General features: G+C 38.0%; 57 protein-coding genes and 1 riboswitch (1 of these 58 running past the window's edge). Of the genes, 20 read left to right on the forward strand and 37 right to left on the reverse strand.

Annotated elements, in window-relative coordinates; genetic code table 11:
* The coding region (locus NYQ66_RS18480; protein WP_259871632.1) for a transposase at positions 1-182 on the reverse strand (182 nt) is incomplete at its 3' end.
* 351 nt (positions 183-533) lie between these two features.
* Here NYQ66_RS18480 and NYQ66_RS18485 point away from each other — a divergent pair.
* A complete protein-coding gene (locus tag NYQ66_RS18485; protein WP_259871635.1) occupies positions 534-1,568 on the forward strand; it encodes a helix-turn-helix domain-containing protein in 1,035 nt (344 codons plus the stop codon).
* A gap of 52 nt (positions 1,569-1,620) precedes the next feature.
* On the opposite strand, the gene NYQ66_RS18490 is transcribed toward NYQ66_RS18485, so the two are convergent.
* The 18 genes from NYQ66_RS18490 to NYQ66_RS18575 all read right to left on the reverse strand — a co-directional run bounded on the left by NYQ66_RS18490 (position 1,621) and on the right by NYQ66_RS18575 (position 16,166).
* Positions 1,621-1,980 (reverse strand): DUF4870 domain-containing protein, encoded by a 360-nt coding sequence (locus NYQ66_RS18490; protein ID WP_259871637.1) that lies wholly within the window; start codon positions 1,978-1,980, stop codon positions 1,621-1,623.
* Positions 1,981-2,542: 562 nt separating this feature from the next.
* Positions 2,543-2,929 carry an OsmC family protein gene (locus NYQ66_RS18495; protein WP_259871639.1) on the reverse strand — a complete coding sequence of 129 codons (387 nt, stop codon included), beginning with the start codon at positions 2,927-2,929 and terminating at the stop codon, positions 2,543-2,545.
* A 36-nt stretch (positions 2,930-2,965) separates the two neighbouring features.
* Positions 2,966-4,093: a glycerate kinase gene (locus NYQ66_RS18500; RefSeq protein WP_259871640.1), complete on the reverse strand. Its 1,128-nt coding sequence runs from the start codon at positions 4,091-4,093 to the stop codon at positions 2,966-2,968.
* Positions 4,094-4,480: 387 nt separating this feature from the next.
* A complete protein-coding gene (locus NYQ66_RS18505) occupies positions 4,481-5,203 on the reverse strand; it encodes an amino acid ABC transporter ATP-binding protein (protein WP_259871641.1) in 723 nt (240 codons plus the stop codon).
* Positions 5,200-5,862, reverse strand: coding sequence for an amino acid ABC transporter permease (locus NYQ66_RS18510; RefSeq protein ID WP_259871642.1), 663 nt, complete (start codon positions 5,860-5,862; stop codon positions 5,200-5,202). Before NYQ66_RS18510 ends, NYQ66_RS18505 begins: the two co-directional genes overlap by 4 nt.
* 74 nt (positions 5,863-5,936) lie before the next feature.
* Positions 5,937-6,779, reverse strand: coding sequence for a basic amino acid ABC transporter substrate-binding protein (locus NYQ66_RS18515; RefSeq protein WP_407652123.1), 843 nt, complete (start codon positions 6,777-6,779; stop codon positions 5,937-5,939).
* A 162-nt stretch (positions 6,780-6,941) separates the two neighbouring features.
* On the reverse strand, positions 6,942-7,847 hold the full coding sequence (locus tag NYQ66_RS18520) for an NAD(P)/FAD-dependent oxidoreductase (RefSeq protein WP_259871762.1): 906 nt from the start codon (positions 7,845-7,847) through the stop codon (positions 6,942-6,944).
* A gap of 313 nt (positions 7,848-8,160) precedes the next feature.
* Entirely contained in the window at positions 8,161-9,066 is a 906-nt protein-coding gene (locus NYQ66_RS18525; RefSeq protein WP_259871646.1) for an AEC family transporter, read from the reverse strand.
* Between the two features lie 62 nt (positions 9,067-9,128).
* Positions 9,129-9,575 (reverse strand): threonine/serine exporter family protein, encoded by a 447-nt coding sequence (locus NYQ66_RS18530; protein WP_259871647.1) that lies wholly within the window; start codon positions 9,573-9,575, stop codon positions 9,129-9,131.
* A 32-nt stretch (positions 9,576-9,607) separates the two neighbouring features.
* On the reverse strand, positions 9,608-10,354 hold the full coding sequence (locus NYQ66_RS18535) for a threonine/serine exporter family protein (protein WP_259871648.1): 747 nt from the start codon (positions 10,352-10,354) through the stop codon (positions 9,608-9,610).
* A 590-nt stretch (positions 10,355-10,944) separates the two neighbouring features.
* Positions 10,945-11,412 (reverse strand): hypothetical protein, encoded by a 468-nt coding sequence (locus NYQ66_RS18540; RefSeq protein ID WP_259871763.1) that lies wholly within the window; start codon positions 11,410-11,412, stop codon positions 10,945-10,947.
* Complete coding sequence (locus tag NYQ66_RS18545) at positions 11,412-12,194, reverse strand: hypothetical protein (RefSeq protein WP_311202035.1); 783 nt, start codon at positions 12,192-12,194, stop codon at positions 11,412-11,414. The genes NYQ66_RS18540 and NYQ66_RS18545 overlap by 1 nt, the downstream gene beginning before the upstream one ends.
* A 186-nt stretch (positions 12,195-12,380) precedes the next feature.
* A complete protein-coding gene (locus tag NYQ66_RS18550) occupies positions 12,381-13,529 on the reverse strand; it encodes an MFS transporter (RefSeq protein ID WP_259871650.1) in 1,149 nt (382 codons plus the stop codon).
* A gap of 65 nt (positions 13,530-13,594) precedes the next feature.
* Positions 13,595-14,185, reverse strand: a complete 591-nt coding sequence (locus tag NYQ66_RS18555; RefSeq protein WP_259871651.1) for a flavin reductase family protein — start codon at positions 14,183-14,185, stop codon at positions 13,595-13,597.
* A 176-nt stretch (positions 14,186-14,361) separates the two neighbouring features.
* Complete coding sequence (locus NYQ66_RS18560) at positions 14,362-14,514, reverse strand: hypothetical protein (RefSeq protein ID WP_259871652.1); 153 nt, start codon at positions 14,512-14,514, stop codon at positions 14,362-14,364.
* A gap of 136 nt (positions 14,515-14,650) precedes the next feature.
* Positions 14,651-15,394, reverse strand: a complete 744-nt coding sequence (locus NYQ66_RS18565) for a ZIP family metal transporter (protein ID WP_259871653.1) — start codon at positions 15,392-15,394, stop codon at positions 14,651-14,653.
* Between the two features lie 96 nt (positions 15,395-15,490).
* Positions 15,491-15,649, reverse strand: a complete 159-nt coding sequence (locus NYQ66_RS18570; RefSeq protein ID WP_259871654.1) for a hypothetical protein — start codon at positions 15,647-15,649, stop codon at positions 15,491-15,493.
* A 70-nt stretch (positions 15,650-15,719) separates the two neighbouring features.
* Entirely contained in the window at positions 15,720-16,166 is a 447-nt protein-coding gene (locus NYQ66_RS18575; protein ID WP_259871655.1) for an Lrp/AsnC family transcriptional regulator, read from the reverse strand.
* Positions 16,167-16,393: 227 nt separating this feature from the next.
* Here NYQ66_RS18575 and NYQ66_RS18580 point away from each other — a divergent pair, with 227 nt between their 5' ends.
* From NYQ66_RS18580 to NYQ66_RS18590, 3 genes are all read left to right on the forward strand, one after another.
* On the forward strand, positions 16,394-17,020 hold the full coding sequence (locus tag NYQ66_RS18580) for a YitT family protein (protein WP_259871656.1): 627 nt from the start codon (positions 16,394-16,396) through the stop codon (positions 17,018-17,020).
* Between the two features lie 567 nt (positions 17,021-17,587).
* Positions 17,588-19,027 carry an amidase family protein gene (locus NYQ66_RS18585; protein ID WP_259871657.1) on the forward strand — a complete coding sequence of 480 codons (1,440 nt, stop codon included), beginning with the start codon at positions 17,588-17,590 and terminating at the stop codon, positions 19,025-19,027.
* A 112-nt stretch (positions 19,028-19,139) separates the two neighbouring features.
* The gene (locus NYQ66_RS18590; RefSeq protein ID WP_259871658.1) at positions 19,140-19,739 is read left to right on the forward strand and encodes a hypothetical protein; all 600 of its coding nucleotides are present in this window, start codon (positions 19,140-19,142) and stop codon (positions 19,737-19,739) included.
* 266 nt (positions 19,740-20,005) lie between these two features.
* Here the strand turns inward: NYQ66_RS18590 and NYQ66_RS18595 are convergent, their stop codons facing one another.
* The gene (locus tag NYQ66_RS18595; protein ID WP_259871659.1) at positions 20,006-21,358 is read right to left on the reverse strand and encodes an MATE family efflux transporter; all 1,353 of its coding nucleotides are present in this window, start codon (positions 21,356-21,358) and stop codon (positions 20,006-20,008) included.
* Between the two features lie 202 nt (positions 21,359-21,560).
* On the opposite strand from NYQ66_RS18595, the gene NYQ66_RS18600 reads away from it, so the two are divergent.
* The 4 genes from NYQ66_RS18600 (at position 21,561) to NYQ66_RS18615 (ending at position 24,251) form a co-directional block, all read left to right on the forward strand.
* A complete protein-coding gene (locus NYQ66_RS18600; RefSeq protein ID WP_259871661.1) occupies positions 21,561-23,063 on the forward strand; it encodes an HD domain-containing phosphohydrolase in 1,503 nt (500 codons plus the stop codon).
* A 53-nt stretch (positions 23,064-23,116) separates the two neighbouring features.
* A complete protein-coding gene (locus NYQ66_RS18605) occupies positions 23,117-23,347 on the forward strand; it encodes a hypothetical protein (RefSeq protein ID WP_259871662.1) in 231 nt (76 codons plus the stop codon).
* A gap of 172 nt (positions 23,348-23,519) precedes the next feature.
* On the forward strand, positions 23,520-23,684 hold the full coding sequence (locus tag NYQ66_RS18610) for a hypothetical protein (RefSeq protein WP_259871664.1): 165 nt from the start codon (positions 23,520-23,522) through the stop codon (positions 23,682-23,684).
* A 342-nt stretch (positions 23,685-24,026) separates the two neighbouring features.
* A complete protein-coding gene (locus NYQ66_RS18615) occupies positions 24,027-24,251 on the forward strand; it encodes a hypothetical protein (RefSeq protein WP_259871665.1) in 225 nt (74 codons plus the stop codon).
* Between the two features lie 26 nt (positions 24,252-24,277).
* Here NYQ66_RS18615 and NYQ66_RS18620 read toward each other — a convergent pair whose 3' ends face one another.
* The 7 genes from NYQ66_RS18620 to NYQ66_RS18650 form a co-directional block, all read right to left on the reverse strand.
* Positions 24,278-25,726 (reverse strand): aldehyde dehydrogenase family protein, encoded by a 1,449-nt coding sequence (locus NYQ66_RS18620; protein WP_259871667.1) that lies wholly within the window; start codon positions 25,724-25,726, stop codon positions 24,278-24,280.
* Positions 25,727-25,730: 4 nt separating this feature from the next.
* Entirely contained in the window at positions 25,731-26,795 is a 1,065-nt protein-coding gene (locus NYQ66_RS18625) for a homoserine dehydrogenase (protein WP_259871668.1), read from the reverse strand.
* A gap of 15 nt (positions 26,796-26,810) precedes the next feature.
* A complete protein-coding gene (locus NYQ66_RS18630; RefSeq protein WP_259871669.1) occupies positions 26,811-28,010 on the reverse strand; it encodes a M20 metallopeptidase family protein in 1,200 nt (399 codons plus the stop codon).
* A 163-nt stretch (positions 28,011-28,173) separates the two neighbouring features.
* Positions 28,174-29,370, reverse strand: a complete 1,197-nt coding sequence (locus NYQ66_RS18635) for a cystathionine gamma-synthase family protein (RefSeq protein WP_259871670.1) — start codon at positions 29,368-29,370, stop codon at positions 28,174-28,176.
* 59 nt (positions 29,371-29,429) lie between these two features.
* Complete coding sequence (locus NYQ66_RS18640) at positions 29,430-30,638, reverse strand: M24 family metallopeptidase (protein ID WP_259871671.1); 1,209 nt, start codon at positions 30,636-30,638, stop codon at positions 29,430-29,432.
* Between the two features lie 390 nt (positions 30,639-31,028).
* Positions 31,029-32,708, reverse strand: a complete 1,680-nt coding sequence (locus NYQ66_RS18645) for a PucR family transcriptional regulator (RefSeq protein WP_259871672.1) — start codon at positions 32,706-32,708, stop codon at positions 31,029-31,031.
* Positions 32,709-32,889: 181 nt separating this feature from the next.
* The gene (locus tag NYQ66_RS18650; RefSeq protein ID WP_259871764.1) at positions 32,890-33,213 is read right to left on the reverse strand and encodes a MerR family transcriptional regulator; all 324 of its coding nucleotides are present in this window, start codon (positions 33,211-33,213) and stop codon (positions 32,890-32,892) included.
* A gap of 206 nt (positions 33,214-33,419) precedes the next feature.
* Between NYQ66_RS18650 and NYQ66_RS18655 the strand changes: the two genes are divergently transcribed.
* Complete coding sequence (locus NYQ66_RS18655; protein WP_259871673.1) at positions 33,420-33,599, forward strand: Fur-regulated basic protein FbpA; 180 nt, start codon at positions 33,420-33,422, stop codon at positions 33,597-33,599.
* 682 nt (positions 33,600-34,281) lie between these two features.
* Positions 34,282-36,381, forward strand: coding sequence for a metallophosphoesterase family protein (locus NYQ66_RS18660; RefSeq protein ID WP_259871674.1), 2,100 nt, complete (start codon positions 34,282-34,284; stop codon positions 36,379-36,381).
* A gap of 168 nt (positions 36,382-36,549) precedes the next feature.
* On the opposite strand, the gene NYQ66_RS18665 is transcribed toward NYQ66_RS18660, so the two are convergent.
* Positions 36,550-37,671 carry a DegT/DnrJ/EryC1/StrS family aminotransferase gene (locus tag NYQ66_RS18665; protein ID WP_259871675.1) on the reverse strand — a complete coding sequence of 374 codons (1,122 nt, stop codon included), beginning with the start codon at positions 37,669-37,671 and terminating at the stop codon, positions 36,550-36,552.
* Positions 37,672-37,911: 240 nt separating this feature from the next.
* Here NYQ66_RS18665 and NYQ66_RS18670 point away from each other — a divergent pair, with 240 nt between their 5' ends.
* A complete protein-coding gene (locus tag NYQ66_RS18670) occupies positions 37,912-38,094 on the forward strand; it encodes an H-type small acid-soluble spore protein (RefSeq protein WP_259871676.1) in 183 nt (60 codons plus the stop codon).
* Positions 38,095-38,203: 109 nt separating this feature from the next.
* Entirely contained in the window at positions 38,204-38,926 is a 723-nt protein-coding gene (locus NYQ66_RS18675; RefSeq protein ID WP_259871677.1) for a DUF421 domain-containing protein, read from the forward strand.
* A 71-nt stretch (positions 38,927-38,997) separates the two neighbouring features.
* Here the strand turns inward: NYQ66_RS18675 and NYQ66_RS18680 are convergent, their stop codons facing one another.
* On the reverse strand, positions 38,998-39,126 hold the full coding sequence (locus NYQ66_RS18680; protein WP_259871678.1) for a hypothetical protein: 129 nt from the start codon (positions 39,124-39,126) through the stop codon (positions 38,998-39,000).
* Between the two features lie 174 nt (positions 39,127-39,300).
* Positions 39,301-39,390, reverse strand: a riboswitch (cyclic di-GMP riboswitch).
* 367 nt (positions 39,391-39,757) lie between these two features.
* Here NYQ66_RS18680 and NYQ66_RS18685 point away from each other — a divergent pair.
* Positions 39,758-40,045 carry a HesB/YadR/YfhF family protein gene (locus NYQ66_RS18685; RefSeq protein WP_259871679.1) on the forward strand — a complete coding sequence of 96 codons (288 nt, stop codon included), beginning with the start codon at positions 39,758-39,760 and terminating at the stop codon, positions 40,043-40,045.
* Positions 40,046-40,756: 711 nt separating this feature from the next.
* On the opposite strand, the gene NYQ66_RS18690 is transcribed toward NYQ66_RS18685, so the two are convergent.
* The gene (locus NYQ66_RS18690; RefSeq protein WP_259871681.1) at positions 40,757-42,445 is read right to left on the reverse strand and encodes a formate--tetrahydrofolate ligase; all 1,689 of its coding nucleotides are present in this window, start codon (positions 42,443-42,445) and stop codon (positions 40,757-40,759) included.
* Between the two features lie 234 nt (positions 42,446-42,679).
* Between NYQ66_RS18690 and NYQ66_RS18695 the strand changes: the two genes are divergently transcribed.
* Positions 42,680-44,197 carry a glycine betaine uptake BCCT transporter gene (locus tag NYQ66_RS18695; RefSeq protein WP_259871682.1) on the forward strand — a complete coding sequence of 506 codons (1,518 nt, stop codon included), beginning with the start codon at positions 42,680-42,682 and terminating at the stop codon, positions 44,195-44,197.
* Between the two features lie 118 nt (positions 44,198-44,315).
* On the opposite strand, the gene NYQ66_RS18700 is transcribed toward NYQ66_RS18695, so the two are convergent.
* The 3 genes from NYQ66_RS18700 to NYQ66_RS18710 form a co-directional block, all read right to left on the reverse strand.
* Positions 44,316-45,584, reverse strand: coding sequence for a hypothetical protein (locus NYQ66_RS18700; RefSeq protein WP_259871683.1), 1,269 nt, complete (start codon positions 45,582-45,584; stop codon positions 44,316-44,318).
* 250 nt (positions 45,585-45,834) lie between these two features.
* The gene (locus NYQ66_RS18705; protein WP_259871684.1) at positions 45,835-47,007 is read right to left on the reverse strand and encodes an aminotransferase; all 1,173 of its coding nucleotides are present in this window, start codon (positions 47,005-47,007) and stop codon (positions 45,835-45,837) included.
* Positions 47,004-47,501 carry an Lrp/AsnC family transcriptional regulator gene (locus NYQ66_RS18710; RefSeq protein ID WP_259871686.1) on the reverse strand — a complete coding sequence of 166 codons (498 nt, stop codon included), beginning with the start codon at positions 47,499-47,501 and terminating at the stop codon, positions 47,004-47,006. Before NYQ66_RS18710 ends, NYQ66_RS18705 begins: the two co-directional genes overlap by 4 nt.
* A 187-nt stretch (positions 47,502-47,688) precedes the next feature.
* Between NYQ66_RS18710 and NYQ66_RS18715 the strand changes: the two genes are divergently transcribed.
* The 3 genes from NYQ66_RS18715 to NYQ66_RS18725 all read left to right on the forward strand — a co-directional run bounded on the left by NYQ66_RS18715 (position 47,689) and on the right by NYQ66_RS18725 (position 49,563).
* Positions 47,689-48,384: a class I SAM-dependent methyltransferase gene (locus NYQ66_RS18715; RefSeq protein WP_259871687.1), complete on the forward strand. Its 696-nt coding sequence runs from the start codon at positions 47,689-47,691 to the stop codon at positions 48,382-48,384.
* Between the two features lie 12 nt (positions 48,385-48,396).
* Positions 48,397-49,215 (forward strand): DUF2268 domain-containing protein, encoded by an 819-nt coding sequence (locus tag NYQ66_RS18720; protein WP_259871688.1) that lies wholly within the window; start codon positions 48,397-48,399, stop codon positions 49,213-49,215.
* Positions 49,216-49,308: 93 nt separating this feature from the next.
* Positions 49,309-49,563, forward strand: coding sequence for a hypothetical protein (locus NYQ66_RS18725; RefSeq protein WP_259871689.1), 255 nt, complete (start codon positions 49,309-49,311; stop codon positions 49,561-49,563).
* Positions 49,564-49,816: 253 nt separating this feature from the next.
* On the opposite strand, the gene uraH is transcribed toward NYQ66_RS18725, so the two are convergent.
* The 3 genes from uraH to NYQ66_RS18740 form a co-directional block, all read right to left on the reverse strand.
* Positions 49,817-50,173: a hydroxyisourate hydrolase gene (gene uraH, locus NYQ66_RS18730; protein WP_259871691.1), complete on the reverse strand. Its 357-nt coding sequence runs from the start codon at positions 50,171-50,173 to the stop codon at positions 49,817-49,819.
* A 29-nt stretch (positions 50,174-50,202) separates the two neighbouring features.
* Positions 50,203-50,706: a 2-oxo-4-hydroxy-4-carboxy-5-ureidoimidazoline decarboxylase gene (gene uraD, locus NYQ66_RS18735; protein ID WP_259871694.1), complete on the reverse strand. Its 504-nt coding sequence runs from the start codon at positions 50,704-50,706 to the stop codon at positions 50,203-50,205.
* 647 nt (positions 50,707-51,353) lie between these two features.
* Positions 51,354-52,970, reverse strand: coding sequence for a PucR family transcriptional regulator (locus NYQ66_RS18740; RefSeq protein ID WP_259871696.1), 1,617 nt, complete (start codon positions 52,968-52,970; stop codon positions 51,354-51,356).
* 199 nt (positions 52,971-53,169) lie between these two features.
* On the opposite strand from NYQ66_RS18740, the gene allC reads away from it, so the two are divergent.
* The 3 genes from allC (at position 53,170) to NYQ66_RS18755 (ending at position 57,447) form a co-directional block, all read left to right on the forward strand.
* Positions 53,170-54,423 carry an allantoate deiminase gene (gene allC / locus NYQ66_RS18745; RefSeq protein ID WP_259871699.1) on the forward strand — a complete coding sequence of 418 codons (1,254 nt, stop codon included), beginning with the start codon at positions 53,170-53,172 and terminating at the stop codon, positions 54,421-54,423.
* Between the two features lie 24 nt (positions 54,424-54,447).
* Entirely contained in the window at positions 54,448-55,710 is a 1,263-nt protein-coding gene (locus NYQ66_RS18750) for a pyridoxal-phosphate-dependent aminotransferase family protein (RefSeq protein WP_259871702.1), read from the forward strand.
* 375 nt (positions 55,711-56,085) lie between these two features.
* A complete protein-coding gene (locus NYQ66_RS18755) occupies positions 56,086-57,447 on the forward strand; it encodes an allantoinase (RefSeq protein WP_259871704.1) in 1,362 nt (453 codons plus the stop codon).
* A gap of 127 nt (positions 57,448-57,574) precedes the next feature.
* Here NYQ66_RS18755 and NYQ66_RS18760 read toward each other — a convergent pair whose 3' ends face one another.
* Positions 57,575-57,671 carry the 3' end of an amidohydrolase family protein gene (locus NYQ66_RS18760; RefSeq protein ID WP_259871705.1) on the reverse strand. The gene runs 1,178 nt beyond the window's last position, so only the last 97 of its 1,275 coding nucleotides appear in the window; the start codon falls outside the window, past its right edge — the gene reads right to left on this strand; it ends in the stop codon at positions 57,575-57,577.

Consider the following 57,671-nt stretch of genomic DNA (forward strand, 5'->3'; position numbering starts at 1 on the left):
CTGATAATCCGAAGGATTCCCCTTAATTCTAATTCTATTTTTTCGTTAAGTACGTTAAATCGATATTTTGGACACCAAATGATGTGATATTGGATTAGAAACTTACAATGATTTAATCTATTATACTCACTCATCATTTCAACTAATTTTTGTATCTTATTTTCTTTTCTACTTACAAACATTTTACCACATGGGAATGTATGTTCTCAATCTATATTTTTTCACCAAACAAAAAATCGCTCAAGTAGAGCAGTCTAAGAACTGCCCTTGAGCGAAGCCCTTACATCCACGGGGCAAGCCCGCGTGGTTTTACGGGCTATTTCTATAACCAGGATCTCCAACTCTTAACGGAAGCTGCTGCCGTACTACGGCAGTTTGACCAAGGCAGTCTTGAATTCGCAACACAAAAGGAAATACCAGTAGAGCTTTATAATCAACTGACCGCTTTATCATTCGTTATCCAGAAAGGAAATGGATGGTATGTACACGACCTCATAAGAGATGCTATTAAAGTTGATTTAAAAAGTAGAAACATGGAAAAGTATGACTTGTTACGCCAACGATGTGTTTCCTACTATCAAAGCAAAGTAGGAAGAACACACGCCGAGTCAGATATAGCAGAGTTTTTCTATCACCTCGGTGATGAATTTATTCAATCGATTTTCTTCCAAGACACAGTGGATGATGACTTATATTTAGATCATGTCGGCAAACACAATTTTAGTGACATTGAAGCATATTTTACGTTAAGAAAGAAGATGCTAGCCGCTGATAAAGTCGATTTCTTTCATAGAGAAACGAACAGCACCTATCAATACAACGTTTCATTGCAACATAATGAAATAGAATCGAAGCTAGTAGATGCAGAATATATTAAAAGAATGGGCTACCGAGTGGCAAGGATTTTAAGAAATAAAAACGATGAGATGCTGGGATTATCGATTGTCGTGCCAATTAATGAGGATACTATTACCCAGTTGGCAAAAGAGCCTGTCTCTTCTTGTTATTTTCAGCAGCTAAGTAAAGAAATGTATCGTGAATTTAGTGTTCCAAGTGAAACGAATGCAGGTTGGTTTATTCGAATGCTCGACTGCTTAGATGCAAATGATACATTTGCCCGCTCTTTTCTTTTATATAATTTATCCCCATTACTATTATCAGGAGGAAGGATTATTACATCAACGCCATTACCTTTTTTCCAGGAAGTCTTAAAGAGTTTTGGATTCACAGAAGTGCCTGGGGCTACCCATTATGATTTCGGAACGGATCAACCTTCCCCAACATATATATTAGATGTCAGAGGACAACGGTTAAGTCATTATTTAGATCAATTCACCAATTCTAACGATGCTTCAGAAAGATTAGAAGTTATTTTAAATGCATACCCATTTACAGTAAGAGAAAAAGAAGTAGTAAAGTTAATTCTTGAGGAATATAGTAACATCCAAATAGCCGAGCAATTATATGTAGCTGAAATTACAGTTAAAAAGCATGTAGGGAGAATTCTTAAGAAGGTAGATGTAAAAAATAGAACACAGTTAATAAAGAGACTAATGGAATCATTTTAAGTACACTAAGGTAAGCTAGCATTCTCGCTCGCTCACCTTAGTTTTTTTATCATTACTTGATCAACTGCCATTTGCCAATTACCGGCAAAGGCTTCTTTTTGCCATTCGCAGCATTGATGATTCCCATAATAAGCAATACCATTGAAAGGATATATCCCGGTAGCCAAATGAATATCCAACCAATGATAGGAATAACCGTTCCAATTATGTTAACTGCTACAAAAACCAAGAAAAGTGATAACCCCTGATTCGCATGGTACATCGCAAACTTAGAATCTTTTGCGGCAAGTAGTGGAATAAAGAAAATCAGATAAGCAAGGATTCCCATCGCCTTATTTTCTTCCACATCCTTTACCTCTTCACTACTCATTTCAACTTGATCTGCATTTACCTCATTTGCATTTTCAGACATAAACATATACCTCCTATACATTTGGATGCGTATGGTAGACCAATGTCAGAGCAGGTTTGAATTCTGTTAACGATTTCATAACAATATTGTAGAAAAGCAATAATTTCTTCGTTTCGTTAACAGCTTTTGACCAAACTAAAACATAGAGCCATACATATGAACGTTTTTTATCTGTATAAAAAAATCGTATCACAGTTGGTATGAACTGTATTGTATCCCTAGGTATATATTTTCCGAAAATTATAAAAATTTTATAGTAATAAAATCCAGTTTACTATAACGGGTTCCGTTATCTATCTCAAAAATTTGTATTGTGTGCCTAAATGTATATGAAAATGCATCCCAAATACTAAAAATGCAAGGGTCCAATAGCGGTTGCACCCTTGCATTTTTAGGCTATAATCATCCTTACAAATTTGATGCAGTTTCCACAAGAAATCCCTTTTAACCCAACAAAAATAGACTACCAAATTAGCATGCAATTTGATAGTCAAATTCAGTAACATTTTGTATGTTTGCGATTAGTAATGGAACCCGTTAGGTTTACTGACCCAACTTTCTTTTAGATTATTTCAACATCCATTTCCGCACCATGTTTTAATGTATTCCCAACCGTACAAGCTCTTTTTGCAGAAGCAATTAACTTTTTCTTCGTCTTCTCATCTAACTCACCAGCCAATTGTACTTCAACCGTAAAACGCTCAATTCTAGACGGACTGTCTTCTGCCTTATGTGGTGTAACATCGATGTTATACTCTGTTACATCTAATTCATCTCGTTTTATTAGCGCATCCAGAGAAAGAGCCATACATAAACTGATTGAGTTGCATAACAACTCAAATGGAGTAAAACCATCTGTATTTGTTTTGGAAGTGGCTCCCTGTACAGACACCCCTTCTCGATTACTCATATTATATCCACCATCTGAAGTTCTCTTTAATGTAATCACCCAATTACCTCCTTAATATCCATTCTTATCTTACCCTCACCTGCAGAAAGATATGATAAGTCGCGTAACCTGTTTTGTTTGTTGGTAGACTAGTTGTTCTGCTTCTTCCAAACATTGTTCTAATGTGTACGGTTGATTAATAATAGAGAAGCAGCTAGCAAACTTCGTGTTAAGACTTTCTATATCACCATTCACACTGCCTGAAATAAGAATAGTCGGTATGTAATTTCGTCTAGCTAGATCAGCCACATAGGAAGGAGCCTTGCCCCTTAACGTTTGGTCATCAGTTTGCCCTTCTCCTGTAATAGCAACATCAGAAACCTTGATTGCATCTTCAAGCCCGGATGCCTCCGCTAGTAACGCTGCACCAGACTCCAGTTGACCACCTATCACAAGAAAAGCAAAGCCAAGGCCACCAGCTGCACCTGCACCATCCTTATCTTTTGCCACTACTCCTATTGATTTTTCTACTAATACAGCATAATTATGTAATGCTTTATCATAATGTTCCACACGCTCTTTCGCCAAACCTTTTTGTGGACCAAACACCGCGCTGGCCCCAGCCTTTCCACACAATGGATTATCCACATCACAAGCAATACGCAACTGCGCTTGCGGAAGCCTCTTGTCTAGGTTCTGAAAAGATACCGAGTGGATTTGCGCTACATCTTTACCATAAGGGCCTAGTTCACGCCCATCCCCGTCAAATGCTTGCATCCCTAGCGCTCGAAGCATTCCTAGTCCACCATCATTAATGGCACTGCCTCCTAACCCGATCACGAATGACCGGTAACCTTGATCAAGTGCATGACGAATAACCTCGCCTAATCCAAATGAAGTAGTATAATCTGGATTTCTTAGGCTTTCAGGCACTTGAACTAGACCGGCAATACAAGCCGTTTCAACAATAACTATATTCTCTTTTGTTACTGCATAATAGGTATCTATTTTTTCACCAAGCGGACCCGTACACGTAATAGGAATACGTTTCCCTTCTATAGATGAGAGCATTGTATCTATTGTACCTTCTCCACCATCAGCCATCGGTTTTAGGACCACATCTACGCTTGGTTTTACTTCTTTAATTGCCTTTCCCATTATTTCTGCGACCTTTAAGGCAAACAAGCTTCCTTTATAGGAATCTGGCGCAACTACTATTCGCAAAGCTTCACACCTCAAATCAAACTTTATTTACTTTTAAATTCTATGGAATTGATGAAATACCTTTTTATTTTCCACTCACCTATGTTTAGTATGGTATTGACGCCTCAACCTTATTGAAACTGCCAATTCATCGATGCTTTTGACAGTTATGCTAAAAACTTCTTATGCATGGTTAAATCAACCTCTTATTTGACACTTAGACTTCAAAATCTCTGATGCATGCGTCAAATCAACGTTTGATTTCACACTTAGACTTCAAAATCTAGTTCATCCTCTTCGGCCTTACCAACACATCCATACACGTAATTGTTGCTCCTTTACTTTATCTTATTCAACCTACTATTATCTATTCTCACAGCAAAAAACCACCCTCAATAAGAGGATGGTTTATAATACCTTGCTTAAGAACGACTGCGTACGTTCATGCTTCGGGTTTTCGAATATTTCTTTTGGGTCACCTTGTTCCACAATGTAGCCTTCATCCATAAAGATAACACGATCTCCCACTTCACGTGCGAAGCCCATTTCATGTGTAACGACAACCATTGTCATACCTTCTTTTGCCAATTGCTTCATTACCTCTAGTACTTCCCCTACCATCTCTGGGTCTAGTGCAGAAGTCGGCTCATCAAATAACATAATTTTCGGTTCCATGCCTAGCGCACGCGCAATCGCAACACGTTGTTTTTGACCACCAGATAATGAATCTGGATAGACGTCCGCTTTATCTTCTAATCCGACTTTCTTTAACAAAGCTAGCGCCTTCGTTTTCGCATCAGCTTTGTTCCACTTACGTACGACTTGCATTGGTAAGGTTATATTTTCTAATACTGTCTTATGCGGGAATAAATTAAACTGTTGAAAAACCATGCCAACTTCCGTACGAATATCATTGATATTGGTCTTTTTACCTGTAATATCAACACCTTCTATATATACATGGCCATCCGTGATTGTCTCAATTAAGTTCAAACAACGTAAAAATGTCGATTTACCTGAACCGGATGGTCCAATAACGACGACTACTTCTTGCTCAGCCACGTCAACACTAATATCTTTTAAAACCTCAAGATCTCCAAATGATTTTTTTAAGTTTTGGACAGAAATCATTCTGTATCTAACCTTCTTTCTAGGTAATTTAACAAGTATGTTAACGATAATGTTAACACGAGATAGAATAATGCTACCATGATATACGCTTCCCATACACGATAATATTCACCAACTGCCGCTCTCCCCCAGTAAAACAACTCCGGAGCTGCAATCATGGCACCTAGAGCAGAGTCCTTTAATAAGACAATAAATTCATTCCCTAGAGGTGGGATCATACGTTTAAATGCTTGCGGCAACACGACATAGCGCATAACCTGTATTTTACTCATCCCTAATGAGCGTGCCGCTTCTGCTTGGCCGCGGTCAAGTGATTTGATCCCTGCACGGAAAATTTCTGCTACATAGGCAGCTGAGTTAAGTGATAAGGTGACCATTAACGATGTAGTTGCACTTACAGAATCAAACATCGCTGGTAAAACAGCAAAGTGAAACAAGAATAATTGTACAATCAGAGGTGTTCCCCTGAAAAAGTTAATATACCATACAAACGGGAAGTTAAAGTACCATTTTTTGATCATTTTCCCCATTCCGATGAACATACCTAGTATACAACCAAACAAAATCCCAACAATTGATACACCAATTGTGAGTAATGCCCCTTTTAAGAAGTACGGCATATATTCAATTACAATATTTATATCAAAATATTCAGCCATTGTATTTCTCCCTTTTCCAATTTCAAAGTCTAGAAAAATAGCGTAACGCTAATTCGTTACGCTACTTTTACTTATTATTCTGCCGCTTCTAACAAGACATCTGTATTCGGTTCTGCTCCAAACCACTCTTTATAGATCTTAGCATATGTTCCATTTTCGATTACTGTAGTAAGTGCAGCATCAACCTCTGCTACTAACTCACTACCTTTAGGAAACATAAAGCCATAGTATTCAGCAGAGAAAGTTTCGTCGTCCGTTATTGCTTCCACATTTGCATCTGGATTTTTTTCTACATATTCATCCGCTACAACATTGTCAGTTACAACTGCATCAACATCGCCATTTTTAAGCGCTAAAAATGCTACTGCTGTAGAATCATATTTTAAGATATTACTATTTTTTTCACCAACAACTTTTTCAGCTGCAGATTCACCTGTCGTACCATTTTGAACACCAATCTTAATTCCTTCTAAATCTTTAGCACTCGTAAATCCTGCACCTTCATTGAATACGATCATGTGTGTTGATTTGAAATAAGGAACTGAAAAATCATATGTTTGTTTTCTGTCATCATTAATTGTGATTGCTGCAGCACCAAAATCCATGTCTTTATTTTGCAATGACGCCATCATCGGATCCCATCCAACATTTTCATACTCATATTCGTAGCCTGCTTCTGTTAAAACAGCATCTAATAAGTCGGCATCAAATCCAACGATTTCACCTTTTTCTAAGAACTCAAAAGGAGCAAATGTAGCTTCTGTCCCAACTCGTAATACTGGCTTTTCTGCATTTTCTTCCGCTTGACCTTCTGCATTTGAATCCGCCGTTGCATCATCAGCTGTACCACAAGCAGCTAAAAATAACAGTCCAATCATTATTAAAGTTAAGTATAATCCCGATACATATTTATTCATCATTTATTCACTCCTGAAGTTTTTCATTTAATATTTTAATAGATTGATAATACAACAATATTGTTGTTAAATCAATAGTTTTGTCAAAATTATTTGCTTTCAGTTTTTAGAATTTTCATACAATTTAATACATAAAGTTGTATTATTATGCATAAAAGGGCATCACGCATGCCCCATTAATGTCTTATGCATCCAGATTGCAGCTTGCATCCCGTCTCCCATTGCGATTGTTACTTGTTCCGAATGAGCTACAACATCGCCCGCAGCCCAAACATGCTCGACATTCGTCATCTGCGTTCGCGGATTAACAAGAATATGCTTGTTATCATGTAGCTTAACTCCCAAACTTTCTGCAAGCTCTGAATTCACTTGATTCCCTCCAAAAGCAACAAAAGCATGGTTTGTTTCAATCATCTTCCCGCTTTGCAACTGCACACCGTGTATTTGTTCTTTTTCCGTTCGCACTTCTTTCACTGGTTCATTTAGGTAGTGGATCCCTTTTTCCTCAAGCTCTGTTAATAACTTCGCTTTTACTGGCTTTTGTTCATGGTTAATATAGGTTAACGCATCACTCCAATAACGAAGCGTTAATGCCATATTAGCTCCAACATCGCCAGAACCAAGTACAATTGTGTTTTTGTTCGCAATTTCATAGCCATCGCAATCAGGACAAATATAGATACTCTTACCCAAACAAGGATAGATTTGCTCATATAAAGGTAAGCGGTCTTTTACTCCCGTCGCAAACAGAATTCGTTTCGCTAGATAATCGGTTACTTGCGTTCTCACTTCAAATGACTGCCCCTGTTTGTCTACTGTATGTACTTTTTCATTCGCAAAATCAACACCTAAGTCCTTCGCTTGTTGGCTTCCGATATCTCTCAATAGTTGACCACTTACACCATCCGGCCATCCAATAATGTTATGGTAACACCTACATAAATTAGAACGTCCCATGTCTGTTTCGTCGATCACAAGGACACGGTGTCGGTATCTCCCTAATTGAATAGCTGCTTGAATTCCCGCAATCCCGCCACCAATAATGATGCAATCGTAATTGTTCACAATAAAACCCCCATCATGATCGTCTACTTTCATAATGTTTGGCTATTTTACGTTATTCATACAAGAATACGACTTAAATCTGAAACGGATTCATTCTTTAACCTGTTATAGGAATTACTTTCATTGTCTATGATGGAGTTGTAGCTAAAAAAGGAGGGATTAGCATGAATCCATATGAATTACAACATTTAATTAACGACCGCCGCCCTAGGTAGTAAAATCTAACAAAAACTTGGAGGAGGTTGTCCGTTGAAGAAACGAAATAAAACAAAATAAAAACCTCAATCTTTTGATGAAGAATGAGGTTTTTGTTTTCTTATAATAAGATCGCTAAAATGATCGGCAATGTAATGATGCTAAGTAAGGTACTCGTTAAAGTAGCACTAGAAACAAACTCCGGCTTTGCATCAAATTGAAGGGCATACATCGTTGTGTTCGCCGCAGTAGGCATCGCAGCCATTAAGATTAAGATATCTTTTACCATCTCATCAACAGGTAACGGTAGCGTTAATACGTAAGCAATCACTGGGGCAATGGCCAGTCTAAACAATAATGCCGTCGATAACTTACCTAATTCAAGCCTCTTCAAACTGATGTTGGCTAACTGCATTCCCAACACAATCATAATTGTCGGGATGGTAGCGTCCGAAACCATATCGACAGCGGTCATTATGTTTTCATTTACTTCTATATGTAGCGCATTAAAAAGAATTCCTAAAAGCGCGCCATATACAATCGGGACCCTGATTACTTCACGGAGAGGGGAAACTTTTAATTCCTTTCCATCCGCTCCACCTTTAGCCGCTATATACACACCGACTGTACACATGATTAACTGTTGTAACACCATTAGTATTATAGCGTAATGAAACCCTTTTTCCCCAAATACCAATAAGACGAGTGGTGTTCCATAATTACCGTTATTCATAAATGCCGTTGCTAATATAAGACTACTTGTATCTCCACTGCCCCATCTTTTCATGCGTCCGATTAAATAACAGATCCCAATCGTAATAGCACAGAGCACAACCAAAAAAGCACCTAGATAGAGATAATCCATATTTAAATCATTTTGAAAAAATGTCCGAAACGCCAAAAATGGCGACATTAAATATAGCGCCATCTTAGAAATTGGTTTTATTTCGAATCTCAAAAACTTATAGCCAACGAAGCCAATTGCAAATATCCCAAAGATTGGGATAAGCACACTGATAAATTCCATTTTAATCACCTAGTCACGATTATACGTAATTCGAACGGACACCGCTAGAAATATATCTCAGACTATGCATGTGTCTTTTTCTTCCATTTCGCTTTACGAATCACTTGATTAATAATTTCAGAAAACACCAATCCTAAAGCGATCGCACCCGATATCAACAATGCTTTCGCCGCCAACTGAAGAGCCACATCGTAATTGTTTTCAACAAAATTTCGCATCGCATCATAAGCAAGGCCGCCTGGCACAAGCGGGATAATGCCGGAAACATTAAAGATGATTATCGGCGTTTTGAACCATTTGGCGCACAATTGACTTAATACAGCCACCACTACAGATGCCGCAACAGTAGCTGGTACAGCATCCACCTCAATATCGACCAAAATAATATAAACAATCCAACCCAGCATTCCAACAACGCCACACTGAATCAATGACCTTTTTGGGGCACTAAAGATTATGCCAAAACCACTAGCTGCAAAAAAGCTAGTAATTAGTTGTTCAAAAAACATCATAATTTTTCCTCACGATCGTTAAAACAAATTTAAATAAATGCAAATACAACTGCTATACCAGCACCAATGGCAAACGCTGTTAAGAAGGCCTCTGCACCTTTCGATAACCCGGAAACTAAATGCCCAGCCATCAAATCTCGGACTGCGTTAGTAATGAGTAGTCCTGGCACCAATGGCATCACTGCACCAATAATAATTTTATCCAATTCGAGACCAAATCTAATATCGATGAACAAGTAAGCAAGGAGGCCAATAAATATAGAAGCTAAAAACTCTGCAAAAAAACGAATCTCGACAATCTTATGAAAGTAAACCATAGCGGAAAACCCTACACCACCGACAATGACAGATGGTATAAAATCTACCCAGCCGCCTTGAAACATAATAGTAAAACAACCACTAACGATCGATGCAGCCAGTATTTGAATATACGTTGGATATACATGCTTCAGTTGATCTACTTCCTTTAACAATCGGCTCGCTTCCTCAAGCGATAACTCTTTACTACTGATTCTTCTTGAAATGCTGTTTACTTCCGTCACTTTATGTAAATCTGTAGACCGCTCTAATATCCGAACAAATTTGGTAGACTCTGTTTCACTAATCGAAAATATAATTCCCGTAGGCGTCACATAACTTTGGGGGTTATCAATACCAAAGGAGGCCGCAATACGTACCATCGTATCTTCCACACGATAGGTTTCCGCACCACTTTGCAACATCACTTTACCGGCCAATAAGCACACTTTTATTATTTCATTTTTATTATCAACCATTCTATCTCTCCATATATTTGAAAAACTCGCATTCGCTTATCCTTTTGCGAATGTGCTAGCTTTTCTTATACTTTGCACATTAAATTTTCACTACGTCGAAAGACTGCAAAAGCAAAAAATTTATACTTTCCTAACGTATAAAAAGGATGATATTAGCTTTTTCAATTCTAATGATCACCCTTTTATAAAATACATATTAAATCTATTCAATTGTAGTAGAACGATTCATTAATATCAACTTGCATTAGCTTTTTTGCTTTTCTAACCAACTGGAAAAAATGTTTTTAAGCTCTGTATCAATTGGACTTTTTACTTGATTCTTATAGTCATTTAAAATCTTACTGAATCGATCTGGTTTATCTGTTTTTCGCAAAATATGGGTTAAATCAGTAATTAAGTGTGTTTCACAAGGGCCGTTTACTAATTCCGCTATTTCATATATATGTTATTTTATTTCACATGCTTGAACGATGCATCTTTTTTTCATCTCTTCACCACCTTTCTATTCAAAGGTACAAAAAAGACACCAACTAAGTAACTGTTCCTACTTAATTCGTGTCCTCCCGTATGTATTTTTTGTACATAAGATTCTAATTTACCTTCGCCAGTCCAACAGCTAGATTCTTCTTAAGAATATCTGAAATTAATTTATCATCTTTTGGTTCACATTTTATAATTAAGATGACCTCTCCAATATTCTGGTTACTTTTCTTGAATAGTCTGAGCTTTTTATCTTTATTCTTCATTTTAAATACAAGTACTTCAAATAATGTACCAATTAAAAGGCCACTTCCTGCACCAATTAGCCCCCAATAAATAGCTCCCAACTCCCACTCGAATCCCTTACTAGCAAAAATAGTAGATAGAATTACAGCTAAAGCAAAACCTGAATCTAGAAACGAACGACCATCTGATCGTGTCAAAGAGTCAAAAACCGCCGCTTCATTATTTACCCTTTTTAACGGCACCGCAAAGATGTCTGTTATTCCATTCTTCTGAAGTTCACTTATTCCAACTTCTAAATACATGGAGTGCTCAAAAGTTGCGAAGATTTGCATCACTCGACCAATCTCCCTTTATTTATTTTAAAATCAGAGGACTGAAAATTCTTTTCCAAGTATGCTGCTTGTTCTTTATCAAATAGCTTATTTAATTCAACAGTTTCCGTATAGGACTGATAAACCGTAAAGAAATAGAATGAAGGGATAAATAATAGCCATTGTATATTTATGACTTCTGTCGATCTTGCAAAGTCTCCTTGTAATAAATAGATAAATCCTTCCAAAAAGTTAGAAAAATAAATAAAAATGACGGTCCATAGAAGCGTAAAAAAACTCGCTAATATTCTTTGCTGATAAAATTGGCCTAAACTTGGAATAAATAAAGCCCATATGAAGGCAAAAACCGGACTTCTTTTATCTAAGAAATTAATTCCTTTACTGTTCATTTTATACTTGGTTATTGGTGTTTGTTTTATTTCACTTATTTTATATTCTTTATTTAATTCAACAGACCCACGATAACTATCCCAGATCCCAAATAAATACACCGGAATGTACAAAAGCAATAGCCTAGGATTCAACGTATCATTTGCCATTTGTATATTGCCTGTAAACGAATATACCATCGCAGTATTTATTTTCGAATGCAAATTTATTAAAATCTCCCAGACGATTAAACCCATCCCACGAAAGTATTGGCCAAGCAAAATATGACCAAAGCCCGGGAAGGCTACGGACCACCACGCAATTATATATGGTTTTCTTAAATGAAGAATGGTTGATTCAGAAATGCTTAAATAATCTCTAGGAAGAGCCCTTTGCTTCAACCCCGACGCCAACGGCAATCCCCCCTTTTCTTTGGTAGAAAATAGACTCTGTATATTTTTCTACTTATTTTAGTTAATTATTCATTTTTCCGCTTTGAGGAAAAAAGAATAGACCAAATCAATAATGATTTGGTCCGCAATAGTATGTTATTTGTTTTATTCTTGGAGCTTCACAGAAAAGCATGTACTTTTTATGTGTCACTTGCCAAATGGTAATAGATGGTATAGCGTTAATAAAATCGTCCCGACCAACGACATCGTGCCCAGGATCATATACAAGTAACTTCCACCCATTGAATCGATCACTGCACCGCCAATCAGTGAACCAATGATTCCTGATAAACCGAAAAATACCGAAACAAATACGAGATGACCTGTTGATTGCAGGATTTTCGGAATTAACCTTGACACATAAGAAAAAGCAGTTAAGTAAAACACCCCAAAAGTCAGTCCATGTAAGAACTGCAGAATTACAATATAGATCGGTTCATCGAATATAGCATATCCAAACCAACGAACAGAATATAACACACCTGCAGCTATGATAAAGATGAGGGGATGATATTTTTTAAACCAATGCCCAGCAAAAGCAAACACTAACGCTTCACTTGCAACACCAACAAACCAAGCAATGCCAATTAACCTTTCATCTCCACCTAATTGAGAAATATAAATACCCATAAAACTATCATTTGCACGGTGTGTAATGGTAATAAGCATGATCATTGCTAAAAAGATGGTAAACGGGTGATTCTTTATAAGTAGTTTAACATCACTAAGTTGAATCCTTTTTGCATTTACTTTTACATCTGTCAATTTAAAACAGACAGCGAGCACTACACCTCCCAAGATTAAATAGGGCCAAATCATATACTCCACACCAACAGCCTGAAGATATTCCCCGATCACTAAGGAGGAAAGTGCAAATCCGATGGAACCCCATGTTCGAATCGAACCAAAAGAAACGCCTAAATCCTCGGACCTTCTTTGCGATAAGCTATCACCCAACGCACCTATTGGAGCGGTAAAAAAGAAAAATATCGCTCCAAAGAGCAATAATAGCGGAAGTGTACTCATCTGCATAAAAATAAAACTAAAAATTAATAGACCAATCACACAAATAATTAAAATACGTTTAACGGTTTGATACTTATCACTCATATACCCCCAAAAGGGTTGTGAAAAAATAGCCATCATCGGACCAATCGCCAATACCCAGCCAATTTGCTGGCCATCCAAGCCTTTATGTTGAAGGTATAATGGTAAAAAGCTAATGATAATCATATTCGCGCCATGAAAACTAAATAAAAGCGCTTTTAAAGGAACAACGGACGTTTTATCAGACACTGCGGCTTCTCTCCTAACTGTTTTTAAAACCTAAAGTAGAACACTAGTTGACGAAGTCCATTTCATTATTCCGTCGGCAATTTAAAAACATCGTGAATATGTGCATAATCCCCAGCCATCCTGCCGATCGGCTTTAGTTTTTTAGGGTCGACCTTATCAGGAATCATAAATACTTCATCGTGAATATGATAACCAACCACTTCCCCTAAAACGAGGTGACTCGTTCCAACCTTTATTACGTCGCTTAATATACATTCCATAGCAATCGGGGCATCCGCAACTATTGGTACGTACACTTTTTCACTTTTTGCAACATCCAGATTTGCAATTTCAAATTCATCGACATGTGGATCAAAGACTTTACTTGTTTCATACATTTGATTTGCTAAACTTTCACTTACGATATTGACTACAAATTCATTTGTTTCGAGTATGTTTTCTAATGTATCTTTATTCGATCCATCATTTCCCTTTGCGACAGAAAAACATAACGTAACAGGGTCTAAGGAAGCAACTGTAAAAAAACTGAATGGCGCAATGTTGTTAACACCATCTTTAGCAATCGTAGATACCCATGCAATCGGTCTTGGGACAACTGCACCTTTGACTAATTTACTCATATCATGGTTCTGAAATTCGTGCTTGCTTATATACATGAAACTCCCTCCATTCTTTTAGTCAGGAACCTCTACTCTAACACTTAGTAACTAATTATACGTTGATATCAATTGGAATAAAAGACATCGGCATTTTAATTTTTTGTTGTAATTCAAATACAAAAAGAACGATTAGCAAAATAGACTAATCGTTCTTTGTATTTTTATATTAGAAGTTAAAAAATGTTCTGCTCTCGACCAGGATCGACTGGTATATCCCGCTCAAGTATTCCTATAGTATCCTCACTCTGTTTACCAACCACTTTATCCACATTAAGGTCGGTAGCTGATTGCTCTAAATTGCGGTCTCCTTCGAATGCCACTAACACCAGGGCCAAACCAAGGTTGAGAAGAGATAGTAAAAATATGCGCAAATGAAGCACCTCATTTATAGATTACGTTATCCTTACTATCTTCTAAAAAGTCATTATTATACTTAGGGCAAATTAGGAAGGAGAACACTGTTTATAAATAATGGAGCCAAAACGAAATAAACACGCCAATTGCAGTAATAAATCCAACGCTTGGTCCACCTTCTTTATATGCTTCTGGCATCATCGTGGAAGCTACCATTGAAATAATCGCACCACCAGCAAATGAACTCATGATTGCCTTAATGCTATCAGAAGCCGAATCAAGCATCACACCCGCCCAAGAGCTAATAGCAGAGAACAGGACAACAAGCACCCATAATACAAGGATTTTTTTCTTTGAATATCCACTCTTTTGTAACCCTACCGTACTTGAAATCCCTTCTGGCAGGTTACTTATAGCTATCGATATAACCAGTGCAAGACTTACTGATTCTCCTCCAATTAAGCTCATACCAATCATTGCCGATTCAGGTAAGGTATCCATTATTGTACCAATAAATATTCCTAATCCAGAACCTGACTCCGACGATTCTGATCCGTCTCCATTTTGTCCTTCCGACTTTTTCCGTTTGTGTCCCCCACGGTGTGAAACGATGATGTCTAGAATGGTAAAGATTAAGGCGCCACCAAGAAAACCAATTGCAATTTCCTTAAAGCCACTTAACGCTAATGCTCCCTCTAACAATTCATAGGTGGTCGCTCCAATTAAAGCACCCGTCCCTAATGCCATTATAAAACCTATGATCCGTTTGGGTATAGAAAAACGGAGAACAATTAGTGCTCCTAGTAATGTTGCTGAAGCCGCAATTGTTCCCCATAATATCGCGTTCCACATGTGAAGAGGCCCTCCTTCAACTAAAATAACTTCTGTTTTAAGCCTCTTCCATTTTGAAACGATTTATACGAAAGATCTGTAGTATTTTCCTACCTTTTAACTTTTACGAAGCGCACGCCTTTCTGCATACGTCACACATTTATAACAAACAAGTACCTCATTACCTTGATCATCTATATATTTTTGGGCTTGCTGCGGTTTCTGGTTACAGATATAGCACCTTCTTTTTGAGAAAATCCTAGATAACCAACGCATGTGCCATTCCTCCTCTACTTCTATTTTAAAGCAATGCACACGATTGATTAAAGCCATTTGCTTCTGTCACTTATTCTGAAAAATCCTGTGGTAACGTATAACGATATGGGACAGGCGATGCTAAAACTGTTGATGTATTAATCGTTCCATAAGGCATTAAGCTATCAATTAAAATCCGCATCCGTTCCATATTCGCAACTGCGACTTTTAAGAAATAACTTACATCCCCTGTTACACGGTGGCATTCGATAATATCTTCTTTTTGTTTCACCATCGATTCAAATTCCTGTGGAGATACTTTTAATCCACTCACTTGAATGATTAGTAAAATATCCCTACCAACTGCAGGCAAAGAAACCCTTGCGGTAAATTCTTCAATGACACCTTTCTCCTGTAACCGATGAAGTCGCTCCGAAACACTTGGTCGGCTTAGAGCTAATTCTTTAGATAAATCACTAATAGACATCCTACTATTTTTTTGCAAAAGCTTTAACAGTTTTTGGTCCAGTTTATCCATGTAAACCCTCTCATTTCATATTGAAGTTAAACAACCATTTATTTATGCATTTTAGTAACTTCATTGGTAAAAATTATACCTTTTTGTATATAAACATTCTCCCTTATATTCTAACATTAAATATAGAAAAGTTTTTATAAAATTATTGCTTACACATTTTTAGTGGATGAACAAGTAGCTTGTATCATCTATTTTTCTTTATATAACTTTTAAAAAGGAGACAATATATGAAAAAGATATTATTTATACTTGTTGGTATTCTTTTAGTTAGTGTTGGTGTGACAATTCTTAAATTTTCTGAGATTGCTACCGGTGGAACAGCAGGATTAGCATTAAGCTTGTCTTATTTAACTCAGACACCTTTTTCACTGTTCTTCTTCCTTGTTAATATTCCATTTTATATTTTCTCCGTGCTACGAATGGGTTGGAAATTCACATTATCGACTATATTTGCCGTAAGTACCCTTTCCATTGTAACGACTTTTGATCAGTTTCTTCCTAGTTTTTCTGTACCAATTTGGTTAGGTGCAATCGTCGGCGGGGCAATTATTGGAGTAGGACTTTCTATCTTATTTGCGAATGGTTCTTCCTTAGGAGGAGCAAATATTTTAGCGTTATTCTTACACAAACGATATCAATTTAACCCAGGTAAAACAACTTTCCTATTTGACTTTATTGTTGTATTAACTAGTCTATATGCGGTTGGTTTTGTGAGAGGTTTAGCATCTGTCTTATCGATTGCTGTTACTTCAATGGTAATCAGTTACTTCAAAAACAGAATTGCAGAAAAACAAGAGCAACCTGCAAAAAATGAAAAATATAAAGTTGGCAGTGATGTAGCTGTTTCGCAATAATACATTCCGCGTCTATTCTAAATGGATAGACGCGGTTTTTCGTTATCATAGTTCTTCTCATGTCAGAATTGATATAAAATGCGACGTAACGCTAGTCTATTCTAGGATAACTCCCAGATTATAATTAGCTTAGATTCCTTTTTCGAGATCTTCCGGCATCATAACTGACATTTGATTCCCTTTTGAGCTCCTCCTTCATCCTTTCGGGCATCATAACCGGCATTTGATTCCCTTTTGAGATCCCCCGCGATCATTTCGGGCATCATGACCGACATTTGATTCCCTTTTGAGCTCCTCCGTCATCCTTTCGGGCATCATGACCGACATTTGATTCCCTTTTGAGCTCCTCCGTCATCCTTTCGGGCATCATAACCGGCATTTGATTCCTTTTCGAGCTCCTCCGTCATCGTTTCGGGCATCATGACTACTTTCTATTTGAATATAGATTGTTACGTCAAAGTTTATACAAATTCACCCATAAACCTCTAGCTTTTTCAAAAAAACTGACATCCCTATTTACATAAGCTAAACTAATTATACAAGATACTTTATCAGGAGGTTTTAAACTTGGACGAACTATTAAAATACGCAACTATACATGACATACAACTCGCTATGGAAGAAGGTGAGTTAACGTCCTTCCAATTAACAAAACTATACCTTGAAAGAATTGCAAAGTATGACAAACAAGGACTAATGATTAATGCGATTGCAGAGATAAACCCTGATGCACTCCATATAGCAGAAGCGCTTGATCAAGAGCGTGGATTAAGAGGTGCAAGAGGGCCGCTACACGGAATCCCCATATTGGTTAAAGATAATATCGATACTGGAGACCACATGCATACGACAGCTGGATCCATTGCACTTGAAAACCACTATGCAAAAGAAGACGCATTTGTAGCTAAACAATTAAGAGCAGCTGGAGCAGTGATCCTTGGCAAGGCCAACTTAACGGAATGGGCTAACTTTATGACAGAGGGAATGCCGAATGGCTATAGCTCGCGAGCCGGACAAGTGTTGAATCCTTATGGACCAGGAAAATTTGATGTTGGAGGTTCGAGTTCAGGACCTGGCGCTGCAGTGGCGAGTGGTTTTGCAACAGGGAGTATTGGAACAGAAACAAGTGGTTCTATCCTGAGTCCTGCAAGTAGTAATTCCCTCGTTGGGATTAAGCCAACCGTAGGGTTAATAAGCCGAACAGGTATTATACCAATTGCTCATAGCCAAGACACGGCTGGTCCAATGACTACAACAGTTACGGATGCGGCTATTGTACTTGGTGCATTGACAGGAATAGATATAAAAGATCCTGCAACATCGATCAGCGAAGGACAAGCATTAACTGATTACACGAAGCATCTAGTCTTAGAAGGTTTAAATGGTGCGAAAATTGGCGTCGACCGAACGTATCTGGAAGGGTTAGAGGACGAAGAGCTTACATTAGTAAACCAAGCAATAGCCGACCTGACTAAGTCAGGTGCTACCGTTACTGATCCCGTAAAAATCAAAACGAATCCGACTGACTATAGTGTTTTATTCCATGAGTTCAAGGTAGATTTAAACGCATATTTATCAAATGTGGCTTCACAGGTTCCTGTACATTCTCTTACAGAGCTTATTCAATATAATGAACAACACAAAGATAAAGCATTAGTGTATGGTCAAACGCTATTAACAGAGTCCGACAATACAAGTGGTACATTAACAGATCCGGCATATATTCATGCGCGTTTATCTGATTTACAATTATCCCGAACAGAAGGCATTGATGCGGTCATGTATGAACATCAATTAGATGCACTTTTATTTGTAAATAACTTCGGTGCTGGTATTGCAGCCAAAGCCGGCTATCCTTCGATTACTGTACCAGCCGGTTATACCTCAGACGGAAAGCCAGTCGGTATTACGTTCACCGGAAAGGCTTTTAGCGAAGGAAAATTATTGGAATTAGCGTATGCCTATGAGCAAATCACCATGCACAGACGTCAACCAAACTTATCCTAAATGATTCTTAGTACAATCACGTTTAGTTGTGATTGTACTTTTTGTTGCTTATGTGAAGTAATTCACATTATAATATAAATGGGGTTTTGGTAGATAAACAGAAAGGAGTACCATGAAACGTAAAAGCATTTTTACTTTTTCACTTATACTTGTCACATTATTTATTAGTATTGTTTTAATAGGAAGTGTAACAAAGCCTATCACAATACAGTCCTTAAAACAAATTCCTTTTCAAGATACTTATAATCAACCTGAGAATGCCTACATCGTTTATTTTTGGCAATCTGACTGTAAGTACTGTACGGAAATAGAAGACGATGTATTAGCTTTTGTTAAAAAATCCTCCACTCCAGTGTACCTTGTTGATATGAAAGAACAAGCTAACTCAGAAGCCTGGTATGATTGGGAGCAGCATCACCAACAGTATGATGTGATCGTTGGAGAAATAGTTGAGGGGGAAGAGGTAATTTATGAGGAAGTTGATCTCAACTCATATGCGGAAGACCCCGAGGTTCATTGGACTTTTTTAACCAATGACTCCAATCAAATCATTGCATCCCACAATACAGCCTTCGCAAATGACGCTCCTCAACAATTTAATGAAATAGAAGTAACTGGAACACCAACAATGATAAAAGTAACAAATCATACATTTGACCAGTATGTTGTCGGTGTGGAAGAGGTTAGCACATTGTTAGAAGTAAAAGAATAACGTTATCAATTAGCAAGCAGACTTCAACAGTACAAGGCTTTTATCTACCAACCCATGTACTTTAAATAAAACAAAGGACCATTTGTACGAGGTCTCCCTCATACAAATAGTCCTTCATTAGTGTTAAGCCTATACTTTTTATTTACGGCTAATGACTTCCCTTTATTATCTATTTTTCATCTTACAGCCTACTTTATCATACAGCCTGTAAGATACACATTTGTTTGTAAGATTTTCTGACGTAGTTTTTTCGAATGTGAAGGTGCTTATTTGCTTTCTTTCTCTTTAAAAATCTGCTTGTATTTCCAATTTCCATAACGATAATAAAGAAAAGCAAGCACACTACTAATGACAAAGCTGAGGCCCATCCCTATACCAATTCCGGTTTCTCCAAATAATGCTGATCCTACATACGTTAATGGATAGCGCAGGATCCAAAAAGAGATGAGATTTAAAGCAAGGACTTGATACATTGCCCCAGACGCACGGACGACTCCATTTAACACAAAATTAACACCAAGAAACGGATAGAAGAAAGCAATGATTGCTAAATACTTTCCACCAAACTGTACAGCCTCTGCATCTTGAATAAATAAGCGAATACCAAAATCCGCAAATAATACAATAACGATCGCAAGGATAAACATGATCAGGGCGTTGTACCAAAATCCGTACCAAGCTATTTTTTTAACCCGATCCCACTTTTGGACTGCTATGTTTTGCCCTGCCATACTATTTACCGCTGTACCTAGCGCATGTGCAGGTAACATAAACAAACTATCTAAGCGTTGTGCAGCACTAAAACCAGCAACCACATCTTCCCCGTGCGAAGTAACGACACTCATAATTGCTGCAATCCCTGCTGAAATGACCGACATCTGCAATCCAGATGGAATTCCTAAGTGTAAAATTAATTTAACCTCATCCCATTTTGGTAAATACGGGATGGAGAATGGCGCCAGTTTTTTTCGAAGTACAAAATAGATGCCGTAAAGAAAGGCAATTCCTTGTGAAGCAACGGTAGCATACGCCGCCCCATCTACTCCCCAGTTAAAAACAGAGATGAACAGAGGGTCTAATATAATATTTAATATTACTGCCAATAGAACAAAGCGCATTGGTGTTTTACTATCTCCAAGTGCTCTTAGCACTGTTCCGATAAAGTTATACCCTAACAGGAACAAAATGCCCAACGCATTAATTTTAAGGTAGCCAGTGGCACTATCAAGCATTGATTCTGGTGTTCCTAGCAGACGTAAAATTGGCTCAGCTACTAAATATCCAACCATCCCTAATACAATCGCCATAAAAAATAAAGTAACGACAAATGCATTTAGATAATCCTTTAGCCCCTGATCATCGTCTTTTCCCTTTTGTTGGGACAAGACGGTTAGTGTTGTATTATTTATTCCAATAATGAAAGAAAGAATCGTGAAAATCACTGTACTAGAAACCGCAACCGCTCCTAAGGCATTCGCCCCTAATAGGTTTCCCACCCAAATACTATCTGCAAACTGATAAGATACTTGCAGTAATTGGGTGAACATTATTGGACCAGAAAACAATACAAGTTGTTTCGGTATATTTCCACTCGTAAAGTCTTGTTGACTCTTCCTCATACTTTTTTCTCCCTTGCATGTCGACTTTTCACTTCGGTGCCATTTTACCACGCCTGCACGTTTAGACACATCTAATATGTCCACTATTATGGGATTCGATTGCGGCTTATCTATTTCCTTTGTACCGATTTACAAGTAAAATAGATTAGTATAATATTCCTATTAAAAAGTTAGGTAAGTTTTTTAAGAAAGCGGGAGCAACATGATTTATAAAAAGTTTCAATATCGGTTGATGGGCAATTACTTAATCGGCTCTTTTATTGCCGTGGTTATATTTGGTTCTGTTTTTATTACACAAACACTCCAAATACCACAAAATGATATGGACATTCTAGTAGGTATTTTACTTATATCCATTTTCACAATGATCACGTCTGAAGGAATCGCGTTTCATTATCACATTAAACCCATTAAACATGTGATGAAAATAGACACTGCACCATTAGAGGAACTGAGACACGCATACTCTCGCGTATTACGTTTTCCAACGTTAACGTTTATTCGGATTTTATTGCCGCATTTATTAGGGTTGGCGATTCCTTCCACTATGCTAACGTTTGCTTTTGTTGCGAATGGTTCTTTATCTATACCTTATTATTACATTGGTTTTGCATGGATCGGTGCCTTTTTAATCGCTTTGATTCATGGAATTATCGAGTTCTTATTAGCAACAAGTGCAATTAAACCATTGTTAAAAGCATTAAAGGATCAAACACTTGTGCTCTATAACGTTGATCTGTCCTTAGAAGATTATGTGTTACTTTCGATCCGAAAGAAATTTTTCTTTAGTATTTTATTAATTGGAATCTTTCCTATATTGTTATATAGCTTGGCGTCATTTATTTATCTTTTTCAATCGTACCCTGCTATTGTCAAAGAATACTGGCAATGGTCCGGCATCATTATATTACTAGTTTCTATTATCTCGTTTTACTTCTCTATACTACTAACAAGAGAAGTACAACAGCCTATCCAACAACTCCAACATGGAATGCATAATGTACAAAATGGCCAAAAATCCTACCTGGAAGGCTTTTATTCTGATGAATTTTCCACCCTAATTAGTGGCTTTAACCATATGGCAAAATCTATTCATGATAAAGAAGCACAAAATGAAGAACTTCTAGAGAGTATATTTACTATTTTCGCCGCTACTTTAGATGCAAGAGATCCTTATACTGCCGGACACTCTATACGCGTTGCAAATTATGCAACAGAGATTGGAGAGAGGTTTGGGCTTGGGAAAGAGGATTTAGATATACTTCGCAAATCCGCCTTACTACATGACATAGGTAAAATAGGCATTAGGGATCAAGTCCTCTTAAAAGATGGCAAACTAACTGATGAAGAATTTGATCAAATTAAATTACACCCTTCGATTGGTGCTGATATCCTTCATCAAATACAACCAAAAGAAGCAATGCTAACACTTATTCCTGGCGTCAAATATCATCATGAACGATTTGATGGAAAAGGTTATCCAGAGGGATTAACGGGCGAAAAAATCCCAGTATTTGGCCGAATCTTAGCCGTTGCAGACGCCTACGATGCGATGACATCTAACCGTCCTTACCGGAAAGGAATGGCCGAGCACGTTGCTCTAAACATTATAGAAGAAGGTAAGGGGACACAATGGGATCCAACATTTGCGGAAATATTTATTCAAATAGAACGAAACAGAATATCCGTTAAGGTAGATTCATAGAATATGTACCAACACGCATTAGTCTAAAATGGGCTAATTGTTGGAGGGTCACAATGGAAACATTCTTAAGAGGTAGCCTTTATATTACTGTTGGGGTAATTTTCCTTTTATTATTTGCTATTATTACTGACATTCGGTTAAACATTCCTTATTTTTTGTTCATCCCTTTTGTTTTATTTGCCTTTTTAATAGCTAGTAAAAAAGCAAATCTTGAAGGTGGAGATGGCGGTGGAGTGACTGATCATAGTGGGTATAGTTACAATGAAAGCGGAGAAGACGAGTGACTCAGGATTATAATCCTCAAGAGTCTTGTCTACTCCGTTTTTTTCACTAAGAAGTATCATTTATTGGGAAAAAGAGCTCGCTGTTCATATTTTACGTAAGAAAAGCTTACAAAACTGATGTAACATAATTGCTATACCCTTATACTATGAAGTACAGAAAGGAGTTCCTCACATGTCCTACTTAAAAGAAGCAATTGAAAAACAACGAAGGCATCTATTGTATGCATTAACCCAAAAAGGTGCAACACTTACTGAGGATGTATATCAAAAAAACCTTGGAGAATTGGTGGAAGCGTATCAAAAAATGACAATAACGAAGGAACAGGATGCCTTCTAATTTTTTCTATAGGTTTTTGCTTTCCAGTTTTACTACTTCTCATTTATTTCCCCCTTTCTACTATACTTGAGTTGCCTTCACTCTAAAAGGCAACTCCTACTTTTATATGTTTACCCTTTGCATAACATATTGAACGCTTATTAGACCATGTAAGTTAATGGTACGTGAGTCAAACACCCAAACCATTTTTTTATTATTCATTTTCTACCTATTTTTCTTTATGGACAGACACGAAATTGTCAGAAATTCATATAATAAGATTGTTTAGTAACGGAATAAATTGGTAATACTGAGAATTAATAAACCGCTTTCATTAATAATCTAAAGAAAGAGTGATGTACAGTGGGCTTTCTGAGAGATGCCGTCGAGAAACAAAAGGAATTGCTAATCAGCGAATTAGAGAGAGATGGAAAAGTATCTCCGAATAACAAGGAGCTACATAGTAAAACCATCTCTGAACTTATTCACGATCATGAAGAATTTGTTATCATGAATCACCGAAATAACTATAACTCTTTAAAATTCAATAAATCCATTCATATTAAAAAGAAGCCTAATCCCAGTTAGGCTTCTTTTTTCTAACCCTATATACTCTATAAAAGTTGCTGTTGTAATCGAAAGCTAACTACTTTTTCCTCTGTCATAGCCTCAACGGCTGAGCGAACACCTTCCCTGCCTAGACCTGAGTTTTTCACACCACCAAATGGCATTGCATCAATGCGGTAATCACTACTATCGTTTACCATAACCCCACCTACGTGTAAGTTCTGTATGGTGTAATAGGCTTTGTTAATATCTGAAGTAAATACACCCGCTTGTAAACCGTAGTCAACATCATTTGCTCTTTCAACCGCTTCATTGACGTTTTCGACTTGATAGATTAATACAACCGGGCCAAAGATCTCTTCGTTAGCAATCTTGCAGCTATTTGGTACATCCGTTAAAATCGTAGGATCATAGAATGTCCCTTTACGAACACCGCCAGCTTGTAAGGTAGCACCGGATTGGACTGCCTCATCTACCCATTCTTCTACACGTTTTGCTTCCTTCTCGTTAATTAAGGGTCCCATATCTGTTAACTCATCTAATTTATCACCTACGCGTAATTCCTTGGTCCGCGCTTTAAACTCCTCTAAGAAAGATGCGTAAATATCTTTTTCGACATAAATTCTTTGTACACCGATACAATTTTGACCTACTGCCGAGAATGCACCTGATACACATGATTTCACTGCATCATGAAAATCTGCATCACTTAAAACAATGACTGGTGAATTAGAGCCTAACTCCATGTTCACTTTCTTAATACCAGCTTGATGCGCAATTCTTTCACCTGCATCGACCCCGCCAGTAAAGGAGATCATTTTGACGTACGGATGGGTAATTAATGTTTCTCCAATTTCTCTGCCTGATCCTGTTATAACGGAAAGGATCCCAGCAGGAAGACCCGCTTTCATAAATGCTTCTGCAAGAAGTAATGCACTTAACGGCGTTACGGAGGCTGGCTTCACTACAACAGCATTTCCTGCTGCGATGGCAGGGCCTACTTTGTGTGCAACCAAGTTTAATGGATCATTAAAAGGTGTTATCGCACCAACTACGCCAATAGGAAAGCGATAGCTATACCCTACACGATTCTCACTTCCTTCACTTTGATCAAAGTTAATGGTTTGCCCATTAATTCTTCTCGCTTCTTCGGCGCTTATTCGAATCGTTTGAATCGAGCGTGTTACTTCCCCTCTTGCTTCATTAATTGTTTTACTTCCTTCTAATGCTATCGTTTCTGCAAATCTTTCTTTGTGTTCCTCCATATATGCCGCAGCTTTATTTAAAACACGAATACGATCATGTGTTGGCCATGCATGCATCGTTTGGTATGCTTTATGCGCTTTGTCTATCGCTAATAGCATCTCACTCTCCGAAGCTTTTGGGACTCTAGCAATCACCTGATTATTTTGTGGATTATAAACCTCAAAGGATCGATCTGACTCAATCCATTGACCCGCTAATAACATTTTTTCATGTTTCACTTGTAGTTTCACACCATCACCCTCCTTCAATTTTTGTTAGGGCGCTTTGTCTATGAAAGTGAATAATATCAATTAACAACGAGTAACCTGTTTCCGTTAATCCGGCACCAGCACCTGTTAAAAGAATCGGACCGGATAAATCACATTCATATAGAATGGCATTTGTTGCACCTGTTACTCCTGCGAGAGGATCGTCTACATCAACTAACTCCGGTTGCACGGAAGCTGTTACCGTTCCATCCTCTTGCCTTGTAATTCTAGATAACAACTTCCACTTTTTGTCGTTATCTACAGAATCTTTTACCTTATCCATTGTCATTTCTGTTATTCCTTCGCAGTAAATCTCATTTGCATCCAAAGGAGCGCCCATTAGATAGTTAGCTAGAATAGCTGTTTTATATCTAGCATCATAGCCTTCTACATCACTTGTTGGGTCTGCTTCCGCATAGCCTAAACTTTGCGCTTTCTCAAGCGCCTCTTCATATGACTTCCCTTTTTCCATTTCCGTTAAAATATAATTCGTTGTACCATTTAAAATACCTTTTATCTCTGTAATCTCGTTTCCTGCTAACGTCGTTACTGGCATTCTTAATGCTGGAGTACCGCTCATCACTGTTCCTTCAAATCCCCAGAACACACCATTTTCTTCTGCTAGTTTAGCTAATGCATTGTAAGCAAGTGCAACCGGCCCTTTATTTGTCGTCACCACACTCTTTTTATTTTCAAATGCTGATCGAATGTGATCGATCGCTGGTTGCCCTGTTTCTACATCTGTAAATGTAACTTCTACAATTACATCAGCATTGGACTTTTTGATTGTTTCAAAGCTATCCCAACCCCTAATTAATCCAGGTGTTTGTGGATAATCTTCTACTTTTCCCGTTTCCTCTACTACATGGAGTAACTGATCGACATCAAGTCCTTCTGGATGATAGATCGAACCTTTCATTACATCCGTGACAGCTACAATTTTAGACTCGAATCCATAATTAGATGATAAGCTACTCTTTCTTTCCTTCAATAAACGTGCTAAAGCCTGCCCAACGCCACCAAACCCGATAAACGCTATATTGGTACTCATTTAGAGTCACCTCCATCATGATCGTTCCGTTAGTCGATGTGCACATTCCGTTAAGAGCGCTACACCAATTGGTAATGCATCTTCATTAATCATAAAATCTGGATTATGAAGGTTAGATTCTTTGATATTTTCTTTTGCACAGCCAAGGAAAAACATTGCACCAGGAATTTCTTTGGTGATATGACCAAAATCCTCTCCACCCATTCCAAAAGGCTCTTCGAAAATAGTCATCGATGGATATATTTCTTTCGCTACACTCGTAATTAAATCCGTAATAGCTGGATCATTATCTAATGCCGGTTCACCATGTTCGATTTCTAAATCATACGATCCACTTAGTGGCTCCACTACCTTAGCAATGGATTCCAACTCTTGAATCAACTGATTACGGACGTCATTGGTATAGGAACGTAATGTTCCTATAATTGTAACGGTATCTGGAATGACATTAGCCGTTGTACCACTTTTTATTTCACCAACACTAATCGTACCAACCTCAAGTGGATTCATTTTTCTACTAATCAAGCTATACATACCTTGTAGTACGAAGCTAGACATCCAAATCGGGTCGTGTCCTTGATGTGGATAACCACCGTGACTTCCCTTGCCATGAATAACGAGGGTAAAGTTATCGATATTTGCCATGCTAGGCCCTTTATTCACCTGTATATCTCCTGCATATCGCCACGGGCAAACATGAAGAGCGATAGCAGATTCTATATCGTTGATGACGCCTGACTTCAATACGTATGGCGCACCTGTTAGTCCATGTTCATCAGCACTTTCTTCTGCGGGTTGAAACAGGAGTTTAATTGTTCCATACAGTCTGTTCGCTTTCTTATCCTCTACTAATAGCTTTGCCGCACCTAAAAGCATTGCCATATGCGCATCGTGCCCACAAGCATGCATAATGCCAGGGTGCTCCGATGCAAATTGAACACCTGTACTTTCGGTAATGGGTAGCGCATCCAAGTCTGCTCTTAACCCTATAACAGGGCCGCTTCCTCCAGAGATGGTTGCGACAACACCAAAGCCTGCTACACCCGTCTGTATATCTGTTACACCAATTTGTTTCAGTATTGCTTGGATAAATGCACTTGTATTTTTCTCTTGAAAGCTAAGCTCTGGATATCTGTGTAAGTGTCTGCGCCAATCGACTAAATGGGCTGTGATCATCTCTGACCTTGCTTTTATATCTAAACTTTCCTGTTGCAAAGGAGCACCCTCCTCTCATAGCTACTTATATGAAAATCCCCCATTCGCTCTTTGGTGGATGTGTTAGTCCCTAAAGGGATGACCATGGCCTTTTTTCTTATACTTTGTACTTCATACTTTTCACTACGTCGATTACACTACTTCGTTAAAAATTTATGCTTTCTTAATGTACAAAAAGATCTTTCGGTAATGATTGGAACGCTTGCTCTAAATCGGCAATAAGATCTTCACTGTCCTCGATACCAGCTGAGTAACGTATGAGTCCCTCAGGAATTCCCATTGCTGCTCTTTCTTCTGGTGTACACTCCACGTGACTCGTTGTTCTTGAAGGTCCGACTACTGTTTCAACTGAACCAAGATTCGCCGCTTTATTCGCATATTTTAATTTCGGCAATAGGTGTCGAAGTGTATCTACTCCACCTTTAACCGCAAAGCTCAACATGCCACCAAAATCTCTCATTTGCTCTTTTGCGATGTCATGCCCTGGATGATTTTCTAAACCTGGGTAAAATACGTCTTCCACAATATCAACCGTTTGTAAATATCGTGCAACCGCCATGGCATTTTCACACTGTTTATCAATGCGAAGCTTTAAAGTCTTCATACCTCTTAAAAGAAGATAAGCTGCCATCGGGTCTAATGTTGCACCGTTAATTTCACGATAGTGGTAAATGGCATCGACTAATTCTTTATCGCCACAAACGGATCCGCCTAACGCATCTGCGTGCCCACCTAAAAATTTTGTAGCACTATGAATCACTAAGTCTGCCCCCATTTCCAGTGGGTTTTGATTCACTGGTGTAGCAAATGTATTATCAACAATAACAATTGCTCCTACCGCTTTACCTGCCTTAGCCATTCGCTCGATATCCGTGATTTTGACGGTTGGATTTGTTGGACTTTCTAGATAAAGGACCTTACAACCTTTTGCTACCTCTTTTTCAATCGCTTCATGATCACCCGTATCACAAAGCTCAACATCTATTTTTTGTTTCGGTAAAAACTCTGTAAAAATCTTATTTGTTCCTCCATACGTATCTTTAATAGATACGACTCTGTCACCAGGATAAAGCAATGTTCCTAGCGTATTACTAATTGCTGCCATTCCTGTCGAAAAACTAGTTGCTGCTTCAGCGCCTTCTAGATCACGTATTTTTTCTTCAAAGGCCTGCACAGTTGGATTTGTATTTCTCCCATATATATGACCCTGTTTTTTTCCTATTGCAACGTCATACCATTCGTCCATATCATCATACCCAAATGATACACTGTGAACGACAGGTACCTGTGTTGCCCCGAATGCTAACGAATCCTTTTCCCCTGCCCAGATTGCACGTGTCGAAAATTTTGGATTTCCCATCACTATACATCCTCCTCTTTCCTTACATTACCTTGCTAATAAAAGCATTGAATGCTATATTAACTAATCCTTCCCCCATGTCGATTCATATCAAAGGGGTCTTGAATGATTAGCTCTCTTGGATAGTCACAGAATGTTTCGCAACCTTTTTCTGTAACACGAAAAGATTCACTGATTTCAATTCCGTAATCATCAAACCATAATGCTGGAATTAAATGAAAAGTCATATTTGGTTTGATGATTGTGCTGTCTCCACGACGGATACTAGCTGTATGCTCTCCCCAATCAGGTGGGTAGTTAAGACCAACCGAATAACCAAGTCTTGCCTCTTTTTCAATTCCATGTTTCTTTAAACTATTTCTCCAGACACTTTCCACTTCCCCACATGTCATCCCTGGCTTTACCGAATCCAGTACTTCATTTAATCCATTTACAACAATCGGGGTAATTTCTTGCAACTTATTCGATGGTTTTCCTAATGAAACCGTTCGCGCTAAAGGAACGTGATAGCGTTTATAACATCCTGCTAATTCCACAATGACAGATTCGCCCTCTTTAAATGTTCGATCGGACCATGTAAGGTGAGGTGCACCCGTGTTTTCACCTGCAGGAAGTAAAGGAACGATTGCCGGATAGTCACCACCATGCTCTTTTGTTCCACTAACTACTTCATAATAAATCGTAGCTGCTGCATCACATTCTCGGACACCTGTTCGGATACTCTTTGCACCTTCAGTCATTGCTTTATCTGCTATTTCTGCAGCTCTTTTCATGTATTCAATTTCTTGGTCTGATTTAATGATCCTTACATAATTCACTAATAAATCAGCATCTTTGAAAATTGCATTTGGTAAACTTCTTTGCAGTCTTTCGTATGCCTTAGCAGTGAAATAGTAATTGTCTTTCTCCACTCCTACATAACGATTACCATGTCCGATTTGTTTTAAAATTTCTCCAATAAAATCCATCGGGTGATACGTTTCCGATTGCACATAATAATCTGGATACGGAATGATATTGTCATCGTAAATCCAAGTAGTTGCTCTAGCACCATTCGCATCTTGGTAACGCCCTATCCATAACGGTTGGGGCTCATCGATGATAATTACTAACATCTGATGGACATAAAACGACCATGCATCGTAACCAGATAAATAATTCATGTTAGCGGGGTCCGTTATGAGTAAGACATCAATTCCACTTTCCGCCATCCTTTGCTTTGTCTTACTTAAACGGTCTTGATATTCAACAATGTCAAAAGAAAGCATTGTTTCACCCCTCCTCTTTCATACGAGATTAGAAATATTGTGTTGATACTATACTATTAAAATCGTGATCCCTTCGTAATGTTAAAATTGTATGAAAATTCAATTAAATACTTATACAACATTTTTGTTTGTTTTCCGTTAAATAATGTCTTTTTGAGTCATTTACCTGTTTAAAAGATGAATTTACTCTCTTTTATTCTATTATTCATACCATTACCCATAAATCCTTCTCCCTATATAGCACGCTTCCCTCTCTATCGAATTGGTAAACACCGCGCAACCTCGTTGCTTTCTAGAGCATAAAATAAGTGAAGACGCAAATAACCCCCAACAATTCTGTACAGTTGGGGGTGATCTTACATTATAAGAGACATAACATCATACTTTGGACTATTCCAATTTTTTCAACATCCACAAGCGAATGCTTAATTCTAATAAAAATGAATCGTCCGAATCAATTAATGATAAGTGCGTTAGCGATTCTATATTTCGTAAACGGTGTAGGAGCGATTGTCTATGCAAATTCAGTGCTCTTGCCGTTTGACTTACATTCCCTTTGTATTTGTTATAAATAACAAACGTATGAATCAGATCAGTTTGCCGTTTCTTATCATAATCTACTAACGGTTGAATGGTATCTTTCACGATCGATGCTATTTCACTTTTTTTTGAGATATTCATCAGTAAACGATTAATTTTTGTGTCTTCAAAAAAAGTGCGCTCGCCACGTCCATGCTGTTGGATTCCAATCTCCATGGTAGTTCGCGCCTCTTCATACCCTTCATAAAAAGCAAAGTTGTTTTGTTTTTCTGTCGCAACTCCCCACGATAATACAACTCCTGTTAATAGCTCACTTAACCTTCTTTCCATCGTATCTAAAAATTGATTGACTGTTTCCACATACGCTTCGTCTCCACCCTCTAAGTAAATAATAACGAGGTCTTCATCAAACGTAGTCATCGTTCTCTTTTTAAAAAGCTTACCTGCATAGGTAATTTCTTTTTGAACATAGTAATTGAAACTTTGAAGTGAAGAGCTCTTATCGGGGTGATCATACTTACTTTCGTGTTCCCTATTAGGAATTTCGATATCTCCAACTAGACAAATATAAGGTTTACTTAGATCATAGCCCAGTAATTTGCCTTTTGATAATACCTGATGATCTACTTGCTCTTTCTGTTTCGCCAGATTTAGGACAAAATTATCCTTTAGACGAATTTCCGTTAATTCAATTGCATTTTCTTTTACAAAGTAAAGTGCACATGCTGTTAGCGCATGCTCCAATACATTCATAACAAACCACGATAACATTTTTTTCTGCTTTGGTTGAAATAAGAGGTATCCTTGTATTTTATGGTTGTTAATAATTTGAAGTTCAAAGAAGGATTCATCATTAATGGTGCATTTTTTCATATGATAATATAGTGGATGATCACTGAACTGCACATCAGTTAGAGGCGTTTTTAGTTGAAGATCATTGTTCTCGGTCCGTACATACTCCTGAAGTTCTTTCTCATCTATTTTTCTCGATGCACGTAATTCACCAGTTTGATCTGTTATTGCTAAAGGTATTTGAATATGTCTATAAATCGTATGCGCTATTTCCTTTAATCCTTTATCCTGCAGCACGCAATCAATCAGTTGTTGTCTTACCCGGTCTGCTTTTTGCCTTTCTCCTTGCCGCACTTCTGTTATTTTTTCCATTACCGTTTGAAGTACATCTGCAAATCGCACCTCCCAGGGAAGGTCAATAATAATGAAATCTTTCTCTGCTGCCATTTGCAAGATTCGATCAGGAATATCAAAAATATAACGCCCCGTAGCTATAGCTAACACAGACGCCCCCGATTTTATAATATCACGCACAAAATTCTCCAGTTGTTCTGGGTCACTTTCACACCCAATTCCTGTGCTTAGAACAAATTCGTTTTTTCTTACAAAGTTTTCCACAGGTGTTTCAATTACAGAAACCCACTCCACTTGCTTATGGTCCATCACATTTTTCCCGGCTTTGACTTTGGCATTGTTCATAACCTGTAAATGAACAACATCACACACACTTAATCCCATAAGTCTCACCTCACTCTTTCCATAGATTCATTCCTTTCTCCTAAGACAAGCATCAGAGATATTCATCTAATGCTAGTTTAGTATAATGGTAAGTTAGATACAAAACTTATGTGATAAATATGTCACGCAAGTCTTTCACCTTATATTTCTATTCAACAATGGAAGGCTTTATAACAATTTGTTATTCTTTCTGAATACCAAACCTTGCGTTTATCTCCCCTCTTAACAATTCTTTGCGCTGTTTTCTTTCTTCGGCACGTTTAGCCTTTACCATTTCCTGTCTAATTTCATACGTTTGCACGCCTTCTTCGCGCTTATTCGCAATTTCGATTAACTGCTCCACATCCGCGAAGGAATACTTTCTGTTTCCTTTTGGAGATCTCTCTGGAAATATTAGTTTCCTTTCCTCATAATATCTAATCTGTCTTTCAGTAAGACCAGTTAGTTCACTCACTACACCAATTGTAATTACTTTCCTCTCTTTATAGGATGGTCCTCCAGTCATATGTTCACCGCCATAATTATGATTTGTAAATCGATAGATAACTATATTATACACCCTACACTTTTTCATCCATATCGTTATGTAAGAAAATCTAACAACAAAAATCTGACAATTAAAAATAATTCTCGTAAATGAATCTTACACAAATGATGCAAGGTCCTTTATCATCTTATAGAATGACATCTAAGGAAGGAGTGGATTTTTTTATGGCATACCTAAAAAAGGCAGTAGACAAACAAAAGGCCGTTTTAATCCATCAACTTATTCAAGCAGGTGTCGTTAAAGAAGATGACATGGACATTTATCATAAAACGATTAGTGAAATCATGGAGGAATATCGATATGTAACGAACAAACAAACCCCCAGCGTTCCCAGGCGTGTATAGTCTGTTATCATGAACATCGTAATTGATATAAAATGCGCAGTAACTCCTTACGGTATTTATGGGATGAGTGCTTGATCACCGCTCCGGAAAAACACTCGCTTTCCGTGGGGAACGCCTCAGCCTCCTCGCTCGCAAAGAACGCTCACTGCGGGGTCTTCAGACTGTTCCTTTCCCACAGGAGTCTCGTGTTTGTCCTCCGCTATGTTTGGCTATCTAGTAAAGCGAGAAGTAAGCTAGTCATTATTTGCGGAGTTAATGTACTTATAATGGCGGCAAAATGCATGGACTCATTTTGAAAAAGCTCATGTTCGATTTTACTAAAAGCAGTTACTAGCGGATCGAGTTAAATTGGCGACACTCCTGCGGGAACAGCGCGAGCCGAAGATCCACTCAGAAGCGAACTTTCTTCTGAGTTAGCTGAGGCCGTGCCCGCGGAAAGGGAGCCAATTTCACTCGAGGAGCGGGTGCGTTAATTGCTCCACATGTTATAGAAAATCTGCAATAATTTTAAGTGAGGAGTTCAAACTACTTAGGTGGTGAGGTATCTGCGTGATGCCTTTTTTTGTTGTCTAAATGAGAGGTCTGAGGTTATCCAATGTTCCATTCATAGGTCACACACACTACTCCACTTGTATGAATACAGTGTAATGAATGCATTTCATTTATGGAGTGGTGATTTTTTATGCATATTCCTGCATTATTAGCTGGTCCTATTATTCGGAGGACAGAGCACAATCGCGTTTGTATTTGGGTAGCAACAAATGATGACTATGATATAAATGCAGACTTCTATCAAATAAATACACAGAGAAAAACAGCCTATAAACCAATAAAAACCGATACACAGACAGAAACAATGAAGTTAGGAAAAAAACTCTACATTCATTTAATATCGGTTACACCACTAGGTAGAAACTTTCCGTCTGGCACCTTAATTGGATATAACCTAAACTTTTTTAATAACGCTCAAACATTTGACTTAGGTACATTAGGTTTACTTGATGCACAAAATCCTCATTCAATTGTTTATGGTGATTTAGAATTACCATCATTTTTTATTGATCAAGACAACGAAAAAAGAAATACCGTATTATACGGCTCATGCAGAAAACCTCATAGTGAAGGGGATGATGCTTTAGTTAGTGCTGATGTTCAAACAGAAGAAACACACATAAACATGGAAAAGAGACCAAGTGCCCTGTTTTTACTAGGAGATCAAATCTATGCGGATGATATTCCAGATCCTTTAGCCTCCTTTATTTTTGATTTGAGCAAAGAAATGGTTGGAGAAGAAGAACTAGGTCTATTAGATAACCGATTAAAGCTAGATCCATTTGTATCATCGATTGATCTCATACATGGACGCCAATTTATAGTCAATCACTTTGCAAAATTCACATCAAATCACGCAGCTAATCATCTCATGCAACTTGGAGAATATTCCATTATGTACCTACTTTCCTTTAGTCCTGATCTATGGGAAGTCGCCGATGATTATGGTATATATCATTCTTTTGAATACAAGTATGAAAAAGAGAAGTTATATTTCGTATATCCTGATAGAGATTGTTATCGTGAGGAATATAAAAAGGAATATGAACAATTTCGGGCAAGGTATATCAATCAATTAAAGCAAATCTACCGTTTCCAAGAAAATCTATATCGGGTGCGGAGATTATTAGCCAATACACCAACGTATATGATCTTTGATGATCATGATATTACCGACGATTGGAACCTTACAATTGATTGGAAGAATAATGTATCAGAATCACCTTTAGGAAGACATATTGTTGCCAATGGCCTTGGAGCCTATTGGGCGTTTCAAGGGTGGGGAAATGACCCTGACGCTTTTAATAAAGGATTTAAAATAAAAATGCAAAAACACTTTAATCAGTTGGATCCTCAATCTCCTTCTTACGATGACTATGTTGATATATTATGGGATTTTGATCGATGGCATTTTGTTACACCAACGAGTCCCAAAGCGATTTTTCTAGATACAAGAACGATGCGTGGATATGATCCATCGCCTAAACCTACCAAAATCGGTAGTTTAATAGAGGAGAATATTCGCAGTCCACAACTAATTAATGAGACTGGTTGGGAAAAAATGACGGATGCTTTGCAAAAAGCAAATTGGAATCGCGGAGATCATTTATTAGTCATTTCACCTACACCACTTTATGGCATTGGGCTAATCGAGTCTGTTTTGCATAACTATGTATATCCATTACGCGTTCTTGGTGTCTCTGTTCAGAGTATGCTTGACTTCGAGGCTTGGAAATATAACGAACAAGGATATCATGCTTTTCTACGTTGGTTGGAAAACTTGGAACCGAGGAACTGCTTTATCTTATCTGGAGATGTACACTATGCATCTTCTGTACACGCTACTGTCGCATTTCCTAATCAAACTAATCTCAATATCTATCAATTTACAAGTAGTCCGATGAGTAATATGAGTTTCACAGGCTTTTGGGGATTTTTAATGCAAAAGGTAGTGTGGCTAAATGCATTAAAAAGAAAGAAAATAACGATACATCGTCATTGTAATGAAGATGGACATTTAGTTTATGAAGGAAAGGATCAAGCTTGCCCTTCAAATTTTTTGTGGAGAGAAAATATTCAATATTTATCAATGGACAACGGGGCAATTATCGAAACAGATAATAATATAGGTTTACTCGAATGGAATCACTCTATTGTTCAACATAAACTATTACAATATTACGAAGTGTATAAACATGAAAAGTTTTTTGAAGCCTTGGAATTGGACTAAATTCATCCCACAAAAACGAATGGATGTAATAATGTTATGATCCATTCGTTTTTTTATATCTACTCTGAAAAAGCAGTTCAATATCATCATCGGGATCCAATGTTGTTAGTAATGTTTTAATCCATCTTTTCACTTTCCATCCACTCCTTCTCTTTGTTTGAACTTTGCTTAATTTGTAAATAAAGAACTATTATCCACTAATTCTAGAGCATGTTTTAATTGTGCGATCACTTCTTCTTGTTCTTCTCCAGTCATGTTAACGCCTGAAGGTACACATAGTGCGGTATGAAATAGTTGATCAGATACACTAAAGTGTTCTGAATGACTAAAATAAGTATAACCCTCAAATACCGGTTGCCTGTGCAAAGGTTTAACGATAAAACTTACTTCGATATTTTGCTTCATCAGGTGAAGGTAGACTTGATATAATTGGTAAATAGATACGTCATCTATAGTGATCACCGTCATCCAATAATTCGGCACTATACCTTCTTGTACAGGAATAAGATTCAATAGTTCTTCTTTAGCTATCAATTTTTGATAATAATGATACACGTTTCTTTTTTTATTTATTTTGTCCACTACTTTGCCTAATTCACCATTACCAATAGCAGCAAGAATAGGGCTCATTTGATAGTTATAACCTGTCGTTTGGTGATGGTGAAATGGATGCAATTCCCTTGCTTGTGAGGCTAAATGTCTCGCATCTCTAATATATCTAGAATCCCCAGACAGTAGCATCCCACCATTAGAAGTTGATAATAGCTTATTGACTCCGAATGAAAAGATACCAAAATCGCCACGCGAACCGCAGTACTCCCCGTTACATAGGGTACCAAATGCATGTGCAGCATCTTCAATGACCGGCACTTGATATGTTTGAGATAGATCCTTAATCTTTTCTAAATGCCCACAATACCCATATAAATGCGTAACAATGATAGCTTTTGGCAACCGATGATTTCTGACCGCTTCATCTAATGCCTTTTTCAAAGCAACCGGTGACATGTTCCACGTATCCGGGTCTGAATCAATAAAAACAGGCTCTGCACCTTGATAAATAATGGGCGATGCACTTGCTATAGACGTAAGGGTTGAACAAAACACATTGTCTCCACTGCGTACTTCCAGTAATCGTAAAGCGAGATGGATGGCTGCAGTACCTGACTGGACAGCCAATGCCCCTTTTACATTTGTATAAGTTTTCACTACTCTTTCAAACTTTTCAATTTCATTTAATTTTTGTTCGTTATGTGAAAATAACGGTATTTTCCCATGGTTACTAAGCATAGTAACCACCTCCTAATAAAACCTAACGACCTAGTTTACATTTTTATTCATAGCACGCTCACTTTGTCGTTATAGAGAATAATTTGAAGTTTTTTGTACTTTATATAGAACACTTTAATCTATATTTACTTGATTGTAAATACTTTTTTAAAATTATTCTCTCTTCATGTTTAATAAATTTGCCGAATAATCGCTTCTTTTCTGGCAAAAATAACCTCGAGTAAAAAAGGAGGTTATTTTTTGAATACACAACGCGCAAAAGAAATTGTAGATGCAGCTTCCATGATTAATGTTACTTATGATGGCACACCCATCTATATTCAACATGTGAATGAAAGTGAGAACACAGCCAGGGTCTTTCCTGTAGACCAACCTGAAAATGAGAGAGATGTTCCGCTTGATCAATTAAGAGAAGAACGATAAGTTTCAGCCACGACATTTCTATTCCGGTGTCGTGGTTGTTTACTACTAACGCTTTTTGACGTGATGCTTTGTTTGATTGAATTTTATTCTGTAGTTAGGAGTGCACACAATGGATACGGCAAAAGAGATATTGATTGTACTTGGAAGGATCATTACGATCTATCCATTGTTATTAATGGTCACCATCTACATGGGAAAAAGAGCGATTGGTGAACTTCCTATTTTCGACTTTTTAATTATACTTTCCCTGGGGTCCATTGTTGGAGCAGACATCGCAGATCCAGATATAAAGCATATTCATACTGCAGTAGCCATTATCGCTTTAGGTATCTTTCAACGAATAGTGGCTAAATGGAAGATGTCCAATCGTAAATTAGGAAGACTCATTACCTTTGAACCTACCATCGTAGTAAAGGATGGTAAAATTCTAGCAAACAACTTAAAGAATATACACTATTCTGTCGATAACATTTTACAAATGCTTAGGCAAAAGGACGTTTTTGACCTAAAAGATGTGGAAATAGCGATTATTGAAGCAAATGGTTCAATTAGTGTGTATAAAAAACATGCGAATCAAAACCTAACAAAAGGTGACTTAGGGATCTCAGATAGCCACTCTGGCATAGCGTTACCTGTTATGATGGAAGGTAACATTTATCACGATGTATTAAAGCAGTTTCACGTAAACCAAACATGGTTGACCCAACAATTACGGATGAAACAAATATACGATACAAACGAGGTTCTCTTTGCGTCCATCAATCATAACTTGGAACTGCACGTTTCCTTAAGGCATGAAAAAAACATGATCGTCCCAAAACTCTATCATTAGCATCAAAAACCCTCCAGTAAATTAATTAAAGCCGGACCTAGTAACACCTGAATAATACTACCGATTTATCATCAAACATTAACCGGCTTCTCACCCAAATAAAGCCTTAATCCTTTTAACCGACGACCAAAAAATGTATAAGTTCGTTTAACGTTTGTTGCAACCAATTCGTATGTACTCAGATTTACTAGTTCAAACATGTCACCTCCTAGGAATTAAAAAAGTAACCCTGCCTTTATCGAAAGCGGGGTTACTGTCCATCGTTTTTTAGTCCAAGAATGATAATACTCTAGGGGGAAGGATAAGACCTTCCCTTTTAAGAAGTACTTTCTTGCTGGATTATCATTCCTTTAGAAAAAACTACTCCCTGATCTTTCGGTAACTGGCTGGCATGTGTAAATAAATACACGGAAGCCCCTGTAGCTTTGCGTCACTGGCTTTCACCAGTTTTGCCTTTATCGAGATTCAGTTTATTCATTTATTTTTCCGACTGATCTCTTACAATCAATGATAAATTATTACATGATATTGGGAAATCGACCAAATATACCATAAAAGTTAGGGGGTAATTAGAATATTCTGTCCACTTTTTGTTAAAAGGTTTAAACAGGGATTTCATAGTTCCATATAATTATCCTTTCATTGAATATATTACAAATAATGTAAATTTAATGAATATAAAGTTCTGTTCCCTTTAGTGAATTTTTTTAGTGCTTTTTTAATTTCTTTTGCATCTAGCCATCAAAGAAGGGTATATAAAAGTAGGAAGCCGTCCCTATAGTCCTACATCACGCTTTTCTGTTATAGTTAATTCGAAGGAGGATGTCGCGCATGAACATGTCTATTACACAACCAGCAGCTAAGTGGTATATGGAAGAGATGGATTTAAGTGAAGGTGACTTTGTTCGCTTTTTTGTAAGATATGGTGGACATGGAGGTATTCATAAAGGTTTTTCTTTAGCAATATCGAATGACAAACCAAATGATCCCGCTCTACAAACCGAAGAACAGGGCGTTACCTTCTATGTAGAAAACTCAGATTTATGGTATTTTGACGGGAAAGACTTCCACATCAAATATTCCAGAAAACACGGTGAAATAGAATATATTATCTCTTAAAAAAACCGCCACATGATGTGGCGGTTTTTTGATTGAGTCTTTTTGTAAAACCTTGGAATTGCATGTCGGGGTTGATGGAAAATCCGTCGCAACAAAAATGTAACATTTAACAGTTGTACTAGCTGAATTTTGGGATCCCTCTCTGACTGCAATCAGTTCTCGAGGGTTTTTCTTGTCAGTGATCGCACACTTCTCTGACTTCAATCCGTTCTCGTGCGACTTTCTTGTCAGTGATCGCACACTTCTCTGACTTCATTCTGCTCTCATGGGACTTTCTTGTCAGTGAACCCGCACTTCTCTGACTTCGTTCTACTCTCAAGGGACTTTCTTGTCAGTGAACCCGCACTTCTCTGACTTCGTTCTACTCTCAAGGGACTTTCTTGTCAGTGATCGCACACTTCTCTGACTTCGTTCTACTCTCAAGGGACTTTCTTGTCAGTGATCCCGCACTTCTCTGACTTCATTCTGCTCTCGTGCGACTTTCTTGTCAGTGATCGCACACTTCTCTGACTTCATTCTACTCTCAAGGGACTTTCTTGTCAGTGATCGCACACTTCTCTGACTTCATTCTACTCTCAAGGGACTTTCTTGTCAGTGATCCCGCACTTCTCTGACTACCTTTCGAGTTCCTGCTTTGGAAATGTCAGAAGATGGGCTAATGACGTACTCTATACAGAATTTGTCATAAACTGTAGACTGTTAATTCCTATATTAAAACAACCCTATCGCATTTCCATTTTGGTCTACATCCATCTTTAACGCGGCAGGTTCCTTTGGTAGTCCCGGCATTGTTAGGACGTCACCTGTTAAGGCTACGAGAAATCCCGCTCCAATCGAAGCACGCATTTCTTTTACCATGATCGTAAACCCTTCTGGCCTACCTAACAATGCAGAATCATCGGATAATGAATATTGCGTTTTCGCCATGCAGATTGGTAGGTTTGACCAACCATTCGCATGAAATGCATCAATCTGTTCTCGAGCATGATCTGTGAAATTAACACCATCTGCCCCATACACTTTCTGGGCAATAGTAGTGATTTTTTGTTCAATAGTGTCGTCTAGTGCATATAACGGCTTAAAGTTACTTGTTTGTTGATCAAGTATTTCCACTATTGTGTTAGCAAGTGACAGTCCACCTTCACCGCCATGTTCCCATACTTCAGTAAGCGCAACTTCTACTTTCCTTTCCTCACACCATTTTTGTACATAAGCTACTTCAGCTTCTGTATCTGTAATAAATTTATTAATGGCGATCACATAAGGAACGCCAAAAGCATCAATCGTTTCCATATGCTTTTCTAGATTCTTCATTCCATCTGCTAAACCAGCTATGTTTTCAACTGATAATGCTTCACTCGTAACTCCTCCATGCATTTTCAAAGCTCTTATGGTCGCGACGATAACGACAGCATCAGGGTTAATGTCTCCTAATCGTGCTTTGATGTGAAAGAATTTTTCCGCTCCAAGATCTGCACCAAAACCCGCTTCCGTTACAACATAGTCACTTAACTTACTTGCCATCTTTGTTGCAATGACACTATTACATCCATGGGCAATATTGGCAAAAGGTCCCCCATGAATAATTGCAGGTGTATTCTCTAATGTTTGGACAAGGTTAGGCATAATCGCTTCTTTAAGCAGTAAAGTTAATGCACCCTCGACTTGTAAATCTCCTACCGTAACGGCTTTTCCGTTTGTTTTATAGCCTATCACAACTTTCGCTAGACGTTCTCTCATATCATCCAAATTTTTTGCTAGACAAAGGATGGCCATGATTTCTGAAGCTACCGTAATGTTAAAACCGTCTTCCCGTGGAACCCCTTGTTTTTCTCCACCTAAACCAATGACTATATTCCGCAATGCGCGATCATTTAGATCAACTACTCGCTTCCACACAATCTTCCTTGGATCAATCTCACATTGATTTCCTTGAAAAATATGATTATCAATTAAGGCTGCAAGCGCATTGTTGGCTGCCGTGATCGCATGAATATCTCCAGTAAAATGGAGGTTAATATCTTCCATTGGCATTACTTGTGCATAACCTCCACCACTTGCACCACCTTTAATTCCCATTGTAGGACCAAGTGAAGGCTCTCTTAGTGCTACAATAGCTTTTTTCCCTATTTTATTTAATGCTTGCCCTAAACCTACAGTTACTGTAGACTTCCCTTCTCCTGCAGGTGTTGGATTAATGGATGTTACTAAGATTACTTTTCCATTTGGTTTATCTTTTAACCGGTCCAATACACCTAAGGATAGCTTTGCTTTGTACTTCCCATAGGGCTCCCAGTCTTGTTCGGATAGCCCAAGCGAAGCTGCGATTTCAGCTATTTTTTTCATATCAGCATTATTGGCGATCTCAATATCAGTATGTACAATTCGATTTGTATTCATTGCAACTCCTATCCTGAGTATAGTAGTATAAAAAACGCATGCTTACTCATCATGTTATTTTACTGAATTAAACTAACTACTATTATAGCATTTGAGTAGAAAAATTTTTGCTATGAATGAAACAAAAAAGGAAGTGGATTGCAAGAAATTTAAATTAGTTTCATTACATATTCTTCATTCATTAGAAGATAATAAGCAAGAAAATTGACTGTTGAGATGAAAAGGAGTTCTTATATGAGACAAGGTTCTACAGTTTTTTACGTTTCCGTAGCTATACTATCGATCTTAGTTATTACAGGAATCTTTATTCCAGAGACTCTAGAAACCGTAACTGGAAATATCCAATCTTTTATATCCACCTCATTTGGGTGGTATTATTTAATACTCGTTACCCTGTTAGTAATTGTATGCTTGTATTTGCTTATAAGCCCTGTTGGTAGAATAAAGCTTGGTAAACCTGACGACAAACCCGATTTTTCAAGAGGTACTTGGTTAGCGATGCTATTCAGTGCCGGGATGGGTATTGGACTGGTCTTTTACGGAGCAGCTGAGCCGCTTGGCCACTATGCCGTAAGTTCACCTACTGATGAGATTGGTACAAACCAGGGGATTAAAGACGCAATGCGGTTCACTTTCTTCCACTGGGGGATTCATGCTTGGGCAATATACGGGATTGTTGCGATGGTTATCGCTTACTTTAATTTCCGTCATGACCAACCCGGGTTAATTAGTTCCACACTTAAACCTATCTTTGGCAAGCATGTTAATGGAATTACCGGTAAAGTAATTGATGTTATTGCAGTTATTGCAACGGTAATGGGTGTCGCTACTACACTCGGATTTGGTGCTGTTCAAATAAACGGAGGTCTTTCTTACTTATTTGGAATACCAAGTAATATCGTTATTCAATTTGTGATTATCGCTATTGTTACCGTACTCTTCCTGATTTCCGCTTGGTCTGGACTAAGTAAAGGGATCAAAATATTAAGTAATACGAATATGGTACTTGCACTCCTTTTATTCTTGTTCATGATTATTGCAGGTCCTACATTATTTATTTTAAATTTATTTACAGACACGATCGGGACATATATTCAAAGCTTTGCCAAAATGAGCTTTCGAATCGCACCTTTGAATGAAGATGCTCGTGGATGGATTAATGGTTGGACAATCTTTTATTGGGCATGGTGGATTGCTTGGGCACCATTCGTAGGTATTTTCATCGCAAGGGTTTCAAGGGGTAGAAGTATTCGTGAGTTTGTGTTTAGTGTGCTCCTGATCCCATCGGTTATTGGATTTCTCTGGTTTTCTGCCTTTGGTGGATCTGCGATTATGCTTGAGCATGAAGGAGTTGCTACGATTTCAAACTTAGCAACAGAAGAGATCTTATTTGGTGTATTTGATAACTATCCATTTGGTTTTCTTGCATCCATCCTGGCAATTGTATTAATCGGAACTTTCTTTATTACATCAGCCGATTCAGGTACGTATGTACTTGGGATGATGACCACCAATGGTTCGCATCATCCAGGTGCCAAAATAAAGATTACTTGGGGTATTATGCTTTCTGCAATTGCACTTACACTACTGTATACAGGTGGTCTACAAGCACTTCAGAATGTCATGATTGCCGCAGCATTGCCTTTCTCCGTTATTATGATATTAATGACAGTCAGTTTAATCAAAGCCTTATATGAAGAGGCAGAAGAACTAGGGATAGGAAAAATTCCTAGAAAGAAGAAAGTGAAATAGTTAATAATTACAAAATAAGCACCGCAATTGCGGTGCTTATTTTTACTAAGAAACAAGTAAAAGACATACAATCCAGTAGTATTCGTTTGATAGTAAAACATATATATACCTTCTTAAATTACACATCAGGCGTTATACGTTGAGGCAAAATTAGGTAGCCATTTGCCTTCCTTGCTTTGAGAATTTTTATCATATGTTCTTTCATAGAGGAATTACATGTTACCTGCATATAGACTTCATTTTTACGACTCGCAAATAGCTTGGTTTTGTTTTTATGGAAAGCTAACTCAATTATCAATCCCAAGAAGAAACCACCTAATAATCCTAACAAGCCCCAAATTACTGGTCCCCACTCCCATACAAAACCATATATCGTTCCAAGCACCATAAAAATCGCTCCGCTTACCATAGCCCCGTCCAAAACACTTCTACCATCAACTCGATGTAGAGAATCAATTATATATGTATCGGATTCCAGGTTTTCTAGAGGCAAAGCAACAATATTCTCTGTTGGTATGCCAATCGTTTCAAAATCATGAATGGCCATCTCCACAAATGGAGAATGTTCAAATGTGGCAATGATTTGTAATGTATCTTTTTCTAACGCGTTTTGTTTTTCTTGTGCCAAGTTTTCATCCCTCACTCTAAGGTAACGTGTTTGTTCAATATCGTATAATATGTTGATTTCATTTACCGTTACATAAGCATGGTAGATGGCAAATGCATACATGGAAGGTATGAAAAGAAACCACTGCCAGTCAGCCATTGCGGTTGCAATTGTAAAATCACCGATCGACGAATAAAACCAGGTACCAATCATGTTAGCTTTATAAGTAACAAAGATCCACCAAGCCAAAATAAAAGTCCCAGTAATCGTATGTCCACTATATAATTGTCCTAAACCAGGTGATATAGCCGACCATACTGCTGCTAACCAAGGTTTTCTCTTATCGACGATAATAATATCAAAAGCGCTAACAACGGAAGGCCCAACAGGTGCATCTTCCACTTCGGAGAGAATATGACTTTTACTTATTTCTACAGCAGAGCGATAACTGTCCCAGATACTAAATATGTATGCTCCCATATAAAGTAGCACCCATTCTTCGTTTATGACAGCTTTTGCTTCCTCAAATTTACCAAGCATGGATAAGGCTATCCCCATGTTTAGATTAGCCTGCGTATTTACTACAAGCTCCCATATAATCAGAATAAAACCAGGTAGGTACCTACCTAAAAATATGTGACCAAACCCAGGGAAAGTGAATGACCACCAAGCAGCCACCCATGGAATACGTGGGTACACGGAGTTGGCTCCAAACGTAGATAAAGCCCCTTTGGCATAGCGGGGTCTTATCCTAGCTGACTGAAACTTCTGATGTGGCATAAATACCCTCTCTTTCGGCTTGAAGTCTTTTATAACATTCCAAATAATTACCAGTGCTATTCATTATCACATATTTTCCAGTTGTTTAGTTTGTTTGGTGGTATGATGTTTCTTTGAAAAATTCCCTTCATTATTTATCTTTTCCTTTATACAATTGCATTCATTCATAATGGAAAAAGGACTACGCATTCAAATGCGCAGTCCTTTACGTCACCTTATATGATTTTTTCTAGTACAAGGTATCAAGTCTCTACAAGCGTCGCTCAACAAATCGAGCCATTCGCTTCATTGCTTCATCCAATTGTTTCAAAGATGTTGCATACGAACAACGGATATGACCTTCACCACTCTTGCCAAAAACATTCCCTGGCACGACTGCGACTCTTTCTTCATGAAGCAATTGCTCTGCAAATTCTTCAGACGATAATCCTGTATTTTCTACCGATGGAAATACGTAGAACGCCCCACCAGGAGAATGACAAGAAAGTCCCATTTCATTTAATGCTTTAACGACAAAGTTACGTCTTTGACGATAACTCGTTTTCATCTGGATTACACTATCATTTCCGTGTCGCAATGCTTCCAAGGCGCCATGTTGTGCCATCGTCGGTGCACACATAATCGTGTATTGGTGTATTTTTGTCATGGCAGCTATAATATCCTTTGGCCCTGCTGCATAACCTAAACGCCAACCAGTCATGGCAAATGCTTTTGAAAAACCAGAGATTAATATCGTGCGATCGATCATTCCTTTTATGGATGCAAAGCTTGTAAAAACTTCATCATATGTGAGCTCAGCATAGATCTCATCTGAAATGACGAGCAAATCATGTTTTTCTATAACCGAAGCAATACCAGATAATTCATCTTTAGATAGAACTGCCCCTGTTGGATTGTTCGGACTACAAAGAATAATTGCTTTTGTGTTTGGCGTAATTGCCGCCTCAATTTGGTATGGTTGTATATTAAATGCATTTTCTGCTGTTGCCTGTATCGTCACTGGGGTTCCACCGGCTAAAGCAACGGCCGGTGCGTAAGAAACAAAGCCCGGTTCTACTACAATCACTTCTTCACCTGGATTTATTATTGCTCTTAATGCTATATCAATGGCCTGACTTGCTCCAACTGTTACGATTACTTGGTTTTCTGGATTGTATGCTACTTCATAGCTTTTATTTAAATACTTACTAATCTCTTCTCTTAACTCAAACAGTCCGGCATTGGCAGTATATGCGGTATAACCCTGCTCTAACGAATGAAAACTTGCTTCAATTACATTCCATGGTGTTACGAAGTCAGGCTCCCCAACCCCTAATGAAATGACATTTTCCATTTGCGAAGCCAAGTCAAAAAAACGTCTGATTCCCGATGGCTTTAATTGGTCAACACTTCTGGAAAGATAGGAATGTTTTTGATCCCTCATGGTGACACCATAATTCTTTTATCATCATCATCCTGGTCATCAAAAATCACACCATCATGCTTATATTTTTTAAGAACAAAATGGGTAGTTGTAGATATAACGGTATCTAAAGCCGATAGCTTCTCTGAAACAAAACGGCTGATTTCCATCATGGTTTTCCCTTCTACGGATACAGATAAATCGTATGCGCCAGACATTAAATACACGGCTTTCACTTCAGGAAAACGATAAATTCTTTCTGCAACTTTATCAAAACCAACACCTCTCGTTGGCGTTACTTTCACATCAATCATGGCCGTTACACCTTCGTATTTAAGCACCTTAGACCAATTGATAACCGTAGCGTAGCCTAAAATGGCACCTTCCGTTTCCAACTTCACGATCATTTGTTTCGTCGCATCTACACTTAAATCAAGCATTTTAGCGAGATCTTCTACTTCTAACCTGCCATTTTTCTCGATAAGTTGTAATAATTCCATTTCCTTTTGTTCCATCTTGACGCCCCACTTTCACCATTAAAATTAACCAGATTATTTAGACAATTTATTTATCTAATATTACTACAAACATATAAAAAGATAAACATAGATATGACTTATTATGCACTCCCATTATTAATTGTAGTTGCATACTTTATTATTAAATAACAATCTTAATAATGATAGAGGGAGTCTGCATATAATGAGTAAAGACTATACAGATTTTTTAGCTACATTCGGAATTAGTAGTGCTCACCCTGGTGGTTTAAATATCACTAAAAAATGGGCAAATCAACTGGATATAAAAGAGACTACGAAATTGCTCGATATAGGTTGTGGAACAGGAAAATCAATCGAGTATTTAGTAAATCAATACCATTGTGAAATAACAGGATTAGATCCACATAAAGAAATGCTGAACAAAGCAAAAAATCGCCTTTCCAGCAACACTGGCGTTGACCTAGTCGAAGGGAGTGCAGAATCAATCCCTTTTCCTAATGATACATTCAACATCATTATCTCTGAGTCAGTTACGTCTTTTACCAATATAAGCAAATCCCTCGGAGAGTATAAAAGGGTGCTCATGCATGGCGGAACACTCATTTTGGTTGAAATCACGAGGAAAAACGATTTGCCGCCGTTAGCGATAGAAGAAATCAAAGCTTTCTATGGTTTTACAGACATATTATCCGAAGAAGAATGGAGCCAATTATTATCAGACCACGGATTTTCCGTTATTCAATCAGATGACATCGACCAAGTCCGTAATGACGCGGATGCATTTGATATTACGGAACCAATTAATGATGAATTTTTCACGATGATGGCGGATCATTATCACATGAATCAAGCATATCAAAACCAACTTGGTGCAAGGATTTATATCTGTCAAATATAGAGGAGAATGTGTATGACAGTTATAGAAACGAACAAATGGCTTGATCGATATACAAAGAAGAAGAAACGAACCTTTAGTCAGAACATGGATATACAGCGCAAACTATTCTGCGGTCATCTCATGGACTATTTTGAAGATGCAACAACAGATGATATTCATCTCCATTTATTAAATCATGGCTTATTTATTCCAGATCCACTGGATAAGCAGGTCATTCAAGGCATGTTTGAGAAAGACTACTGGAAGATTGCAAAAATAGAAATAAGTAAACTATTACAAGCATGGGATGGGCCAGAAGTCCCTGTATTCCTGTTTCCTTCGAATTACACGAACAAACCTCTAATGCGGGAGTTTAATGGGATTGCTGGGTTAAGTTATCATAATAAGATATTTCTGTTTATCACTAATAGAACAGAAAAAAACGAACTACGAGCACTCCTTACTCACGAGTATAACCATTCCTGTCGATTAATCGCATTAAACAAAGGTCAAGATGAGCTAAACCTATTAGATGCATTAATCCTTGAAGGCTTAGCAGAAACTGCCGTAAAACAACGACTTGGATCGAAGCACCTCAACAAATGGACTACTATTTATTCTAAAGAACAGATGGAGCAATTCTGGAAAAAGTGGATAAAACCGAATTTAGAAATTAAAAAGATGAGTAGACAGCACGATCAACTGATGTATGGACACGGAAATATCCCAAAGTGGTTAGGTTATTGCTGTGGCTATTATATCGTCTCCTCTTATTTTGAGAAGAAGGACATATCTATGTACGATGCGCTTAGAATCCCATCTGCAACCATTTTAAAAGAATCGAATTTTTAATATAAAATGTGTATTAGCCTTTGGCTCTTGTCCTCTACACTTTTAACCAACTTTCATATCTTAAAAGTAATCCGATATGAAAGGAGTATGTTCATGTCAAGATATTACCATGATTGCAAAAACAATATTGGTCGCCCAGTTAAGATTGTCACAAGAGATGGAAAAGTTCACCGCGGTATGATTGAGCGTGTTAATAATACACATGTATTCCTAAAACCAATGTCATCGAACCTTGGTGGTTATGGATACGGGTTTTACCGCCCTTGGGGATTTGGCGCTGGATTAGGTTGGGGAGTAGCGCTTGGTTCCATTGCAACACTAGCTTTCCTTCCATTTTTCTTTTGGTAAGAACAAAAGCGTAAGCGCCCGGGTAGCGACGTATGGACTGAGCCGTAGGAGATAAAGGAAACACGATGAACGAAGTGAGTCGATGCCTTAGCTTATCGTACGGAGGTGAGGGAAGTCTCACTAGTCGCTGGGCGCTGGAGCTGGACGTGGCTGATACTGATTGTTATCCACATCAAGCAAATTTTATAATTTCCTAAGCAATCAAAAAATGAACCAGTTTATTCATACTGGTTCATTTTTATTAGAAAACTTGCTAGCTACCACGATATACTTGGTATCCCCATGGTGAAACTAATAATGGGACGTGATAATGGGTTGTTGGGTCATTTACTCCAAATTGCACAGGAACTTGATCTAGAAACAAAGGATCTTCTATTTCCACACCCCTCCCCCTGAAATAGGGACCGATATGAAAAACTAATTGGTAGATTGCATGTTCTAGTTCCTCAGCCTCTAACAACGCATGATCTAAACGACCATCTTTATTGGTAGTTGCAGACTTTATAAAAGTCATACCTTTGTCTTCTTCCACACGATACAAATCTATTGTGACATTGGAAGCAGGTTGTCCATATGTTAAGTCTAATATATGTGTGGTCAATCCAGCCATTTCTCCACTTCACCCCCTATATTTTATTGTTATACCTTCTCCTGCTTGAATTTATCCTGCAAACGAAGAAGAGCAATTTTATATATCTCAGCTAGTGCGGTAGAAAATTCATCTACAACGGTATGATTCACCCGTTCTTTCATGGCTTGATAAATATCGTTCTTATTTTTTCCTTTCACAGCAAAAACAAAGGGGAATCCAAATTTAGTAATATAAGTTCCATTCAATTTTTGAAAACTAGTGTACTCTGCTTCCGTTAAATTTTTCAGCCCCGCTCCTTGTTGTTCTCTCACGGATTCTACACTCATTTCAATATTATCACCAAGGTTTGGATGTGACCGAATCAATTCAAGTTTTTCTTCTCTTGGCGCGTTGCTTACGATCTCTACCATTCGGTTATGAAGTGCCTCCAATGATGAAAAAGGACTATGTTCATAAGCTTTTTTTGCTACCCAGGGCGAATGTTCAAATATCTCTCCAAATTCTTTGATAAACGCCTCTTCACTCAATCGATTCAACGCTTCTAAATTCACTTGATTTCCCTCCATTTCTAACGGATTCATACGCTTCTATATTTCTATACTAATGTCGAAATGGAGGAAAGTCATTATATACTCTAACCAATTTTCATGTATGTTACGTAGCATATTGCATAACAGTTTGTATAAAATCCGTCGTATTAAATGTATTTTGAGTTTACCAATATAACGCCGTTCCGGCAGAATACTTCGCTTTCCGCGGGCACGGCCTCAGCCTCCTCGTGGAAGGGCGCCACTGCGGGGTCTTCACCTCGCGCTGTTCCCGCAGGAGTCTTCGTATTCTGCCTCCACTGTTTTGTGCTTTCTACTCATTGATTCTTTTAGTTAATTGATACAAAAATAATACATCTACATCTAGGAATTACATTTTAAATGAAAGCCAGTACCATTATTTTAAGCAGTTATTAGCGGATCGAGTGAAATTGGCGACACTCCTGTGGGAACAGCGCGAGCCGAAGATCCACTCAGGAGCGTACTTTGCGACTGAGTTAGCTGAGGCCGTGCCCGCAAGAGGAATCTGAACTTTGAAAAATCCGGGTTCTGGGATTTTTCGTGATTCCTCCTCGGAAAGGGAGCCAATTTCACTCGAGGAGCGGGTGGGTTAGTTAAGACAGAATTTGTATCAGGTCCGAACCATGTGATCATAAGCCTAGCAATGTCTTAATCCGTAAAGCAAGGCGTATTTGTAGTGTTGTTTCGGCATCTGTTATGTTCCTGCCTAGTAATTCTTCGCATTTTTCTAAGCGGTACACCACCGTGTTCCGATGCACGTATAGTCTTTTTGCCGTTTCGGATATTTGACAATGTGATTCTAAATAGACAAACAAGGTGTGTAACAACGTACCGTCCTGGTCATATGCAGCCTTTGCTAGCTGTTGCAATGAATTCTCGTAAAACTCTTGTAAATCATCTCTCGGAATGACTCGCAATAACTCCATTACATCTTTCGTTTGATAACGTTGAATAAATCCAATTTGACCGGACAATTTACCATTATGCAACGCATCTTGCGCTTCTTTAAAACCTGTTTTTACATTTAAAAAATTCCTTGATAGATTGCTAACACCAAATGAGATGTGACGATTGAAGCGCTCTTGTACCTTAGTCTGGACAAAGCCTAAGGAAGACATTATATACGCATGAAGGTCCTCTTTTTCTTTAGGGAGCTCAAAGAGTAAAATGCAGAGATCCCCTCGCGTAAATAAATGTGTCGATAAGGATAGGCTAACTAATTCGTCCTCTATATAAGCGTACACAGCATCAATCTCTAATTGGTTTTTTGTATAACTCCCACTAAATTCGTTTATCTCTAGTTGACCTGTTGCGCATATATAGGAGTTGTTGTTATCAAGTTGAAATTCTTTTGCTCTATTCACAACTTCCTCATCCGAAGTAAATATCCCCTCACTAAACCTGAAGAAGAATTCATTTTTTACACGCCTTGTGTATTGTTTTAAAGCGTTCTCCTTCATTAGCTCAAAAGAAATAACGTTAGTTGCTTGCTCAATCGTTAGCGTTTCCGAGTGATTGTCAGGATGAATGTCTCCCATAACTACCAAAAATCCAGCTTTTCTTTCATGCGTGAACACTAAAAATACAGAATATGTTTCTTTATCTTCCAATGTCGAAAATGTAAAAAAGGAGGTGTCTGGAAATAAGGAAATGGAATCTTTTATATATAATTCTTCCATTTTCATTGTTGTCTTTTTGCTAGTATGAGAGGATGCCATTGGTTTTCCATATTGATCTAGAAGAAATACAGGATATCCAATCATCTCAGCCAAACTTTTTAATAGCTTATGTATCCCTTTTCCACTCATAATGTGATTGGAGAATTGCTTATGTGTTTCGATTGCAAAACGTAATTCATTTGTCCTCATATCCAAAATGCTACTAAGTACTTGATTAACAATGTCTCCTAGTGAACTCTCCAATGGCAACTCAATAATAGGGAAAGCGAGTTCATTTGCTCGTTGAATTACCTCTTCAGGAATTTTCCGCAAGAATCGTTTCGTTTTTATTCCTAATGCAGCACATCCTTTTTGGTCCATTTGTTCTACAAGATCTACGAGCAACTGTGGTTGATCCTTCACGTGATAGGCTGTTGTCACAAGTAACTCATTCGGCTTTAAGAACCGAGCAATGTCTGGTGCATCCATCATGTTTACATGCAATACTTCCCTATGCATCCCTTCATTACCAGCAATGACACTACTTCCATTTAAAGCTGATACTTGCATTATTTGTGTAACTTTCATGTACAAGCACTCCCCGTACGATTAATGCTTCTCATTTTAACACAATATTTTGAACTTTTATCTAGTTTGCACAAATAATTGATGAATTTACTACATTACTGCCAATGAAGTATCTTTATCTAATTGATAAACTAATGATAAACATTGGCATAAAATCAAATACAACTGAAGTGAAATGATCGTTCAGGTGATTGGAGGAGTGAGCTTGAAAACACAATCCAAAAGTAGTGTAATCGAAACGGATACAATTGAAGCATGGGTGAAATGGCTTGCTTCCTACGGACAATCCGATACAGGTGGGGTGAACCGTCCGTTATACTCATCTGCTTGGATTCAAGCACAAAAAGCATTAAAGGAACGTATGGATTATTTAGGTTTTACCACACACTATGACAGCATTGGAAACCTATTTGGAAGAGTGCAAGGATCCGATCAAGATGGAACAACAGTCTTAACTGGTTCACATATAGATACAGTCTTGGATGGTGGTATGTATGATGGCGTATATGGCATTATTGCTAGTTTGATAGCCACACATAACCTTTACCATAAATACGGTACGCCTAGGAAATCAATTGAAGTAGTCTCTTTATGTGAGGAAGAAGGAAGTCGTTTTCCTATCACTTTTTGGGGATCAGGAAATATCACAGGAAAATATAGTCTAACTGATGGGGTAAATAAAAGGGATATAGACGGCACCGAACTGCTTGATGCAATGAAAATCGCTGGTTTTGACCCAGAAAACTATACCTCACCTAAGCGAAAAGATCTAGATTGCTTTATTGAACTACACGTAGAGCAAGGGATCGTTTTAGAAAGAACAGGAAAATCATTAGGAATTGTGAGTCATATTGTAGGACAAAGGCGTTTCACCGTTAAAGTATCCGGCGAGAGTAATCATGCAGGCACGACCCCTATGCCCTATAGAAAAGATGCCATGCACATAAGCTCTCAACTAATAACAGAACTCACCGAGAAGACAAAAAAGTACGATCCTGATTTAGTTGCTACAGTAGGTCAATTAACAGCAAGGCCAAATGTACCAAATGTAATTGCAGGTGAAGTCGTATTTACACTAGATGTTAGGCACCATCAAGAAGAGACATTACGTACTTTTTGTAAAGATCTAGCACATCTTTTTCAAAAAAAGGCAAAGGATCATTCCGTCCACATCACGATGGAGCCATGGTTAAGCATAAAGCCTGTGGAAATGGATGCAGCATTAACGTACACCTCCGAGCAAGCAGCTGCAGAATCAAACATTGCTTATAAGACGTTATATAGTGGCGCTGGTCATGATGCACAGTTATTCGGTAATTTCTGTCCAACAGCTTTATTATTTGTTCCAAGTAAAGACGGTATTAGTCACTCCCCTAAAGAGTTTACGACAAAAGAAGACTTACAAGCTGGAGTTGATGTATTAACTGCACTTTTATATAAGTTAGCTTATTAACTTTCAGATCGGAGGACAATAACCATGACATATTTAGATTTGAATACACCACAACGCACGATCATGACACCGGGTCCTGTAGAAGTGGATCCTCGGGTGCTCCGCGCAATGAGCACCCCTATTCTAGGTCAATTTGACCCTGCATTTACTGCGATCATGAATGAAGTAATGGAAATGCTTCGCAAAGTATTCAAGACGCGCAATCAATGGGCATTCCCTGTTGATGGGACTTCGCGTTCAGGGATCGAAGCTTTATTATGTAGTGTGATTGAGCCTGGTGATAAAGTATTTATCCCTATATTCGGTAGGTTTGGATATTTACTAACAGAAATTTGTGAACGATACGGTGCAGAAGTCCATACAATCGAATGTCCCTGGGGGCAAGTATTTAATCAACAAACAATTATCGATGAAATGAAAAAAATAAAACCAAAAGTAGCTGCACTTGTTCATGGCGAGACATCAACAGGTTGTATGCAACCGATTGACCAGATCGGTCCAGCTTGTAGAGAAGAAGATGTCCTTCTGATCGTAGATGCAGTAGCATCGATTGGGGGAGTGGATATACGAGTGGACGAATGGATGATCGATGCAATCGTTGGCGGTACACAAAAGTGCTTATCCGTACCTGCTGGCATGGCACCAATCACATATAATCATAGAATTGAAAAAGTGATAGCAGCACGGAAAAAGGTGGAACGCGGAATTTCTACAGATGATGATCGAAAAAATGAGTTATCGAGAACACATCCAATCGTTAAAAGTAATTATCTAGACGTAGGCATGCTGCAAGATTACTGGGGACCAAGAAGGTTAAACCATCACACAGAAGCGACATCTATGCTGTATGCACTTCGTGAAGGATTAAGAATTATCCTAGAAGAAGGACTTGAAGAACGCTTTATTCGCCATAAAGAGCATGAAGAAGCATTAATAGCCGGAATTGAAGCTATGGGCTTAACGTTGTATGGAGATCGATCTGTAAAACTAGCAACCGTCACCTGTATCGCTATTCCAAATGGGGTTGACCCAGAATCCGTAAGGGCAATGTTATTAGATGAATTTGGAATTGAAATCGCAAAATCTTTTGGCCCTCTGGAAGGGAAAATTTGGCGAATCGGCACAATGGGATATAGTTGTAGAAAAGAGAATATTTTATTTGTGCTCGGAGCCTTAGAAGCCGTGTTAATCAGACATGGTGTTGCGGTTAAAACTGGTAAAGCATTACAAGCAGCCTTAGATGTATATGCCACACAAAAAAAGCAAAGCAAAACGGTCGTACCTTAAGTTTACTTTCAATAAGACTGTAGCTTATGACACATTTTGTATAGAATCTGTCGTAACTTAACAATCAGGAACTAGCTACAATGACGACCTTTTTAAGCGGACATTTATTCCGTTATTTTCACTAACATGATCGTTTTGTTGCTTCTCGAGGACATTTTTTCCGCTATTTCTTCATTTTGATCAAACTTTCTTACAATTTCTATTAAATAACGGAAAAAATGTCCGCCAAAATGCTAAACTACTAAGAAATTACTAAAATAGCGGAAAAAATGTCCGTTCAATTTCAGTATTCTTCTAGCATTCAGAGATTAAGTGGTGAAAACTCAGTTAGTGGCTATTAAGAAAGATTTACCATCAAAGCGAAGGGGCGTTGCTATGGAAATGAATTATGATCTTGTCATTAAAAATGGAATGGTTGTACTTCCAGATAAAATTTCTAAAAAAGATATTGGGATTTACAATGAAAAAATAGTTTCCATCGAAGAAAACATCGACCCCGGAAACGCTACTATGGAGGACGCTAAAGGGCTCTATGTTTTTCCAGGTATGATTGATGTACACGTTCACTTTAATGACCCCGGTCGAGAAGAATGGGAAGGCTTTGAGTCTGGCTCAGCCATGATGGCCGCTGGGGGTTGCACCACATTTTTTGATATGCCATTAAACGGGATACCTTCTACAACTACAGTAAAAGCATTACACGAAAAGGCTCAAATCGCACACAAAAAGTCGGCAACTGATTTTGGTCTTTGGGGCGGACTTGTTCCTGGTAATATTGCAGAATTAGCTCCTCTTGCTCAAAGTGGTGTCGTTGGATTTAAAGCATTCATTTCCACTTCTGGAAACGAGGAATTTGAGGCATCAGATGACGAGACACTATTTTACGGTATGCAAGAAATTGCTAAGCTCGATAAAGTCCTTGCTCTCCATGCAGAAAGTAGAACAATAACAGATATTTTATTGAAGCAAAAACTACATAACAAACAATATTCTGCTGATGATTATGCCGAGACAAGACCAATTGTTGCTGAAGTGGAGGCAGTGGAAAGGGCGCTTGCTTATGCAGAAATAACAGCTTGTCCGCTTCACTTCGTCCATATCAGTAGTGCACGAGCAGTGGAAAAGATCACAAATGCTAAGAAAAAGGGGGTACAAGTTACGCTTGAAACCTGTCCACATTACTTACTATTCTCTCACCAAGACTTAGTCGAAAAAGGATCGGTTGCTAAATGTGCCCCTCCTTTACGTGATATGGAAGAAAAACAAAAATTAATTCAATTGTTAAAAGAAGATAAGATTGACATCATTGCTTCAGACCATTCACCAGCTCCTTTTGCATTAAAAGACCCAGAAAAACATCATCTTCTTCACGCATGGGGCGGAATCAGTGGAGGCCAGTTTAGCTTAATAGCGATGATTGAATTAGCAGTAACGCATGATATTCCGTTTCATCTTGTCTCAAAATGGACAGCATTAAACCCTGCAAGACGATTCCAGCTATCCTCCAAAGGGGCTATTAAAGAAGGGTTAGATGCAGATATAACGCTGGTTGATTTAAACGCGACTACTACTGTAACCCCTGAATCATTTTTAGCTAAGCATAAAAAAAGTTTATACATGGATCATACATTTCCATGTCGAGTTACCAAAACATATAACAGAGGTTCCATTGTTTATGATGATAGATCAAAAATACTAGATAAGATGACAAAGGGACAGTGGATGAAACCAGAATAACGGTGTTCTTAACATAATCACTCCTTATCCATAGTTCGGCCACACACTCTCTTGCTTGAAATATACAAAAAAAGCGTAAGAATCTTCTACACCCTAGATTCTTACGCTTTTTACCGCTCTTGAGATCTCATGTACTCGCTCCACTTACTTTATTGTTTGTGCTCACGGTGTGCCACTGTGTCTTTTCAGGCTCGGTTGAAGCAATTAGATTGCCATTTCTAAAG

Source organism: Aquibacillus koreensis (assembly GCF_025154055.1).
GTDB lineage: Bacteria > Bacillota > Bacilli > Bacillales > Amphibacillaceae > Aquibacillus_C > Aquibacillus_C koreensis.

Excerpts from the sequence above, each read along its gene's own strand:
- NYQ66_RS18485 (WP_259871635.1), top strand. The coding sequence starts at position 534 with ATGGAAAAGTATGACTTGTTACGCCAACGATGTGTTTCCTACTATCAA.
- NYQ66_RS18490 (WP_259871637.1), bottom strand. The coding sequence starts at position 1,980 with ATGTCTGAAAATGCAAATGAGGTAAATGCAGATCAAGTTGAAATGAGT.
- NYQ66_RS18505 (WP_259871641.1), bottom strand. The coding sequence starts at position 5,203 with ATGATTTCTGTCCAAAACTTAAAAAAATCATTTGGAGATCTTGAGGTT.
- NYQ66_RS18510 (WP_259871642.1), bottom strand. The coding sequence starts at position 5,862 with ATGGCTGAATATTTTGATATAAATATTGTAATTGAATATATGCCGTAC.
- NYQ66_RS18515 (WP_407652123.1), bottom strand. The coding sequence starts at position 6,779 with ATGAATAAATATGTATCGGGATTATACTTAACTTTAATAATGATTGGA.
- NYQ66_RS18525 (WP_259871646.1), bottom strand. The coding sequence starts at position 9,066 with ATGGAATTTATCAGTGTGCTTATCCCAATCTTTGGGATATTTGCAATT.
- NYQ66_RS18530 (WP_259871647.1), bottom strand. The coding sequence starts at position 9,575 with ATGTTTTTTGAACAACTAATTACTAGCTTTTTTGCAGCTAGTGGTTTT.
- NYQ66_RS18535 (WP_259871648.1), bottom strand. The coding sequence starts at position 10,354 with ATGGTTGATAATAAAAATGAAATAATAAAAGTGTGCTTATTGGCCGGT.
- NYQ66_RS18540 (WP_259871763.1), bottom strand. The coding sequence starts at position 11,412 with ATGCAAATCTTCGCAACTTTTGAGCACTCCATGTATTTAGAAGTTGGA.
- NYQ66_RS18555 (WP_259871651.1), bottom strand. The coding sequence starts at position 14,185 with ATGTATATAAGCAAGCACGAATTTCAGAACCATGATATGAGTAAATTA.
- NYQ66_RS18565 (WP_259871653.1), bottom strand. The coding sequence starts at position 15,394 with ATGTGGAACGCGATATTATGGGGAACAATTGCGGCTTCAGCAACATTA.
- NYQ66_RS18570 (WP_259871654.1), bottom strand. The coding sequence starts at position 15,649 with ATGCGTTGGTTATCTAGGATTTTCTCAAAAAGAAGGTGCTATATCTGT.
- NYQ66_RS18575 (WP_259871655.1), bottom strand. The coding sequence starts at position 16,166 with ATGGATAAACTGGACCAAAAACTGTTAAAGCTTTTGCAAAAAAATAGT.
- NYQ66_RS18580 (WP_259871656.1), top strand. The coding sequence starts at position 16,394 with ATGAAAAAGATATTATTTATACTTGTTGGTATTCTTTTAGTTAGTGTT.
- NYQ66_RS18590 (WP_259871658.1), top strand. The coding sequence starts at position 19,140 with ATGAAACGTAAAAGCATTTTTACTTTTTCACTTATACTTGTCACATTA.
- NYQ66_RS18595 (WP_259871659.1), bottom strand. The coding sequence starts at position 21,358 with ATGAGGAAGAGTCAACAAGACTTTACGAGTGGAAATATACCGAAACAA.
- NYQ66_RS18600 (WP_259871661.1), top strand. The coding sequence starts at position 21,561 with ATGATTTATAAAAAGTTTCAATATCGGTTGATGGGCAATTACTTAATC.
- NYQ66_RS18605 (WP_259871662.1), top strand. The coding sequence starts at position 23,117 with ATGGAAACATTCTTAAGAGGTAGCCTTTATATTACTGTTGGGGTAATT.
- NYQ66_RS18610 (WP_259871664.1), top strand. The coding sequence starts at position 23,520 with ATGTCCTACTTAAAAGAAGCAATTGAAAAACAACGAAGGCATCTATTG.
- NYQ66_RS18625 (WP_259871668.1), bottom strand. The coding sequence starts at position 26,795 with ATGAGTACCAATATAGCGTTTATCGGGTTTGGTGGCGTTGGGCAGGCT.
- NYQ66_RS18635 (WP_259871670.1), bottom strand. The coding sequence starts at position 29,370 with ATGGGAAATCCAAAATTTTCGACACGTGCAATCTGGGCAGGGGAAAAG.
- NYQ66_RS18640 (WP_259871671.1), bottom strand. The coding sequence starts at position 30,638 with ATGCTTTCTTTTGACATTGTTGAATATCAAGACCGTTTAAGTAAGACA.
- NYQ66_RS18645 (WP_259871672.1), bottom strand. The coding sequence starts at position 32,708 with ATGGGATTAAGTGTGTGTGATGTTGTTCATTTACAGGTTATGAACAAT.
- NYQ66_RS18650 (WP_259871764.1), bottom strand. The coding sequence starts at position 33,213 with ATGACTGGAGGACCATCCTATAAAGAGAGGAAAGTAATTACAATTGGT.
- NYQ66_RS18655 (WP_259871673.1), top strand. The coding sequence starts at position 33,420 with ATGGCATACCTAAAAAAGGCAGTAGACAAACAAAAGGCCGTTTTAATC.
- NYQ66_RS18660 (WP_259871674.1), top strand. The coding sequence starts at position 34,282 with ATGCATATTCCTGCATTATTAGCTGGTCCTATTATTCGGAGGACAGAG.
- NYQ66_RS18665 (WP_259871675.1), bottom strand. The coding sequence starts at position 37,671 with ATGCTTAGTAACCATGGGAAAATACCGTTATTTTCACATAACGAACAA.
- NYQ66_RS18675 (WP_259871677.1), top strand. The coding sequence starts at position 38,204 with ATGGATACGGCAAAAGAGATATTGATTGTACTTGGAAGGATCATTACG.
- NYQ66_RS18680 (WP_259871678.1), bottom strand. The coding sequence starts at position 39,126 with ATGTTTGAACTAGTAAATCTGAGTACATACGAATTGGTTGCAACAAAC.
- NYQ66_RS18685 (WP_259871679.1), top strand. The coding sequence starts at position 39,758 with ATGAACATGTCTATTACACAACCAGCAGCTAAGTGGTATATGGAAGAG.
- NYQ66_RS18690 (WP_259871681.1), bottom strand. The coding sequence starts at position 42,445 with ATGAATACAAATCGAATTGTACATACTGATATTGAGATCGCCAATAAT.
- NYQ66_RS18695 (WP_259871682.1), top strand. The coding sequence starts at position 42,680 with ATGAGACAAGGTTCTACAGTTTTTTACGTTTCCGTAGCTATACTATCG.
- NYQ66_RS18700 (WP_259871683.1), bottom strand. The coding sequence starts at position 45,584 with ATGCCACATCAGAAGTTTCAGTCAGCTAGGATAAGACCCCGCTATGCC.
- NYQ66_RS18705 (WP_259871684.1), bottom strand. The coding sequence starts at position 47,007 with ATGAGGGATCAAAAACATTCCTATCTTTCCAGAAGTGTTGACCAATTA.
- NYQ66_RS18710 (WP_259871686.1), bottom strand. The coding sequence starts at position 47,501 with ATGGAACAAAAGGAAATGGAATTATTACAACTTATCGAGAAAAATGGC.
- NYQ66_RS18715 (WP_259871687.1), top strand. The coding sequence starts at position 47,689 with ATGAGTAAAGACTATACAGATTTTTTAGCTACATTCGGAATTAGTAGT.
- NYQ66_RS18720 (WP_259871688.1), top strand. The coding sequence starts at position 48,397 with ATGACAGTTATAGAAACGAACAAATGGCTTGATCGATATACAAAGAAG.
- NYQ66_RS18725 (WP_259871689.1), top strand. The coding sequence starts at position 49,309 with ATGTCAAGATATTACCATGATTGCAAAAACAATATTGGTCGCCCAGTT.
- uraH (WP_259871691.1), bottom strand. The coding sequence starts at position 50,173 with ATGGCTGGATTGACCACACATATATTAGACTTAACATATGGACAACCT.
- NYQ66_RS18740 (WP_259871696.1), bottom strand. The coding sequence starts at position 52,970 with ATGAAAGTTACACAAATAATGCAAGTATCAGCTTTAAATGGAAGTAGT.
- NYQ66_RS18750 (WP_259871702.1), top strand. The coding sequence starts at position 54,448 with ATGACATATTTAGATTTGAATACACCACAACGCACGATCATGACACCG.
- NYQ66_RS18755 (WP_259871704.1), top strand. The coding sequence starts at position 56,086 with ATGGAAATGAATTATGATCTTGTCATTAAAAATGGAATGGTTGTACTT.